Origin of the sequence: Legionella pneumophila subsp. fraseri (assembly GCF_000586315.1) — a bacterium.
Lineage (GTDB): Bacteria > Pseudomonadota > Gammaproteobacteria > Legionellales > Legionellaceae > Legionella > Legionella pneumophila_B.
This window is the reverse complement of the sequence record NZ_KK074228.1, coordinates 76,228-133,898: the sequence shown is the minus strand read 5'-3', so window position 1 is coordinate 133,898 and position 57,671 is coordinate 76,228. Positions and strand designations below refer to the sequence as shown.

The window sequence follows — 57,671 nt, the reverse complement described above, 5'->3', positions numbered from 1 at the left end:
GTTATTTTGCGCCAATTATTGCAGCAACTTATTTTCCTAATGACAATCAATTTGCTTCGCTTTTAAGTGCTTTTGGTGTATTTGCTGTTGGTTATTTATTAGCCCCAATAGGTTCACTATTTTTTGGCTATATTGGTGATCAGTTCGGCAGAAAACGTGCTTTAACTCTAAGTATTTTAGCAATGGCTATTCCTACAGCTCTAATAAGCATTGTTCCTTCTTACCAATATATTGGAATCACAGCACCTCTCCTTATTACTTTGTTAAGAGTTATTCAAGGTTTTGTTGCAAGTAGTGAATTTACTGGATCTGCTATTTTCCTTGTTGAACACGCTAAGCCTGAAAACAAAGCATTTTATGGTTGTTTAACCAGCTCAGCTTACAGTACTGGTTTGATAATGGCTGGCCTGGCAGCTTCATTCTTTACGGCTTCATTTATGCCAGACTGGGGATGGCGAATCGGGTTTGGATTGGCTTTGATTGCTGGTATTTTGATTTTTTATTTACGAACCCATGTTGCTGAAACGCCTGAATATGAAAATATCGCTCAACATGATAAACGACGCTTGCCCTTTCTGGCGGCGCTAAAAGAAGCACCTTTGGCAGTAGTTGGTATTATAGGGATAGCATGGTTGGTCAGTATCATGACTTTTGGAACTTATGTATTTACCGCTACGTACGTGCATAGTTATTTTCATATTTCACTTGGTTTCGCTACCTTAATTATCACTCTGGCTTTAGCAGTTGATGCCACACTTGAACCATTTATTGCTTTGTTAGCAGACAGAATAGGGTTGTTAAAAGTAATTCGATTGGGCATGGTGGCTATGTTATTTTTGAGTATCCCCATTTTTTTCCTACTTGCCACCGGAAATGTTGTTTTGATTACAATGGCATTGATTTTCATGTCTATTTTGATTGCCATTACTTATGCGCCGCTCAATGCATACATGGTTACTCTATTTCCTCATCAGTATCGTTACAGTGGCTTTGGCGTTGCTTTTAATATGGGTATTTCGTTGTTTGGTGGTACAACACCTATAGTGATGTTGTGGCTGGTGAATACAACAAGTAATTTTATTTCACCCGCTTGGTATTATATGTTTGGCGCAATCATAGGATTAGCCTCCATAACGGTTTGTGAACAAGGCCGAAGAAAATTGATACGTTTGGAATCTGCTTTAGCCTATTAAAAATGAGGTATTTGTAATGTTATTGTTTAGTTCTGCTTTAGCAAAGCACAAACTTACTTTTACACGATTAAGTGATTGTATGGAATATATTCCCTTTGCAGCCAAATGGGCTGAAGATGAATGGGGATACATACGGAACAAAGGGGTTGAATATCGTGAAGGCGTAATGCATGCGTTGAGCCATGATGTCTATATTGGCACTTATGCAGGACAACCTGTAGCGATGTTTGCTCTATTAGAACATGAGTTTCCTAATTCGCGTGGGTTGAGTGCACGTGAACTAATGTATGTCTATGTAGATAAAAATTATCGAGGGCTAGGGTTTGGCAAGCAGATTATTGAAGAAGCCAAACGGCTAGCAGCTGTGGCAGGCTCGGATTTGGTTTTGCTAGATACGCTAAAACCTAGTTTAAATAGATTATATGAAAAGCATGGTGCGAAAGTAGTTTGTGAGGGTAGCTTGTTCTCTCATCCAACCGACGTGTTAAGTATGTCAATTTAATAATTTTTTAGGAACTTTATAAGTGGCAAAAGAGTTAAAAGGAAACAATCAGGTAGATTTTGCTAAAGTGCATCAAATGATTACTGAGGCTAAATCCAGAGTTTGGCAACAAGTCAATAAAACTCTTATTCAGTTGTATTGGTCTATCGGACAGTATGTATCTAATAAGATAACACATGATGGTTGGGGCAAGGGTATTGTAGAAGAGCTAGCGGACTATATATCAATAGAGCTACCAACAATTAAGGGGTTTTCAGCGCGTAATATATGGAGAATGAAGCAATTTTACGAGACTTATCATGAGAATACAGAACTGTCGGCAGTGCTGACAGAAATTACGTGGACAAATCATTTGCACATTTTGTCTAAAACAAAGTCTATTGAGGAAAAAGAGTTTTATCTACGTTTAGCTGCCAAACATCATTACTCTGAACGCGATTTTGCAAGGTTAATAAACGTCGGAACATTTGAAAGAACGGTGCTTGCCGATCAAAAACTGTCAGCAGTGCTGACAGAATTACCCGATAGTAAGGGGCGGTTTAAGGACAGTTATGTTTTTGAATTTTTAAATTTACCTGATGATCACAAAGAAAAAGATTTAAGACGAGCCTTGGTCGCAAACCTAAAAAAATTTCTACTTGAACTTGGCCCAGATTTTAGTTTGATGGGAGAGGAATACCCTTTGCAAGTAGGAATGAAAGATTTTCGTGTGGATTTATTGCTTTTTCATCGCGCGCTTAACTGTATGATTGCAATAGAATTAAAGTGCACAGAATTTAGTCCTTCGCATTTAGGGCAATTACAATTTTATTTAGAAGTATTGGATAAAAACATAAAAAAAACACATGAAAACCCAACGATTGGTATATTAATTTGCAAAACGAAGGATGAGGAGGTTGTTCAATATGCGATGAATAGACATGCTTCTCCAACGTTAATTGCAGAGTATGAAACCAAATTAATCAGTAAAGCCGTGTTGCAAAATAAGTTACACGAGTTTGCATTACAGTGGGACAATGATGAATAGTAGTTATTCCAAATAAATTATTTTTCAAAAAATTAAAGAAAAACAATTGAACCAAAAAACACGATATGTTTAAATAAAAAAACAAATCGTGTTTTTTGGTTTTTAATATGTCTACTATCGCTTTACTACCTCGACTTATTCGTTTGAAAGATGTCCCCAAGTATATTGGCATGGACAGAAATCGATTTAATACTTTCGTAAGACCTAATCTTATAGAAATTCCTATAGGCAAACAAGGCGTAGCGTTTGATCGACTTGACCTGGATGCTTGGGTAGATCAATATAAGCAGTGTAGTGGGCGTCCAGGCGGCAAAGAGCAAAGGAGTACAAAGCCATGGGACGTAAACAAACAACAGGACTATTTAAAAGAGGCCAAGTTTGGCATATCGAAAAGCAAGTCCTTGGACATCGCATTCGAGAAAGCACTGGCACAAAGTCGCTCCAGGAAGCGGAGCAATACTTAGCCAGGCGAATCGAAGAGATTAGACAGGCAACGATTTATGGAGTGAGGCCAAAACGCAGTTTTAAAGAAGCTGCGGTGCGATTTTTAAACGAAAATCAACATAAAGCCAGCATTGATACCGATGCAATACTCCTAAAGTCTATTTGCCCGTTTATTGGTGATTTGACCTTGGAGCAAGTGCATATAGGAACGTTGCAATCATTTATAAAAGCAAAACAGGAAGCGAAACTTAAAACGAAGTCAATTAATAATACACTGGAGTTAGTTCGGCATATTTTAAACGTTGCTGCAACTGAGTGGATTGATGAGAATAGTTTAACGTGGCTTCTGGTTGCTCCTAAAATTAAATTATTGCCAGTTAAAGATGCACGAGCACCATTTCCTTTATCTTGGTCAGAGCAATCAAGGTTCTTAGAAGCGTTGCCAGTTCATTTAAATCAAATGGCACGTTTTAAAGTTAATACAGGATGCCGAGAGCAAGAAGTATGTCAATTACGTTGGGAATGGGAAAAACGTGTTCCAAGTTTAAATACGAGCGTTTTCATTATCCCTAGCCATATTAATAGGGATGGTGAATTAAGACAGCTGGTAAAAAATGGGGAGGATCGGCTGGTTATCCTTAATGATGAAGCTAAAGCAGTCATTGAGGAGGTTAGAGGTATTCATTCTGAGTTTGTGTTTTCTTACAATGGAAAGCCAATTACACGCATGAACAACACTGCTTGGCGAAATGCGCGTAAAAAAGCAAATCTCAGTGATCTGAGAGTTCATGATTTAAAACACACTTTTGGAAGAAGACTTCGAGCAGCTGGTGTAAGTTATGAGGATAGACAGGATCTGTTGGGGCATCGTTCTGGCAGGATTACTACTCATTATTCTCAGGCTGAGTTGAGCAATTTATTGGAGGCTGCAAATTTAATTATTCAAAGCCGACGAGAAAGTAAAGAGCTTACTATTCTGAGAGTAAAACAAGGTGGAACCCACACTATCCCCACAAAATCCCCACAGTGTGAAATTAGGGCAATAGGTTAATTTAAAAATGAAGAGCTAACTATTTGATTTTAAAAGGATTAAATGGCGCGCTCGGAGGGACTCGAACCCCCGACACCTTGGTTCGAAGCCAAGTACTCTATCCAGCTGAGCTACGAGCGCAATGGGGTGTGGATGATCATTTTCTATTTCTGGTCTATATGACTCAGGAGGGAGACCAGAATGGTGGGCCGTATAGGATTCGAACCTATGACACAGAGGTTAAAAGCCTCCTGCTCTACCACCTGAGCTAACGGCCCTTACAGGGTATAACCAGCATAATATTTGATGGTATAGGTTTTTTAAAAACTGGTGGGCCGTATAGGATTCGAACCTATGACACAGAGGTTAAAAGCCTCCTGCTCTACCACCTGAGCTAACGGCCCTAAAGAGGCTGAAATCATACCGGATTAGAGCAGAATTTCAAGTCTTTTTAGAGATTATTTTTGTTTAACAAACAAGATGTGTTATTTATATACTTTTTCAAGCAAGAAATTGTTATTCTTGATAGTTAGATTCTTTTCTGTAGCTAAAATTAACCAGTTTTGATCTTGAACTTTATCTTTGAGAGATTGCAGGTCTCTTTTGTCGGTAAGAATTAACAAAGTATCGGCTCCTAAAGCGCCACAACCTTTTATTGCCAAGACTTCCGGATAAGATTTTATAGACTGAATAAGTGGTAGGCTATGTTGACTCACCAGATTTAATTCTGTCAGTTTTTGAGCATATAAGTTAATACATTGGATTAATTGATGGCTATGAGCCAAATCAAAAGCTTCTTTGGCTTTGACAACCAATGAAGCCAGATAATCTATTTGAGAGGGCAGAGTGACTTCTTTAAGATGATGATGTGTTGCCAGTTTGTTACCGGTGTGAACGATCAAGAAAGACAAGTCTTTGAATGACCAACAGAAAGAATCAACCTGATTATTTTGTTTATTAATGTAAACACAACCTTGCTGTGACTGAGCAATTACATCATAACCACTTGGCCGTAACCCAACACCTGACCATGACGATTGGTAATAGGCATCAAGCATATGATTTAACCGAGGAGTAATCTCTTGTAGTGAACAAGTTGCCAAATAACAGGCTAAAAATTGCGCGCTGGATGCTCCCAGGCCGCCTTGGCCTTGATATGGGTCTTGCCAGGATAAGCCAAAGGGAGGGTATTGATTTTTTTGCCACCATAATCCGGCAGGTGACTCCGGATGAATTCCTTCTAATTTTGCATTTTGGGTTAATGTAAGAGTAAAGCAAGGGCTTGTCGTTAAGAGGATAGCTGGTTCTCCCGCAATGGCAGCGTATTCTCCTAATAAAAATGTTTTAGCGGGAATTTGCCATTTCATACTGCAACAGGAGCTTGTCGGATTTCAGCTAATAGGTCATAAGCGTTATTCAAGCTGACTCGTTTGTTTAAGTTAAGCCATTCTTGCAATTTTTCTTTGAGCACGGGCATTTCATTTTCATTGGCTCCTGCGACTAATAGCAAATTATCAATATGCAATTTCATATGGCCTTGAATGATCCCATCAGTGCATAAAGCTTTGAGTGCGCCAAGATTTTGCACTAGTCCAACTGCTGCGATAACCTGGGAGAGTTGATTGGCAGAAGTGATATCCATCATGCGTAAACACATTTTGGCTGTGGGATGTAAAGAGGTTACGCCTCCAACGGTGCCTACTATTATGGGGGCGGTTAATTCTCCTGTGAGTACTTCATTTTGATACCGCCAACGAGTGATCGCTGTGTATTGTCCAGAACGTGCCGCATAGGCGTGTATTCCAGCTTCCACAGCTCGCCAATCATTACCTGTAGCAATTAAAACCGGATCAATTCCATTCATAACCCCTTTGTTATGGGTAGCAGCACGATAGGGGTCTATTTCTGCAAAGAGTGAGGCCTCCTGCAATTTTTGACCGAGGATTGGGTCAATATTACGAATAATGACTTGAGCGGTCGTTAATTTTTGATCGTTTAAGTTGGATAAAATACACATGGTGACTTCTTCACCAGTTATTTGTTCTATGGGTTGTTTTAAATATTCAAGTACTTGATTGATAATATTGGCACCCATAGCGTCACAGCTGTTCATCGCCAAATGAATTACTGCCATATCTTGTCCATCTTCTCTCTTTAAACGGCGTACTTGCAAATCGGTAACACCACCGCCTCGTTTGACCATATTTGAGGCAACGTCTTTATTTGCTATTTCTATAAAATATTGACGATTTTTATTAAAGAGATCAGAGAATCTTTGAAAATCCTTTACTTTTGCCAGTTGTATTTGACCAAGAATACATTCTCCATGAACCCAGGTATTGATTTCACCATGTTGCCTAATCCATTTCGCTGACTTGGAAAGAGCAGCAATAATTGATGTTTCCTCTACTGCCAAGGGTATTACATAATCGCGCCCATCAATATTAAAATTGGTAGCCACGCCTAATGGAAGCTGAAAATATCCAATAACATTTTCAATCAACTTGTCAGCCAGATTTAAATCTTTAATACCACCTTGTTTAAGAAATGTAATATCTTCATGAGTCAGGGCACCTAAAGCGAGTAACCTTTGAAAGCGCTCTTCACGTGATAATTTTGAGAATCCGCGAAATAATTCACCGGCATTAGCAGCTATGGACATGCCTTCTCCTTTAAATCATCAAGAACTCGGCTGCCAGTACAAAACATAGCAGTTTTCAATTCATATTCAATTGTATTCATTTGGGTAAGTACTTGCCCGGTTGAGTCCAAAGCCGCTTCAAGCATGGGTTTCGCGAAACCGACTGTGGTAGCACCCAGCGCAAACAGTTTTGCGGCATCCAAACCATTTCTTACACCGCCAGAACCCCAAATTTCGAAAGAGGGATTAAGGCTTATGGCATTACGAATGCTTTGCAAGGTATCAATTCCCCAATTTCGAAAAGTATCAGCGGTTCGGTGCCTTATCGGATCTTTGTTTGCCCGATGTCCTTCAATTCGCCCCCAATGCGTACCTCCCACACCACTGACATCAACAGCAGCAACACCTATATTATTTAAGCGAAGCAGTGTATTTTTTGAAAAACCACAACCAGTTTCTTTTATTATAATTGGAGAAGCAATTTTTTTGACTAATGCTTCCAATGCTGTCCAACATCCTTGAAAATTAGTTGTTCCTTCGGGTTGAATACACTCTTGTAACGGATTGCAATGAATAATTAATGCTTCAGCATGCAACGTATCAATTAAGCGCTGGATTGCAGAAATTGGGGTGTCAATCAACTGAGCGATTCCCAGGTTACTGAACAGGCTGACCATGGGGAAATCACGACGGAGTGGTTCCCACTCAAATGCAGCTTGTTTATCAGTTAATTCTCTGCGCTGCGAACCAACACCCATCGCCCATTTTGTTTTTGAGCAAGCTTCCATTAATCGATGGTTAATCTCTATGGCATTGGAATGACCTGCTGTCATTGAACTGATAATAAATGGTTTTTCAACCGATTTTTTAAACCGGATGCTTTGTATGGAAATGTCTTTAAAATCAAGATCAGGTAAGGCTTCATGCACCAAAGAAAAATGATCAAAGGGATTTAATTCGCTGCTTTGATTAGCTGGCATTAGGGCTAGTTCTATATGATCTCGCTTACGCTGTTCAAATTGGCTGTATTCGTTTTGCATGCCTGAATTTACTTATGAAAAATACCATCAATTTTAGCATGAAATGATGAAATAGACCATTGTATTTTTATTCGACATGGTGTTTAATTTGGTATCCTAGTATAACGATGAGTTAACTAACATTCATTCATTTAGTTGGCATCTTGGTAACAAATTAAGATAATTATCATGAAATCTAAGTTGCAATACCATTTTTCTACAACAACGAATGACGACGAATCATGTATTGAGGAAGATGATGGAAATAAGTTCACTCCAAATGGCGTGCCATCACATGGGTGGACTGCGCGGACCAGATTTTTTTGCCATCAAAACACGCCTCCTAAATATGTTGTTAAACAACCTAAACCAGATAAAGTCCGTTCCTTGTCAGATCTTAGAGATCAAAAACTTAATAATGAATTTAATAAAAGACGTTATCAGCATGAATTGGATGTGTGGAATTTGGTTCATCCAGGTAATAAAGCCTACTTATTTACAGATAACGGTATTCGATTGGTTCTTCCTTATCTACCCGGTAAAACTCTGTTTTCTTTTACCAGTAGAGAGGAAGACCAGTTGACTTGGTGTCAGCGGTATTTTGCGAGTTTAAACGCTTTACTGAACTTGGATTGAAGCACTGCGATGTTAAATATGACAATTTTTTGATAGAAAGAAAGCAAGATGGTACCTTTAGAGCCTACATAATTGATCTCGATTCAGTAGACAAACTAATGCCTAGTGATCAGGATTATGATTGGAATATTGTCCTTGCATTTCTATTTGATGACACGGGCCTAAAAAGTCCCGAAGTTTGTCCACCTGGCTATATTGCTTTGAACTCAATTGATGCTCCTGTAGAAAATGAATTTGAAGCACGCTCAAAACTGGATGGAATAAAAAAAGAACTATCCCTCAAAAAACCTACCTTGATAAGAATCAGGAATTGTCTGAAAAATGAGTTGGATTATTATTTTGTATACGGATGCTTGTATAATGGGCAATGGGGCTTTACTAAACTCGATGAAAGTATCATTAGTTCAGTGAATCTATCCAGTTTTTCCGGTGTTTTAGTCGAACCCTTAGCTGCTGCTGTTATTGGCAATCATATTAAATCAAAACAAGGTCATATTAGTTATAGACTTGACCTTTATATCAATTGTCTGAATGAGAAAATAACGGAACTCACTCTACTCAAATCTCAAAGTGCTCCTCCTCAGCAACATATCCAATTATAAATGTGTCCTGTTGCTATCATACAGCTTTGTCCGTACGACTGTAAGCCTATCATGATAGGCTTACAGAGTATTATAGCTTACCAGCGATAATAGTAATAAGGTCTGTAATAAGGTCGATAATAAGGTCTGTAATAAGGATAACCCCAACGATAGTAATATGGTCTGTAATAGTACCCTCTATAGTAACCAGGACCCCAATATCTATAGCGTACCCAGTAAGCGACTTGAGTCGGATTCGCTTTATTAATTATCGGATTGATGTCTCTGTTAACAGCTTTTGCATTTGCAGGAGTGACTAAAATCAAAGCTACAATCAAAAGACTAAAAGCCAGCACCAGTTTTAGTAAAGAGGTCCCTTTAAAGATAAAACGTTCCATTATTTTACTCCTTAAAGCGTATTCTCTTTAAGTATAGACTACAAGGGATTTTTTGATTATTTTTTGAACAAAATCACTGCTGGAAATGAGCATAAATTTTATTGAGGCAGTAAGTGATTTATCAGGACTAATGATTAAAAAAATGCCCAAGCCTTTTGGCTGCAGCACGTTCTTCAAGGTTCTCGATCTTATTGCGTTCCAAGGTTGTTTTGAATAGTCGCTGCGATTCCGGATGAAAATTCATATTACGAATAACGTGTTCTGGTTTAAGCAAGGTATCAGGTAATTGATAACTGAATTGATTCTTTTTCTGTAATTGTTGATAAAGAGAGTTGCTTAAGCCTAAACCATGTTGTAGTGCCTGGTAGAACCGGGATATGGGCCCTTGTAACGCGGCAATATGGTCATAAACTATGCCTGGTTGCGGAGCTCCGCCAATGTTTTCAAGAGCCAGCTTTAATTCATCAAGTTTTGCCATAAATAATTTTTGTTTATTCAAAACCTTAACCAGGGTATCTATCGGTTTGAATTGTTTGGTCTGTTGCAGTGATTTCTTTTTGTCCTGAGACTCTTTAAGTTGCTTTTGGGCAATAACACGTAACAACGAATCTACCAAATGATTAAGCATCGACAGAATTTGTTTTAATTCATCTGTTCCCAAAGCAAAGGCCAATCGCTCAATATTGAATTCAAAAGAATGCTTGGCTTCTATCCCCAATAACTGAAGCAGGTATTGTTGTAAATGACCTAACTGGCTTAAGGCATTTTGTGTATCCAGCCTGTATTGCAAGACCAGAATGAGGGATTTGAGTGAGTCCAGCTCATCCGACTCGAATTCTTCGGGTAGTTCTTTTTCCTGTTGTAAAGACTCCAGGAGCCGATTAGATTGAATAAGTTCTGTTTCCGCTTGCTTGATGAGGTTAGAATGGATTTCAATTAAAGTTTCATTCATGAAGATAACCTGGTGATAAAAGAGCACTATCTATAATATTATGATACCATGAATCGTAAGTTTTTGCGGTCTTGTGGTATTTTGTATTATTCTAGGAAAATTCAAGAAAAAGAAATAACTATGGAACAGACTAGCGCACAGATTGTTTTCGAGCAAAAGAATGCAACATACCAGTGTTGTGGTTCCTGGTCTGTTTTATCCCTTGATGGATTGCCTAAAAAATTTGGCGAAAACCCATTGCCTGATTCACAACAAATAACTGTAAACGGTGAAAAAATCAGTGCCTTTGATAGTGCCGGGGCTCTGGCATTAAAGAAATGCATAGATGAGCTAAAAAAAAGAAATAATCAGGTCGAATTAGTCAATTTTTCCGACAGCCAACAGCAAATGCTGGGACTCATAGAATCCAAACAGGATATTCTTTCCTATCAATTACCCGTTGTTTCTAAAGAGGGCATCCTTTATCAGATTGGTAAAGAGTCAGAAAATAAATTGCATCAGGTTGATGGTTTGATTATTTTGATTGGAGATTTAAGCACAAGGCTTTTCGAAGCGTTTGCTTATTGGCGGCGATTTCATTTACCCAGTATTGTTTCTGTTATTGATTCTGCCGGGCTAAAAGCATTACCTATCATTGGCTTGCTGTCTTTTTTGATAGGAGTCGTTCTAGCTTATCAAATGGGTTTGCAATTAGAAACTTATGGTGCCAATATTTTTATTGCTTATTTATCTGGCATGGCAATTTTTCGAGAATTTGGTCCTTTAATTACAGCAATTATTGTGGCGGGGCGCACCAGTTCATCATTCACAGCTCAAATCGGCAGTATGAAGATTAATGAAGAAGTAGATGCCATCCTGACCATGGGGCTTTCTCCCACTGAATTATTAGTTTTACCTAAAGTATTGGGTTTATTAATTGTGTTTCCTTTATTAATTTTTTGGGCGGATGTTTTTAGCATTTGGGGGGCAATGATCATGTCCAAACATATGTTAAACATTGGCTTCGAAGATTTTTTAAGCCGCTTAAGAGATTCTGTAGGGCTTAGCCAAATGATGCTGGGTTTGTATAAAGCCCCCGCCTTCTCAATCTTAATTGCTTTAGTGGGTTGTTTTCAGGGGTTTAGAGTAGAATCAAGTGCTGACAGTATAGGGAGCCAAACAACCAAAAGTGTTGTGCAGGCATTGTTTTTAATTATTATTGCTGACGCTGCTTTCTCCATAGCTTATAGCTGGATGGGTTTGTAAATGAGTGAACCAGTTATTGAAATCAAGGGAATGAAAAATTGTCTTGGCGGTCAATGGGTGCACACCGATATTAATCTCACCGTAGAGAGGGGAGAAATCCTGGCTATTATAGGAGGGTCTGGAAGTGGCAAAACCACCATATTACGCAGTTTACTGATGTTATTGAAACCTTCTGCGGGTAGTATTAAAGTATTCAATGAAGAAATTTATAATCTTGATGCGGAGCAAGCTTTCAGGCTTAGGCGCCGATGGGGCATGTTATTTCAACACAGTGCTTTATTTTCAGCTATGACCGTATTGGAGAATGTGATGTTTCCAATGAGGGAATTCACTACTTTAGATCAGGATTTTATGCAAGAATTGGCCCTTTTAAAAATAACTTTGGTAGGCTTATCTAAGGAAGCGGCTGTGAAATATCCTTCCGAGTTAAGTGGGGGAATGCAGAGAAGAGCTGCTGCGGCAAGAGCCATTGCAATGGATCCGGAGTTATTATTTCTGGACGAGCCTACTACAGGATTGGATCCCAGGGGAGCCAGACTTTTTGATGATTTGGTTGTTTTTTTAAGAGATGCGTTAAATTTAACTATAGTCATGGTTAGTCATGATATAGAGTCCTTAAAAAGAACAACGGATCGTGTTGCGTTTGTAGGTGATGGGAAAATTCTTAGTGTTGAACCCATTAATGAATTGATGAAAAATAAAAATCCGCTAATCGCAGAATACTTTAGCAAATTCTAAGAAATACTATAACAGAGGGGGCAATTTACTTGGAATCTAAAACCAACTACACCATAGTAGGCCTCGTCGTACTTATTCTGACAGCCGGCCTGTTATCTGCGGGTTTATGGCTCTCGGTCGGATTTAACCAGAAAGAATATACTTCCTATACTGTGTATCTCAAGGAGTCTGTTTCTGGCCTCAGTATCGAATCGCCTGTTAAATTTAATGGGGTGCAGGTTGGTTATGTTAAGGAAATTAAACTGAATAAAAATGATCCCAGGCAAGTGGAATTATTGTTAAATATCGAAAAGAGTACACCAATAACAACCAGTACTTCAGCAACCTTGATTTCACAAGGTATTACAGGCGTCACTTATGTTGGATTATCTGCCGGTTCATCCGATTTGACTCCTTTACGAAAAATGCCGGGAGAGCCTTATCCTGTCATTCCTTCCAAACCATCTCTGCTGAATCAGTTGGACGCTGTTTTAAAAGAGGTTGCTGAGAATGTAGGTGCGGTGAGTGAAAAGGCTCAACTTATCTTTAATGAAGAAAACGCTGACAATGTAAGAAAATCATTGGCTAATATAGAACGTATTACAGAAATAATCGCTGATAATGGTCAATCAATTAATAGTTCTTTAACTAATTTTGATGTATTTATAGCCAATATGGCGAAGGCAAGTAAGCAATTTCCTCAGTTGATAAAAGATTTAAAAACAGGTATTTCAAAATTCAAATCTTTAGCTGACAATATGAGTGCTGCGGGTAAGGATGTTTCAAAAACGATGATAGCGGGTAAGAATACTATTGATCAAATTTCCCAACAGGCCATACCTCCAGCAGTAATTTTATTGCGACGCTTGAATGCCATTTCAGCGAACCTTGAAAAGGTCAGCAATGAAATGCGGCAAAACCCTTCTGTGATTATTCGAGGTACGAAAGCACCTAAACTTGGGCCAGGGGAATAAAATATGAGAATTCTCAGTAGTGTTTGTTTTATATTAGGAATATTAACACTGATGAGTTGTTCGCCTGTTAAAATCCCGGTGACAAACGAATATCAATTAACAGCATACAGTACCAAGCAGTTGACCAGGAAGCCCAGGCCCATCACAATACAAGTTACATTGCCTGAAGCGGTGGCAGGATATCAGACCGAAGAAATGCTTTACATGAAGAAACCTTTTAAATTGGAGCCATTTGTAAAAAATGCATGGACTTCACCTCCCGCAGATATGCTTTTTCCTTTATTAGTACAAAGTCTACAGAGTTCCGGGTATTTTTATGCCGTCACATCAAGCCCTTATAGTGAAGAAGCAGATTATCGTCTGGATACTCAATTGTTGAAGTTAGAGCAAAATTTTATCAAGAAACCCAGTGTTCTTGAGTTTTCAGCCAAAATAGTATTGACCCATATTAGTGATAACCAAATTATAGGGTCACGGATTGTTCGTCTACAAATACCTTGTTCACAAGATACTCCTTATGGCGGAGTTATTGCGGCGAATCAGGCTACATTTCGATTTACTGCAACGGCAACGGACTTTGTTATATCGCATATTAAGCGTGATTAGGAATAGCCAAAAAATAAAAAGAATTGTACAATGACACCCCATGATTATCATGTGTAGTTTCTAAAAATAATAAGAAGAGTTTAAGGAGATTGTGGAATGAAAGCCGGATCGTTTTATAAACTGGGACTGCTTGTAGCAAGCGCTGTATTGGTCGCAGCTTGTTCTAAAACACCAGGCAGTGCTGATGGTGGTGCTGCGGTAGGTGACGGTGATGCTACTGCCCAAGGTTTGGGGCAAATGACTCATTTTGCTGGACAGGAACCTGGCGAATCCTATACAACGCAGGCACCGCATAATCAATTGTATTTGTTTGCATACGATGACAGTACTTTGGCATCAAAATATTTACCTTCAGTGAATGCGCAGGCAGAATATTTAAAGACTCATCCAGGTGCTCGAGTGATGATAGCTGGGCATACTGATGAGCGAGGTAGCCGTGAATATAACGTAGCCCTCGGCGAACGCCGTGCTGATACTGTAGCTGAAATTTTGCGTATGGCAGGTGTTAGCAGACAACAAATTCGTGTAGTTAGCTACGGCAAAGAGCGCCCAGCTAATTATGGTCATGATGAAGCGTCGCATGCGCAGAATCGACGCGTAGAGTTTATTTATGAGGCAACAAGATGATTAATTGCAAAAAATCCATTATCACCGCATGTTTTGTACTGATGCTTCCTTTCGCCTTATGGGCGGAAGCGCCAGTAATCGATGATAGTGAAAATTTTGCAATGATTGACAGGCAAGAGGAGTATGATGCTCCCCTTGTCAATCCCAAATACGATGAACCACAAATTGAGAATGCCGAGTTGGATGGGTCTCAAAATGATAACTATGCAACGGATACTTCTCAGCCTTATGATGAACCGGCACTTGTCAAAGACGATCAAAAAAATATCCACGACAGTGCAAAGTTAATTGATAAAATTCAGCAACTTCAAAAAGAAATACAAGAGTTACGTGGTCAGCTTGAAGTACAGGCACACGATTTAAAATTATTACAGCAACAGCAAGTAGCCTTCTATAAAGATCTGGATTCTCGATTATCCAATTCTTCAACTTCAGCAAAAACCATTCAAAATGATAAACCAGCAACAGACGTTTCATTGGGTTCTAATTCGCCAGCGACTTTAAAAGCAACTTCTCCGCAAATCAAAGCAGGGCCATCTACAGGGCTATCTAATAGTAAACCACAACCTGTTATTGCTGTTTCCAGGGCTAATCCTGCAGATGAACAGATAAGTTACCTGGCGGCTTACGAGTTAGTTAAAAATAAACGCTATGATGAGGCGATTAAGTCTATGCAGACTTTTGTGCAAAAATATCCCAGAGGAGGTTACACTGCCAATGCAGAATACTGGTTAGGTGAACTGTATCTTGTTAAAAAGGACTATCCTAAAGCCATAGAACATTTTGAGATTGTTTTACAGCAATATCCTTCATCCAGCAAGGCTGCAGCCAGTTTGTTAAAATCTGGCTATGCTTATGCTGAGAAAGGCGACACGCAAGAAGCCAAAAAGCGTTTTCAACAAGTTGTTAAAACCTACCCTGATACGCCAACAGCACAATTGGCCAGCTCTAAATTGGAAGCAATTAATGCTTTATGAAACGATTTAATGAACAATTAAGAATTACGGAGATTTTTCATTCATTGCAAGGAGAATCAGTAACAGTAGGCTTACCTACTGTATTTGTTCGTCTGACGGGCTGTCCATTACGATGTCAGTATTGTGATACGGCTTATGCTTTTTCAGGAGGTGAAGTCGTTGAAATAGATGATATTTTGAATAAAGTAGCCTCCTATCAATGTCAACATGTTTGTGTTACTGGGGGTGAACCACTTGCTCAACCTGGCTGTATCCCCTTATTAAGCAAACTTTGTGATGCAGGACACTTGGTTTCTTTGGAAACCAGCGGCGCCAGGGATATAGCTTCGGTAGATCAACGAGTTATGATCGTCATGGATTTAAAAACGCCTGACTCCAGGGAAGCAGATAAAAACTTGCTGTCCAATTTGAGTTTTCTGAAACCTACTGATCAGATTAAGTTTGTATTATGCAGCCGAAATGATTATGAATGGGCATGCAGCATGCTGAGTGAATATCGGTTAGCTGAACGGGTACAACTCTTATTTTCTCCGAGTTGGAATCAGCTAAATCCTACTGATCTTGCAAATTGGATAATTCAGGATAAATTACCAGTTCGTTTTCAACTACAATTACATAAGATTTTATGGAATGATGCACCTGGTCATTGACCTCAAGGAGACTAACTATGCATTGGTTTGCTCAGGCACCCGCTAACATTGCTTTGATCAAATATATGGGTAAAAAAGATGAAGATTCCAATTTACCTGATAATTCTTCTCTATCCTACACCTTGAGTAATTTATTAAGTTCTGTGAAATTAGAGAAATTACCAACTAAAAAAGACATTTGGGAGCCGCTTAGTATTCCTGGAGCACCAGAATTTAACCTGTCAGTTGAAGCGCAAAAACGCTTTATTGATCATTTAGTACGATTGAAAGAGTATTTTGGATATGCCGGTGGATTTTTAATTCAATCCAGTAATAATTTCCCTCATAGTAGCGGTTTAGCAAGTTCTGCTTCCAGTTTTGCTGCCTTAACAAAGTGTGCGTCAATTGCATTAAGTGAACTTACTCAAAAACCTATGCCTTCTATTGATGAGCAAGCACAATTGAGTCGATTAGGTTCGGGTTCGTCTTGTCGTTCTTTTTATGCACCATGGGCGTTATGGACGGGAGATAAAGTCTCTGCAATCGATTTGCCTTATAAAGATTTATTACACCAAGTAATAGTAATTAGCAGCCAAGAAAAAGAAATACCGTCCAGGGTGGCACATAAGCTGGTTAAAACAAGTCCTTTTTATGAAACGCGAAGTGAAAGGGCCGAGGCAAATTTGAAATTATTACTGAACGCTTTTGAAAACAAAGACTGGACGAGTATATACCAAATTTGCTGGCATGAATTTCTCGACATGCATCAATTATTTAAAACCTGTGAAAAACCATTTTCTTACATAACAGATAATACCTTACATATATTGAGCGTTATTGAAAAATTTTGGAACGAAAAAGGCGATGGCCCTGTAGTTACTATGGATGCCGGTCCTAATGTTCATTTGCTTTATAGATCAGATCAAATAGATCTCGCACGACAATTTAAATCGGATTATTTGGTAGGAAACTATGATGTTTTATGATTTTGAAACCACTACTTTCGGCAAGTGGATTTTAGCAGGTGAACATGCGGTAGTAAGGGGACATGAAGCTTTAGTATTTCCTATTAAAGAAAGGCAATTAACTTTGAGATATAACCCTTCCTCTGCGTCCTTGAGCGCAGAATTTAAAGGCAGCAATGGTTCGGATATGCATTTATTATTTTGGAGCGTATTAGAGCGTGGTATGCATTTATTAGGGCGTTCACTGAATGAATTAGGTGGTCATTTTTATTTGGACACCAATATTCCTGTTGGGGTTGGCATGGGTGCTTCGGCAGCGCTTTGTGTTGCCATGAGTCGATGGTACTGCGCGCAGCGAATGATACAAGATAATCAATGCAGCGAATTTGCCAAACAGTTAGAACATTTGTTTCATGGTAAAAGCAGTGGTTTGGATGTAGCCGGTGTAGCCTCAGATACCGGTATATATTTTAAGTCCGGGCTTTGTACTCCAGTAAAGCAAACTATTTATCCCTATTGGTATTTATCCTCTTGCAATCAAATTGGTATTACGTCTCATTGTATACAGCAAGTTGAATATTTATGGGATAAAAATCCAGAGCTTGCTCACCAAGTGGATAGGCAAATGGTAGAGGCTGTTCAGGAAGCCAAAGTTGTTTTGGAAGAAGGGGGAGTTGATGCTTTAAATCGCTTGGCAAAAGCGATAAATAAAGCGGCAGATTGTTTTGTACAATGGGGATTGGTTAGTGAAAGCTTACAACAACATATGAATCACTTGTTCGCTGATGGTGCAATTGCTGTTAAGCCAACTGGTTCAGGAGGTGGTGGGTTTGTATTAAGCCTTTGGGACAAAATTCCTTCATCGCAAATAGAGATGATTCCGGTCTAGTCTCTTTCAAGCCTAATCGACAAATTGATAATAGACTTCATTCTGCTTAATCATACCTAGTTCATATCGAGCTTGTTCTTCAAGGGCTTGATCACCACTTTTTAACTCTTTGATATCCGCTTCCAAAGCTTTATTTCTGGCAGCTAATTTATCGTTCTGATTTTTATGAGCTTCCAGTTTTTTTTCGAGTTTAATCCATTGGATGATATTTCCATCACCTAGCCATAGCTTATGTTGTAAAGCAACCAAAGCAATAATTAAGATAATGAATATGGGGCGCATAGAATTTTCTATTGAAGAATATATCTAATTACTATTGTAGTATCTTATTACGGCAAGGAGCAATATGTGTTCAGGGTATATAGTATTAAATTTTTTATCGAACTGATTTTAAATTGTATTTAATCTATATTATTCTTCATTTCAACTTAGGCTGATGTCGAGTTGCAGTGAACACTCAAAAACCAGCCTAAGTTAATCATGAATAATGCCGAAAAGCTTCAAATCATCTTTTCAGTATACTTTTTCCAGCATAAGGTAAAGATGCCAATTCATTTATCCTCAATAGCTGATTATACTTCGCAGTCCTGTCTGTGCGGCACAAGGATCCAGTTTTAATTTGACCACAACCACTTGCAACTGCAAGATCAGCAATAAAGGTATCTTCTGTTTCTCCGGAACGGTGGGATATTACACATCGGTATCCATTTTTATGTGCGAGCTTTATAGCCTGCCTTGTTTCACTTAAAGTACCTATTTGATTGACTTTAATTAATATGGCGTTTGCAACCCCTTGGGCAATTCCTTCTTGCAGAATTTTGGGATTAGTTACGAATAAATCATCTCCGACGAGCTGAACTTTATTTCCCAAAAGGGTGGTTAATTGTTTCCATCCTAACCAGTCTTTTTCATCCAGGCCATCTTCAATACTGACTATGGGATAACTGGAAATGAGATTTGCGTAGTATTCTATGAGTTGATGAGAATCAAATTTTTGATTTTCAGAATACATATGATAAAAGCCTTCATTAAAAAGCTCAGAAGCAGCAACATCCAAGGCAAATACAATGTCTTCTCCTAATCGAAAGCCTGCCTTTTCAATCGCCTCACTAAGAAGATCCAGCGCTTGACGATTAGATTGAATATTAGGTGCAAAACCACCTTCATCACCAACAGCAGTATTTAATCCTTGTTTTTTTAGCACAGATTTCAGTACATGAAAGATTTCTGTTCCCATTTGTAATGCTATGGGAAAATCAGGGGCGCCGATTGGCATTATCATAAATTCCTGAATATCCACATTATTATCAGCATGAGCACCTCCATTCAGAATATTCATCATAGGAACGGGCATGGTCATTATCTCACCCTGATTAAGTGCCATATACAATGGCTGATTAAGAGATAATGCTCTTGCTCTGGCGCAAGCTAGTGAAGTAGCTAAAATGGCATTAGCTCCCAGATGAGATTTGTTTTCTGTATTATCTAATTGGCATAAAATGCGATCTAAATTTTCCTGATCACCAACAGACAATCCTTGTAATGTCTGATTTATCTCTTCATTAACGTGTTTAACTGCTTTTTGCACCCCTTTGCCAGCATATCGCTTTAGATCATTATCTCTAAGTTCACAGGCTTCCCGGCTTCCTGTGGAAGCTCCAGATGGAACACTCGCTCTTCCAATAATACCGTTTTCTAGAATGACGTCTGCCTCAACGGTGGGGTTACCGCGAGAATCTAATATTTCACGTGCCAGAATTTTATGTATGTGCATAGTTTTTCCTAATCTTTTTATATTTATTTAAATACATACCACTTTAAGGTTTACAAGCGCATTAACTAATGGCATTAGAGGCAAACCAAGAATGGTATCCTCGCTTCCTTGCACTTCCTTAAATAACCACTTGCCTAAACCTTCATATTGATAAGCACCACAACTCTGATAAGGTTTTTCCGCTTGCAAATAGGCTTCAATTGTTTTTTCACTCAGGGGATGCAGTGTTAATGTCGCTGTTTCATAGTATTGCCAAAGTATTTTGCTCTCTTTGACAATACACAGGCAAGCAATTTGTTGATGTTGTTTCCCGCTTAATTCTTGCAAGTGTTTTACAGCTGTTTGATGATTTAATGGTTTATTAAATACTCTTTTATCAGCGACGCATAATTGATCTGCTGCAATGATATAATACTCTGGATAATGTTGGCTGACATCCAACGCTTTAGTTTTTGCCAAGGTAATACCTAACTCAATTAGTTCGTCAGAATTATGCCTTGTTTTAATTTCTTCTTCGTTGCAATTCGATGGTACAACCAGAAAATCCAATCCCAGAGAATGCATGAGTTTATGTCTTATGGTCGAAGAGGAGGCAAGAATAATCGGTTTTTGTTGTAAAAATTTAGACATAGATAGCCACCGATGCCATGAGCAAAAAGCCTATGATTACAAAGCTGAAATCACTTAAATTACAGCAACGCTCCACCATGACACAGCGCTCCAGACCATGCAGAGTTCCTAAATAGAGAAAAGTACCGGCCGATGCCGCAATTAAGATAGGGTCAAATAAAGAATTCGTTTCCACACCATGGCCAAAATACCAACCAAAATAAATGCCTAAAGGCGTCATAAGACTAAAAAAGAAAAAGAACACCATACTTTTGCGAGTGCTCATCGAACTTTTATTTAACTGAATTGCTATAGCCAAACTTTCTGCCCATTTATGAGTGATGATTGCTAAAAACAGCATAATAACCATGGAATTATATTGGGTAAAACCTAAAGCAGCTCCCAGCATAAGTGAATGGACAGAAAGCATCGCCCAGGCGAGTATCGCGAAAGCAGGATGTTCTGCATCATGATGATGGTATAGTTCCTTCCCTAAATGTTCAAACCACAAGAAAATAAGGAATACTACTCCGGTAATGATAAATGCAAACGGATAGTTATAACCCATCTCTTTAAATAAGGCATTTGATTCAGGTAACATATGAAGGAGTGCTGCGCCTAGAAAAACACCTGTAGCCAAAGTTTCACCTATAGGGAAATCAATGTGTTTATCGTCTTTAATTCGCTTTTTAAATGGGTACCAGCCTGCAATGAGAATGACTATAAATATCGAAACAGCAAAAATAATTTTTAAACTGGTTGCAGACAACATGAAGTCTTCCTACTTTAAAATGCGTATATATTATCCTGAAATGACTAATCGAATCTACAGGGCATAGTAGGATTACATTGTTAAAATATAGCAATTCTTTCATGCCTTCTGGATATTAGTTTGATGGATAATGCATCACTTCATGCAAGCCGAAGAGACGTACTTCCTCTATATCGATTTGTGATTTCAAGGTTGAGATTGCTCGATTATGCAGTTTTTTCCATTGATTAAAATCATTTGAACAAAAAATATCCAAGCTCATTTTTCCATTTAGATAATGTATATTCCAAAATATAATCTGCGGAAAATCATGATAAATGTCATTAAAGAATTTTTCCTGAAGTATTGCCCTGTTTGGTAAATGCAAGGATGGGCATGAAATTTCATCGTCTTCAGGGTCAACATGGACAATCACATCTTTGACGCAATCAATTTTTTTTACCAGAGTATGATGCACGTGTTGAGCAATATAGTGCCCCTCGGAAACAGATATCTTGGGTGAAACCAGAATATGGACATCAATAAGCACATCACTGCCCATAAACCGGCTTCTTAGCTGGTGAATACGTTTTACTCCATCGATGCTTTGTATAACTCGTTCAATTTGAGAAAATAATTCTGCATCAACCGCAGTGTCTACCAACTCTTTGACACTGTTCCAGCCATAGCTCCAGCCCATTTTTATAATCATCAGGCTTACGATGACGGCGGCAATGGCATCCAGGTAAACAAGCCCTGCCAGGCTGCCAATTAATCCAATCAGCACGACTATGGATGAAGCAGCATCTGAGCGATGATGCCAGGCATTGGCGGTGATTAATTGGGAGCTAATTTTTTTTCCTACATGGCGGGTGTAGTGAAATAATGCTTCGTTTGCAATGATTGAGAAGCACACTATAGGAATCGATAACCAGTTTGGCATGGTATGGTCTGATTTAAGCAATTCATCAAGTGCGTCCCAGGCAATACCACAGCCTGCCAGAATTAGTAGAAGGGATAGCAATAGGGTGGCTGCCGTTTCAATTCTTTGATGGCCATATGGATGAGAGTCATCAGCGCTAACGCTTCCATATTTTGAGGCAAATACGACCATCACATCGGTAATTAAATCTGAAATGGAGTGAACTCCATCTGCGATGAGAGCATGAGAATGATATAAAAAACCACCAATCATTTTGACAATACCGAGTAAGGCATTAATAAAAGCACCGATAAGGGTAACTTTTTTGGCTTGCCAATACCTGTCATGGGGGTACATTGCTGTTCCTTTTTCAATTACAAAAAAAATTTGGATTTTGTAAAAAAATTAGAGAGGAAACTATACCATGTTATGTCGTGAGTTCCTATTTATCTTGGCTTATCAATTGTTAGAACTCTGCTGAAAATATCCAAAATCAATGTTTTATAATTAATCTAATTGTGATTCATGTAAACAATTCCATGGTTTTGGGCTTCATAGGATTAAATCTGATAGAACTGGAACGATGAGAAAAAAGATTTGCAGCTTTCACTCAAAAGCAAATTGGAAAGTTCTGAATCAGTTAGAAAATAGACTGATTTTACAAGGTGTTTTGCATTCTGTGCACAGGATTATCCACAGATTTTGTGGATAAATATATTTGAGTGAATTAAATCAAAAAAGCCAGATAACCTTTACCTGGAGAGGGCTATAGAAATTTCAATGGTAAAATTGGAAAGAGTTTTGTGCAATTAACTTTTAAAGTTATCCACAGGGCTAAGAGGAAATGAATTTTATTACTGGCTCGTTTATGTTAGCAAAGAAAAAAATAAAAAACAGTCTTGACTTCAAGAATTTTAATTATTTTTTTAACTTTGCAAAAATTGTTCAAAGTCGCCTGACCATCTTTGTGTAATTTGTCTGGCAATTGTTGGTTTTTCCAACGTCAGTTGTTTTGCAATTGGGCGTAAAATAGTGAAGAGGATTTTATCGCGTTGTAAGTTAGCTATTTTAAATTGCCTAAAACCAGTTTGTCTGGTTCCTAGTATTTCTCCTGAGCCTCTTAACTCCAAATCCTTTTCAGAGATTAGAAAGCCATCTGTTGTTGAACGCATGATTTTTAGACGTTCAGCACCTTGCTGTGATAGAGGCGATTGATAAAGTAAAAGACAGTGAGATTGATTATTACCTCTGCCGACTCGTCCTCGTAACTGATGTAACTGCGACAAACCAAGTCTCTCTGCATTTTCAACGATCATTAAACTGGCATTAGGAACATCAACACCTACTTCAATAACAGTAGTTGCTACCAATAAATCAAGCTCGCCTTGTTTAAAAGCCGCCATAGTAGCCTCTTTTTCAAGTGTTTTCATCCTCCCATGAACAAGACCTACACGTGCGAAAGGGAGCTGTTCTTGTAGTTTTTTTGAGGTATCTGTTGCTGCTATACATTGTAATTTTTCAGACTCTTCTATAAGAGTGCATACCCAGTAAGCTTGTTTACCGTTGGCGATTGCTGCTTGTAAGCGTTCGATAATCAGTTCGCGCTTATCCTGGTTCAATACCGCTGTTGTAATTGGCATACGGCCAGGTGGTTGTTCATCAATCACCGATATATCCAAATGGGCAAAATGAGACATTGACAGGGTTCTTGGAATAGGGGTGGCTGTCATTAATAATTGATGAGGGATTAATTGGTTTAATTGCCCTTTTTGTTGCAAAAGGAGCCGCTGTTCTACTCCAAAGCGGTGTTGTTCGTCAATAATGACTAAACCCAAACGAGCAAATTCCACCTTATCCTGAAATAATGCATGGGTTCCGACAATGAGTTGGCAGCTATTATCCTGGAGGCCTGCAAGCGCATTTTTTCGTTCAGTGGTTTTCATTTTACCGCTCAGTCTTAATACATTAACACCGATAGGTTCTAACCATTTATGGAGATTATTTGTATGTTGTTCACTTAATAAATCGGTTGGTGCCATAAAGGCAACCTGGAATCCTTGTGAGATAGCTTGGAGGGCAGCTAGTGCCGCAATAATGGTTTTACCCGCCCCAACGTCACCCTGTAACAAGCGAAGCATGGGTTTGCTTTGAGCTAAATCATGACTGATTTCTTTAAAAACTCTTTGTTGCGCTTTTGTAAGAGTGAAGGGCAATGATTCGATAAAGCGTGTATGGATAGCCTTATCAAGAGGTATAGAGGGAGCTTGAAGCTTGCTACGTGATTGTCTCGCAAATTGCATGCTGAGTTGTTGTGCCAGCAATTCATCAAATATTAACCGCTTGAGGGCAGGATGTTCGCCTGTCTCCAGGGTAGAAAGGGAGATGTCAGGCGGAGGGTTATGAAGTAACTTAATGGCTTCACCCAGATTATAAAAATTGTTTTCCTGTAATTGCTTTTCACTCATCCATTCCAATTGATGAAGTTCATGTTCACATTGTTCCAAGGCTATTTTAACTAACTGTCTTAATCGGGTTTGAGTTAAGCCTTGAGTTGTTGGATAAATTGGCGTAAGCGTTTCTTCCACGTGGAAGTCTGATTCCTGGTCAAGTAATTGATACTCAGGGTGAATCATTTCCAAATGGTTGTTAAAGTCGCGAACTTCACCAAAAGCCCTAATCATGGTGCTGTTATTCAAAGACTGAACTTGCTGCTTGTTGAAATGAAAAAAGCGGAGCTTAACCAAGCCTGTTTTATCTTCTACATAACAATTTAACATCATCCTTTTGCCGTATTTAATTTCAGTTTTGCATACATGGCCTGCGATAACACACCATTCATTAGAGCGTAAATCCTGAATTGGTGTTATCCTGGTTCTGTCTTGATATTTATAAGGCAAGTGGAAAAGCAGGTCTTGTATGGTGAAAATCCCGCATTTAGCAAGTTTTGCTGCAATGGTTGGGCCAACACCAGTTAAATATTCACAAGAGTTACTCAGCACGGTATTATTTAAGATTAAAAATTTAATAATAACAGGAAAATATATTCGTTGCGACTTGAGTCATCATTCTGGCAATTTTGCCCAAATCATTACCAAGTTACTTGTTGCTTGCGAGTATCTATTCGTCAAAGATGGAGTGCAATTGGATGAATCGTATTATAACGTTTACGGCGGCTTTGATACTGGTTTGGATAACAGGTTATTTATTAATCGCAGGAAGAGGATTATTAATTCCAATTGTCATATCAATTTTTGTTTGGCACCTGTTGAATACCATTAATAGTGGTGTACAGAAAATTCCTTTCATCGGCACACATCTCCCATCCTGGATAAGCATGATTTTATCTTTGTTTGTTGTTGTTTGCCTGGTAATGATTCTTATTAACATCATTACCAATAATGTCAGTGATGTAATTGCCGCTTCTCCCAGGTATCAGGAAAATTTACTGCATATATTTAACAACCTGGATCAACGATTTCATGTTAAGGGTATTTTCGATTTCGACAGTTTAATTCAAGGATTTAGTATCCAGAGTATGCTTGTTAATATTTATGGAGTTTTTACGACTATAACCAGTTCCGCTGTGCTGATTTCCTTATATGTTGTGTTTCTATTTGTTGAGCAGCATTATTTCACTCAAAAAATGGATGCTTTTTTTCCACAGGAAGAGCACAGGAAACTGGTTAAAAACATTATCTCGCATATTACAAAAGACACTCAAACCTATCTGGGTATCAAAACTTTGTTAAGCTTGCTCACTGCCACGTTGAGCTGGTTTATTATGAAATGGGTTGGTTTGGATTTTGCCGAGTTTTGGGCATTATTAATTTTCTTTTTAAATTACATTCCAAATATAGGAGCTATTGTAGCAACTGCTTTTCCAGCAGCACTTGCCTTGATTCAATTTGAAAGCTGGTGGCCGTTTTTGGAAGTGACCTCCGGAATAGTAGCTATACAGTTTTTCGTAGGCAATTTTTTAGAGCCTCGTCTGTTAGGTAAATCATTAAACTTAAGTCCTTTGGTGATATTGTTTGCCTTGGCTCTATGGGGTGCCATTTGGGGGGTACTAGGCATGTTTCTGTCTGTGCCTATCACGGTAATGATGATGATTATTTTTGCGCACTTTGATGTGACAAGACCCATAGCCATTCTGCTGTCTCAAGATGGTTATATTCATAAGTCCTATGAATCTCTTGAAAATTAATGAGCTATTGATATTTCTGTTGTTGTAGTGATGATGTCCTGGATTGAGAGCCTTTCCATATGGTATGAAAAAGAGCATAATAGCGGTATTTTTGACGGATAAATGAGAAGTATGAAAGCTATAATCGAATATCTTTTGAAACAAGCATTAATTAATCTGCAACAATCAGGCGAAATACCAATTGATTTGGAGATTGAAATAAAAGTTGAGAATGCCAAAGATCCTGCCCATGGTGATTATGCGACTAATTTGGCCTTGGTATTAGCCAAACCATGCCGACAGTCACCTAAAATATTAGCCGAGCGACTGGTTGCAGCAATCCCTTCGGATCCGTCCGTAGAGAAAATTGAGATAGCAGGGGCAGGATTTATTAATTTTTTTATGCGCAGTACGGCACGTTCACTCATCATTTCTGAAATTTTGAATAAAGGCAAGGAGTTTGGCCGAGGTAATTTAGGACAGAGCCAGAAAGTATTGATTGAATTTGTTTCTGCCAATCCCACTGGCCCTTTGCATGTAGGTCATGGAAGAGGAGCTGCTTTCGGAGCAACTTTGGGGAATGTTTTAAAGGCTGCCGGGTATGATGTGACTTTGGAATATTATGTCAATGATGCTGGCAGGCAAATGAATATCCTTGCTGTGAGTGTGTGGTTGCGCTACCTGGAGTTGGCAGGTGAGCCTGTTGTGTTTCCAACGAATGGCTATAAAGGTCAATATGTTTATGAGATTGCACAAGTGATGTGGTCAGAGCAGGGTAATCAATTTGTGCATCCATGGATTTCGGTAGTAGACAATTTACCTGCTGATGAACCCGAAGGTGGAGATAAAGAGACTTATATCGATGCGATCATCGCGCGAGCGCAATCTTTACTGGGCAAGGATGGGTTTGCTAATTTTCATCAACATGCTTTAAAAACGGTATTGGATGATATAAAAGATGATTTGCAGGCGTTTGGTGTAAATTTTGACAATTGGTTTTCCGAACAATCGTTATTTGAGGACGGCTCTATTGAAAAAGGCATTCAAGCCTTGAAAGACAGAAATCATACTTATGAGAGAGAAGGCGCGTTATGGTTTAGGGCAACTGATTTTGGTGATGAAAAAGATAGAGTATTAGTCCGCGCAAATGGGCAAACGACTTATTTTGCTTCAGATGTCGCTTATCATTGGAATAAATACGATAGAGGTTTTGATCGGGTCATTGATATTTTTGGTGCTGATCATCATGGCTATGTCACAAGAATTAAAACTGCAGTTAAGGCATTAGGGCATGATGAAAGTGCATTGGATGTTATTTTGGTTCAGTTCGCTATTCTTTATCGAGGTGGTGACAGGGTGCAAATGTCTACTCGTAGCGGTTCATTCGTCACTTTGAGAGAATTAAGAGAAGAAGTAGGAAATGATGCGGCCCGGTATTTTTATGTGGCCAGAAAGCCTGAACAACACATGGATTTTGATCTGGATTTGGCAAAATCCGAATCCAGTGACAATCCTGTTTATTATATTCAATATGCCCATGCCCGCATCTGCAGTGTATTGAGACAGTTAAAAGAAAGGGGGCTTAAGTGGGATAAGGATATGGGGCTTAAAAACCTTGATTTATTGGAGCAACAACATGAGACCACATTAATTTCTCTAATTAGTCGATATCCTGAAGTGATCCAAGCCGCTGCTGCTTGTTGTGAGCCGCATCAGCTTGCTTATTATTTGAGGGAACTGGCCAATGGCTTGCACAGTTATTATAATGCGATCCAATTATTATGCGAACAAGAACAATTGCGATGTGCTCGTTTGTGCTTGCTGGAGTCGGTTCGACAGGTTTTAAATAATGGTTTGGCTATATTAGGTGTATCAGCTCCAGAGAGTATGTAATGGCAAAAGATTATGGAAATAGGCGTACTTCACGTCGTAACAAAGGACCACACCAGTTTTTGGTCATTATTGTGACTTTTTTGTTTGGGTATTTAACAGCTTCTTTTTTTGATATACAAATGATAAGTCAATGGGTGAGTACCCAGGTTTTAGCCCATTATGACGCTGAAAAAGCGCCAACTAAAGTGATACAAGAGCATAAACAAGTGCCCCCTAAACCTAAATTTGAATTTTATACTTTATTAGCAAATGAAAGAGGGCCGGTATCTCAGGCAGCTAATCAGCAAAATACGGCCAATCATCCAGCAGACAAGTCATCAACTCCACTGCAAAAGACCACAAACACTGTTACTGCTGCTGTCAATACCACAGTGAAATCAACAATAGCCAATCCAATGCCACAAACTACAGTGAAGGCGGCCGAGGGAAAACCAACAACTACGCAACAACCCAATAAAGGAGCGTATTTGGTTCAAGTGGCTTCTTTTAAAGCGCGTCAGGATGCAGAGCAAATGAAGGGTATGTTAATCCTTAAAGGCTTTGATGTCAGCGTGGTTCCAGTCACGCAAGCACAGGGAAATTGGTTCCGGGTAGTGGTTGGTCCTTACCCGAATAAAGCCTTGGCTCAAAAAGCTCAAATGAACCTTGCCAAGACAGAGCATCTGAATGGTATGGTGCGAAGCGTTGGCGGATAAAGACAATCAGTTAATGCTAATCAAAGTAGATTTCTTTTTACTGATTATCGGCTAACAACCACTTGAATTCCCGCGGCATTTTTTACAGCATGGGGTTTGGTGACAGCGACAGAAACTTTGTTAACAGGATACTTTTGCTTGATTAATTGGGCAATTTGTTCCGCTACCGTTTCAATTAATTGAAACGAAGTTGATTCTACAAATTGGGTTACTGTTTGGCACAGATCAGCGTAATCCAAGGTATTAGACAAATTATCCTTGCAATCTTTAAAGTCAAAGGGAATGGATATATCAATTAATAGTCGTTGATTAATACGTTGTTCCCAACTATAAACACCAATTTTTGTTTCGACACTGAGCGCTGTAATATTTAAAGTATCCATTGAATATCCATTAATAATTCATCAGGTCTTACGAAAAATCCTCGATCTTTTTGCTAAAAAATTTTTTAATTCAGTTATTTAGTTTATTAAATGCCCACATTAAAAACATTTTTTGCCTTGCCCCTGGAGTTTTTCGTACGTCCTGTTTATATTGTTAAGTCCCGATGGCCATTTATACCACTGTATTGATTAGCTTAACATGATACTATAAACACTTTTTATTGTGATAGTGATTACATGATGTTTGATTTGAACCAATCCCTTTTTCTTCGAGCCTTGAGACGACAACCTGTGGAGCGAACTCCAGTCTGGATTATGCGCCAGGCCGGGCGTTATCTGCCTGAATACAGAAAAGTAAGAGAACATGCCGGAGATTTTTTAAATCTTTGTAAGAATCCTGAACTCGCTTGTGAAGTAACCTTGCAACCTTTGCGTCGCTATGCTTTGGATGCAGCTATTTTATTCTCAGATATTTTAACGATTCCTGATGCTATGGGGTTAGGGCTTTATTTTGCTGAAGGGGAAGGGCCTTGTTTTACAAATCCTCTGCAAGAGGTCAAAGCAATTCATGCTCTGGAAATTCCTTCGATTCCTGAATCTTTATCCTATGTCTTTGATACTGCGCGCTTAATCCGACAAGAGATGCCTAAAGAATTGCCCTTGATTGGCTTTTCAGGTAGCCCATGGACTTTAGCGTGTTACATGGTAGAAGGCGGGAGCAGTAAAGATTTTAAACGAATTTTAAATTTGATATACACTGAAAAAGAAGCGGCTCATCTGTTATTGAATAAACTGGCTGCCTCTGTGACTGCCTACTTGATTGAACAAATAAAGGCTGGAGTTAATGCGGTTATGATCTTTGATACGTGGGGAGGAGTTTTAACTCCACAAAATTATAAGGATTTTTCTTTGGCATATATGTGCCAAATTGTTCGGCAATTAAAAAAGGAATACCTTGATATCCCTGTCATTTTATTTACCAAGAATGGTGGGCAATGGTTAGAATGGATGGTTGAGACTGGCTGTGACGCATTGGGAGTTGACTGGACGTGTGAGTTAGCTTCTGCCCGTCAAAGAGTGGGAGGAAAAGTTGCTTTACAGGGAAATTTGGATCCTGCTGTTTTACGAACTACAAAAGAGTGTATACGCAGAGAAGTAAGGAATGTATTGGCATCCTATGGACATGGAACAGGACATATCTTTAATTTGGGGCATGGCATTACTCCAGACGTACCTCCTGACAATGTTGCAATAATGATTGAGGCGGTGCATGAAATAAGTCCTCAATATCATTTATAGCCTGTGCGAGGCAAATTATTGTTTCAAAATAGTGAAATGACTCAAGAATAGGACAATCAGCTTTTAGCGTAGATACTGGCCTTCATTCAAGACGTTATGAGTTTCATTAAGGTTCATTTCTGAATTGATGGCTTAGCTGGATGGCCATTTCCAGTGATTGTTCATAGTTTAATCTTGGATCAACCAGGCTGTGATAGGCTGTTTTAAGGTCATGAGGAGCTAAACCACGAGCCCCACCGATGCATTCTGTTACATTATCGCCGGTTAATTCAAAATGGACGCCTCCCAGATAACTGCCCATGTTGCGATGAATTTCCAAAGCTTGTTTTAATTCAGATAAGATATTGTCAAAATGACGAGTCTTAGTTCCATCATCTGTTGTTTCAGTATTGCCATGCATAGGGTCACATGACCATGTGACAGGGATTTTGGTTTTCTTTACTGCTTCAATAAGTGGGGGCAACAACCGGTCTATAAGCTTGGCTCCCAAGCGGGTATAAAGTAAAATTCGCCCTTCTTCTTTTTGCGGATTGGCTATGTGTAGCACTTCTGACAACCATTCAGGAGTAGCTGCCGGGCCTATTTTAATGCCTATTGGGTTTTGCACTCCTCTTAGAAACTCAAGATGCGCGCTGTCAATTTGTGCCGTACGCATTCCAATCCAGGGTAAATGAGTTGAAAGATTGTACCATTTTCCATCTTTCAACTGTCTTGTTAAGGCTTGCTCATAATGTAAATGCAAAGCCTCATGTGAGGTGTAAAAATCGACTTTACTGATACTGCTAGAGCGTATCCCATCTATAGCGTTCAAAAAATCCAGGGCGTCTTCAATAGAATCTACAATGTGTTGGTATTCGTTCTTCTGAGGAGAGTGTTCAACAAAACCCAAATCCCAGCGTTGAGGGTGATGCAGGTCAGCAAACCCCCCGTCCAACAGCGCTCGAATAAAATTTAATGTCATAGCAGAGCAACTGTATGCCTGAAGTAATAATTTAGGATTAGGTTCCCTGGCAGCTGCGGTAAATTCAGGTGAATTAACGATATCTCCACGATAACTGGGTAAGGTAACTCCATTTATGGTTTCATAATCTGAAGAGCGTGGTTTTGCATATTGCCCGGCTATTCTTCCGATACGAATAATTGGTTTGCGTAATCCGTATAGCAAGATTAAGCTCATTTGCAAGATAATTTTTAATTTGTTACTTATGACTTCTGAACGACAGTCATTGAAGGATTCCGCACAATCACCACCTTGCAGAATAAAAGCATCACCTCGACCAGCATGTGCAATTTCGTTTTTCAGATTTTTGATTTCACCACTCGTAACTAAAGGAGGTAGAAAACTTAATTGTTCTACTACCTTATTTAATTGCTCTTGATCAGCGTATGACGCTGCCTGCAAATAGGAATATTGCTGCCATGTGATTGGCGACCATTCTTGCATAATCTACCCAAGTTATTTTTGCTTTAGTCATCATTTGGATTTCATTAGATCAAAGAGCTTTACGCACTTTGTTTCTCTTACCTAAATGAGAATTAGCACAGATTTTTTAATTATCTAAGTATGGAATAAATGGACAATTACTGCAAGCCATGATTTGAAAAGTTTCAATTAGTGAATAACATGAATCTGAAACCTGGATTTTAAATCTTAATCAGGGGCTTGAAAAAACCAAATGTAATCCCCATTTGTAATGCTTGAGTTAGTCAGGAGCAATTTTGATGAGTAAACAAAATAAAAAAGATTGGAAAAAATTTAAAGACGAACATAAAGAAGAGCACAAGTTAGAGAACGAGATTCTGGAAGAAGAAACTGATGAAGAATCACAACATCAAGAACCTGCTTTAGGACATCCGAGCTATGCCGCCTTGGAAGAGCAATTGACGCTTGCGGAACAAAAGGCACATGAGAATTGGGAAAAATCTGTGCGCGCTCTTGCTGAATTGGAGAATGTTCGTCGTCGGATGGAACGAGAAGTTGCCAATGCCCATAAATACGGTGTAGAAAAACTGATTTCAGCTTTATTACCAGTAGTTGACAGCCTTGAGCAAGCATTGCAATTAGCAGACAAGAATAGCGATCCAGCTATGCATGAAGGGCTTGAGCTAACTATGAAACTCTTTCTTGATGCATTACAAAAATTTGATGTGGAACAAATTGATCCTCTAGGACAGGTATTTGACCCTCAACAACATGAGGCTATGTCAATGCAACCAGCCCCAGGAGCGCCTCCCAATTCTGTAATTACTGTATTCCAAAAAGGTTATAAATTGAGTGATCGGGTAATTCGACCGGCTCGAGTTATAGTTTCAACCAAATAATTTGGTGTTTGAGTTGAGGTATTTTTAAAACAAATTTTAGGTGCAATATATTCCGCTTTTTTTAGGGTTATGGCTTGAAATTGTCATGATACGCCCCATATGTGGAGTATTGCATGAGAAAATATTAATTTGGAGCAAAATAGAATGGCTAAAATTATAGGTATAGACCTGGGTACTACGAACTCTTGTGTTGCTGTCATGGAGGGTGACAAACCGAAGGTAATTGAAAATAGTGAAGGTCACAGAACAACTCCTTCTATCGTAGCATTTACCGATGATAATGAAATATTGGTGGGCCAATCAGCCAAGCGTCAATCCGTGACCAACCCAGAGAAAACACTGTTCGCGATTAAACGATTAATAGGGCGTCGATTTGATGATCCTATCGTGCAAAAAGATATTAAGATGGTTCCCTACAAAATTATTAAAGCGGACAATGGGGATGCCTGGGTTAGAGTCAAAGATCAAGATAAGGCACCACCACAAATTTCTGCTGAAGTGTTAAGAAAAATGAAAAAAACGGCAGAAGATTATTTGGGTGAAGAAGTAAAAGAAGCAGTAATTACTGTACCTGCCTATTTCAACGATTCCCAACGCCAGGCAACCAAAGATGCTGGTCGTATTGCCGGTTTGGAAGTAAAACGAATTATTAATGAGCCGACCGCTGCTGCTCTGGCTTATGGTATGGATAAAAAACGCGGTGATTCTGTTATCGCGGTATATGATTTAGGTGGGGGTACTTTTGACATTTCAATTATCGAAATTGCCGAAGTGGATGGAGAACACCAATTTGAAGTACTCGCGACCAATGGTGATACCTTCCTTGGTGGAGAAGATTTTGATTTGGCTTTGATTGAGTATTTGGCCTCCGAATTCAAAAAAGATACTGGTATTGATTTACATAATGATCCTTTGGCTTTGCAACGCTTGAAAGAGGCTGCTGAGAAAGCAAAAATTGAATTGTCATCCGCACAACAAACTGACGTCAATTTGCCTTATATTACTGCAGATGCTTCCGGACCAAAACATTTAAATATCAAGTTGACTCGCGCAAAATTGGAGTCCTTGGTAGAAAAACTGGTTGAGCGAACCGTTGAGCCATGTAAAATAGCTTTAAAAGACGCTGGACTTACTGTATCTCAAATCAATGAAGTTATTCTGGTTGGTGGTCAAACTCGTATGCCACTGGTACAAAAAACTGTTGAGGAATTCTTTGGCAAAGAACCTCGTAAGGACGTAAACCCTGATGAAGCTGTAGCAGTAGGTGCCGCGATTCAAGCAGCAGTATTGTCTGGTGAGGTTAAAGATATTCTTTTACTTGATGTTACTCCGCTGTCTCTTGGTATAGAAACAATGGGTGGTGTAATGACCAAACTTATTGAAAAAAATACAACTATTCCTACAAAGGCAACTCAAGTATTTTCAACAGCCGATGATAATCAAACTGCAGTGACTGTGCATGTATTGCAAGGTGAAAGAGAACAGGCTTCAGCAAACAAATCATTGGGACGGTTTGATTTGCGTGATATCCCTCCTGCTCCTCGTGGCGTTCCTCAAATTGAAGTGACTTTTGATATCGATGCCAATGGTATCCTGAATGTTTCTGCCAAAGACAAGGCAACTGGCAAGGCACAATCCATTGTTATCAAAGCTTCCAGTGGTTTAAGTGAAGAAGAAGTCGCTGCTATGGTGAAAGATGCCCAAGCGCATGCCGAAGAAGATAAGAAATTCAAGGAAATGGCAGAACTTCGTAATCAGGCAGACAGTTTGATTCATAGCTGTGAAAAATCAATGAAAGATTTGGCTAATGATTTGTCTGAGGATGAGAAAAAAGGCATAGAAACTGCAATTTCTGAATTGAAAGAAGCGGTACAAGGAACTGACAAAGCTCGAATTGAAGACAAGCTGAAAGTATTGACGGATGCCTCTGCAAAAATGGCCGAACGTATTTATGCTAAAAAATCATCTGAAGGTCAGGCAGCTCAGGGGCAAACCCAATCTCAGGAATCTACAAAACCTGCGGAAGAAGGAGTCGTTGATGCTGAGTTTGAAGAAGTGAAAGAAGAGGATAAAAAGTAATTGATGTTACTCTCCCTCTCTGATTAAAGAGGGTGGAAGAAGGTTTCATTAGGTTATAATAAATAAATTTTGGGTCGGGGCGATATTATCGTCCCGTTTGTCTATTGAATAGCACTTAAATTATTTTAGAGTCTTCATACGACTGAGCTCATTATAATTAAGTGGTTGTTATAAATTGTGAGCAGTTATGGAACAGCGGGATTATTATGAACTTTTAGAAGTAAGTCGAAATGCGAGTGATGCGGAGATTAAAAAAGCATACCGCAGGTTGGCAATGAAATATCATCCCGATCGGAATCCAGGTGATGCCTCTGCCGAAGAAAAATTTAAAGAAATTCAAAAAGCCTATAATATCCTGTCCGATAAGCAAAAACGGGCTGCGTATGATCAATTTGGCCATGCTGGTGTGGATCCTTCAATGGGTGGGGGGCCAGGTGGTTTTGGCGGATTTGGCGGATTTGGTGACGTTTTTGAAGATATTTTTGAGAATATTTTCTCAGGGGGACGGGGACATGGGCGTCAATCGCGTGGCCAAAGGGGCGCTGATTTGCAATTTAATGTGCAATTGACTCTTGAAGAAGCCGCTATTGGCAAAGAAGTAGAAATTACCGTTCCACGACATGGCACCTGTACTGTTTGTGAGGGATCGGGGGCTAAAAAAGGCACTAGTCCAAAAACTTGTGAAACTTGCCAAGGCATGGGGCAAGTCAGAATTCAACAAGGTTTTTTTTCCATACAACAAACCTGTCCCACTTGTCATGGCGAGGGAAAAATAATTTCTGATCCTTGTGTCAGTTGTCATGGTCAAGGAAGAGTGAGAGAAAGTAAAAAAATAAATGTCAAAATCCCGGCTGGAGTCGATAATGGTGATCGGGTTCGGTTAAGTGGAGAAGGTGAAGCCGGTGTGCATGGTGGTGGTTCAGGCGATTTATATGTTCAAATTAGTTTGAAAAAACACGCTATTTTTGAACGCCATGAAAATGATTTGCATTGTGAAGTGCCGATTAGTTTTGCAACTGCGGCATTAGGAGGCTCAATCGAGGTACCGACTTTGGAAGGTCGAGTCACTTTAAAAATCCCCGCAGAAACTCAAACAGGCAAAGTATTTCGATTGAGAAGTAAAGGGATGAAATCTGTCAGAGGTTATGGACAAGGTGATTTGCTATGCAAAGTGGTTGTAGAAACACCAGTTAATTTATCCCGGGAGCAAAAAGAACTGTTAAATAAGCTACAGGATTCGTTAGAGAATGCCAAGGGAACGCACTCACCTAAAACAAGCTCCTGGTTTGCCGGTGTGAAAAAATTTTTCGAAGACATGAAATTTTGACTTAATTAAGTTACAATTGGAAGATTTGTCGTTTTCAGCATGGATTGCTTATTTTGCGCTGGATAAGCATACTTTGAACATAATTGAGTATATTCTTCATGATTAATAAATCAGCAATTTTAGCTTTAGCTGATGGCACTGTTTTTGAGGGCCTGTCAGTAGGGGCCACTGGTGATTCTGTTGGTGAGTTGGTTTTTAACACGTCAATGACTGGCTATCAGGAAATGCTTACTGACCCTTCGTATGCCAGACAAATAATTACCTTAACTACTGCTCATGTGGGAAATACAGGTTGCAACATGGAAGATATGGAGTCGACAAAAGTCTGGGCGGCCGGCTTGGTTATGAGAAACTGCACTGCTGTTCCAAGTAACTACAGAGCCGAACAATCCTTCCCTGACTGGCTAAGTAAAAATGGAGTAGTTGCCATTTCTGGCATTGATACGCGCGCGCTTACACTGAAATTGCGTGAGAAAGGCGCCATCGGAGCATGTATTAGCACTAATGTGGAGAAACCTGAAATTGCTGTGGCAAAGGCTCAATCGTTTGCGGGGCTTCAAGGTGCAGATTTAGCATTAGAGGTTACAAGACAAACGACAGAGCGTTGGCATGAAGGCCAAGGAGAGTGGAGTCTAAGCAAACAACCTCAACAGCTTCATGTCGTTGCCTACGATTTTGGTGTGAAACATAATATTTTGCGCATCTTACATGATAAGGGATGTCATATTACTATAGTTCCTGCTAAAACTTCAGCGGAAGAAGTTTTAGCAATGAATCCTAATGGTGTCTTTTTATCTAATGGGCCAGGTGATCCCCAGGCATGTGATTATGCTATTAAAGCAACTCAGGTATTTTTAGACAATAATATTCCGTTATTTGGCATATGCCTTGGATTTCAGATTTTAGCTTTGGCATGTGGCGGTGTTACTAAAAAAATGAAATTTGGACATCATGGTTCCAATCATCCTGTAGTTGAAACAACTGGCAAAAAACGTGTTTTTATAACAAGTCAAAATCATGGTTTTGCTGTAGATGAGGATTCGTTGCCCAATTGCCTGGAAGTAACACATCGTTCATTATTTGATAACAGTTTACAGGGAATAAGACATAAAACAAAACCGGCATTTGGTTTTCAAGGTCACCCAGAGGCAAGCCCTGGACCACATGATATAGATATTTTATTTAATGAATTTGTAAAACTGATGAAATAAGTTTTTTGCGACAAAATTATTATTCTGATAAGGATGGCTTGTTTTAAGCCTGCTTAAAGTGTAATGCTCCTAAAAACTATCCATGGCCATTAAAGGTTAGTAAAATGACATGGTTTTAACGAAATAATGACTCTAACTTGTTTGGTTTAAAAAGAGATAGGGATTAAGGATATTAAAATATAGAAAATACAGAGGGTATGTAATGAATGAAGTCCATGTTTTTACCTCAGAATCTGTTTCCGAGGGCCATCCTGATAAGATTGCTGATCAAATTTCCGATGCCATTTTAGATGCCATTTTAGCCCAAGATCCAAAAGCACGAGTGGCTTGTGAGGTATTGGTTAAAACAGGTATGGTTTTGGTTGGTGGAGAAATTACAACAAAAGCCTGGGTAGATGTTGAAGATATAACTCGCCATGTTATCAAGGACATTGGATACAATAGTTCTCAGATGGGTTTTGACTGGGAATCCTGTGCCGTGCTTTCAGCGATTGGCAAGCAATCACCAGACATAGCTCAAGGAGTAGATAATCAGCAAACTAAAATTCTGGGTGCCGGCGATCAGGGACTCATGTTTGGTTATGCCAGCCGTGAAACGGATGTATTTATGCCTGCTCCAATTGCTTATGCACATCGTTTAATGGAAAAGTTAGCTTTTAAGCGTAAATCAGGCCAATTATCTTGGTTAAGACCCGATGCAAAATGCCAGCTTACTTTGAAATATGAGCAGGGAATGCCGGTTGAAGTGGATACTGTTGTTTTTTCTACGCAGCATTCTCCTGATATTGAGCATAAAGATTTGGTTGAAGCGATCCGTGAAGAGATTATTAAACCAGTTCTTCCCTCTGAATGGCTAAATGATAAGACCCGATACTTCATCAATCCGACAGGACGCTTCGTAATAGGTGGTCCTTTGGGTGATTGCGGCTTAACCGGCCGTAAGATCATTGTAGATACTTATGGTGGTATGGCAAGGCATGGTGGTGGCTGTTTTTCAGGTAAAGATCCTTCAAAAGTAGACCGCTCTGCTGCTTATGCTGCAAGACATGTTGCCAAGAACATTGTGGCGGCTGGTTTGGCAGATAAATGCGAATTACAGATTTCCTATGCTATTGGTGTTGCTGAACCTACTTCAATTTTTGTTGAGACTTTTGGTACGGGGCGATTAAAAAACAGCGAAATAATTGATTTAATTCATACCCATTTTGATTTAACACCGCAAGGAATTATTGATCAACACGATTTGCTTCGTCCTATTTATAGACAGACAGCAACTTATGGACACTATGGTAGGGAGAACTTTCCATGGGAGCGATTAAACAAAGTCGCTGAATTAAGCAAGGCATTATAATTTTTTAAGGATACTCTAATGGAACTGGTAGAAGAAGGAGTACAAAAAATCAATACATTACAAGATTATAAAGTGGCGGATATTTCATTAGCGGAGTGGGGGCGAAAAGAGATAGCGATAGCTGAAACCGAAATGCCGGGTTTAATGGCTTTACGTGAGGAATTTTCCGCAAAAAAACCACTTCATGGCGCTCGTATTGCAGGTTGTTTGCATATGACGATTCAAACTGCAGTATTGATTGAGACCCTGGTTGCATTGGGTGCTGAAGTACGCTGGTCTTCCTGTAATATTTTTTCCACTCAGGATCATGCGGCTTCCGCTATTGCCGCAAAAGGAATTCCAGTATTTGCCTGGAAGGGTGAAACAGAAGATGAATATTGGTGGTGTGTTGAGCAAACATTAAATGGCCCCAATGGTTGGACACCTAATTTATTATTAGATGATGGAGGGGATCTAACACAAGTTGTTCACCAAAAATATCCCGAATTGCTAACTGCAATTAAAGGGGTATCTGAGGAAACCACTACCGGTGTAGCCAGGTTGTACGAAATGGCGAAGCATGGTCATTTAAAAATTCCTGCCATTAATGTGAATAATGCAGTGACCAAATCCAAATTTGATAATTTATATGGATGTAGGGAGTCTTTGCTGGATGGGTTAAAACGTGCAACAGATGTTATGATAGCTGGCAAGGTCGCTTTGATTCTAGGCTATGGTGACGTGGGGAAAGGTTGTGCTCAAGCCTTGCGCGGACAGGGAGCAACAGTACTTGTTGCAGAAATTGATCCTATTTGTGCACTTCAAGCGGCAATGGAGGGCTACAGAGTTGTTACTCTTGACGATGTTGCCGAGCAAGTGGATATCGTCGTGACAGCTACAGGTAATTACCATGTGGTTACTCATGATCATATGAAACGTATGCGTAACCAGGCGATATTGTGCAACATAGGCCATTTTGACTCGGAAATTGATATTCAAAGCTTAAAACAGTATCAATGGGAAAATATCAAACCACAGGTTGATCATGTGATTTTTCCTGATGGAAAGCGGATCATTATCCTGGCTGAAGGGCGTTTGGTGAATTTGGGCTGTGCTACAGGCCATCCCAGCTTTGTCATGTCTGCTTCCTTTACCAATCAAGTATTGGCGCAGATTGAGCTGTTCCAAAACTCTAGCCAATACCAGAATCAAGTTTATGTACTTCCAAAAGTTTTGGATGAAAAAGTAGCCCGTTTGCATTTGGGGCGTATTGGCGCAAAATTAACTCAATTAAGTAGTGAACAGGCTGATTATATCGGTGTAGATAAAAATGGACCGTATAAGCCGGATCATTATCGTTATTAAACTCATTTGATTCAAGATTTAGCCTAACAACTAAATCTTGGATTTTTCTTCACATCATTGGATCTTATCCTCTAATATAGATTAGAATTAATTCAGTTCTCTCTTAAAAAAGAAAAGCTTGTTGATGGATCTGGTTATAGCAGCAAATTATCTTTCTACCCTGGAAAAATGTCTTGAGCAATTTGGGATTAAGCATTTTTTAGAAAAAATTGGATTTGATCTGATAAGAGTACATGATCCTGATGCCTACTTAACTCAGGATGAATTTAACCGAGTTATTATAGAAGCTTATAAATTAAGCCAATGCCCGGAATTGGGCTTGGTTTTTGGTCAAAATTTATCTATAGTCAATCATGGCTTTCTTGGGTATGCGGCAATGAGCAGTCCCACATTTGGTACTGCTATACAGACTGTGCTCAGTTACCTTAATACACGAACCAGTTTTTTGTCTCTGGAGTTACATCAGTTTAATAATGAAAACCAGGCTTACATCAAGATATTACCTCACACAAAAGAAATGGTTTTATCACGTTTTATAACTGAATTGGCCATTACGCATCTTATTAAAATGAGAAATTTTTTGATGAGTTGTAATAACCCGCTGCTGAAGATCGAGTTAAATTATGATAAACCTCCTTATGCAAAATATTATCAAACAATTTTTCAGTCTGAAATTGTTTTTAATACAGAGAGTACTCGTGTTTGGTTTAAAGCGGAGGAATTGAATTATCCCATTCATTTTGCTGACGATGTCAGTTATCAGCTGGCAAAAAAGCAATTGCAAGAACTTGAAAAAAAAATGTCATTAAAAGAGGATATGGCAAGCAAGATTAAATCTATTTTAATCAATCAGAATTTAAATAATGTCAGCATGGATGAGATAGCCAGCCAATTATGCATGACTTCTCGTACTCTAAGACGTCATTTGCAGCGTTTGCATGTGACTTATCAAGAGTTGCTTGATGAAGTAAGAGAACAAAAGGCAAAGACATTTTTACTCAATAATAATATTTCTATGACCGAGATCAGTTTTTTATTGGGTTTTCAAGATACATCCAATTTTTCAAAAGCATTCAAACGATGGACTGGAATCACTCCCACAGAATATAGGGAAAAACATGAAATCTAATGATTGCTGTATTTTAATTTAATCCCATGGCTTGTTGATTCTTGAGTTGATATTTATTCTCCTGCATACTGAGTTGGTTTTTTATTTTTAAAAATTGGTCAAGGCTACTGATTGACTTTAAAAAGGAGATTAAAGTATGGGTTTGAAATCAGGAATATTGGGATTAAGTCTTTTATCACTTGCTTGTAGTAGTTTTGCTGAAACTGAAACAATCAGGGTTATTATTAAATACAAACAGCAACCCGCCGCCATTTCTTCACTAAAATCACAAGTCTTTAAATCTGCTCAAATACCTGTTAAAGAAATGAAGCCTATGGCTAATGGCGCTTATTCGCTTGTTTTTGATGTATCCAGTTCGCCTGCTGTTGTTAAGGCTAAAGAAGAGGATGTTACAGCCAATGTTTTGGAACGTTTGCGCAAAAATCCCAATGTACTTTATGCAGTTAAAGACAGAATAGGGCATTTTAAGCCTCTTCCTGATCCAGCAATAAACCATGAATTAAGTCAATTGCTATCCCATGAGAGTCAATGGGATGAGTTTGAAAGGCCAGCAGGAATTCGCTTGGAATCCAAACCTGGTTTAAGAGATGGCGCATGGGCATATACCACAGGAAAGTCCAGGAAGCCGATAGTTGTTGCGGTTTTAGATACGGGAATTGCATTGAATGACAGTTTGGTGAATAACCTTGTAAAAGATAATGAAGGTAATGTATTTGGATGGAATTTTGCAGGGAATAACAATGATTTATCCGATGAAACCAGGTCATACCATGGCACTCACGTTGCCGGTACCATTGCAGGTTATGGTGATATCATGAATGGAGTTGGTGAGGATTTAAAAATTCTGACAGTCAAAATTCCTGCTGAGAATGGTATGTTTTATGAAAGTGCTGTGGTGAATAGTATCTATTGGGCTGTTGGAGGTGATGTTCCCGGAGTTCCTAAAAATATACATCCAGCCAAGGTATTAAATATGAGTTTTGGTGTCGATTTGGAGCCTGGAAAAGAAATCGATTATTGTGACGAAGCTTTGCAAGAGGCTTTGTTCTTTGCTCGAAAAAAAGGAGCTGTAGTCGCGGTTGCTGCCGGAAATGATAATGTTTGGGAACACTATAATGCCCCTGCTGTATGTAATGGAACGATCAAGGTTGCTTCCACTGGGCCAGAAGGATTGCGTTCCTATTTTTCAAACTATGGCCCCAGTATAACCCTTGCAGCACCGGGTGGTGATAAGCGTTATGGTACTTCGGGAGGTATTTTATCTACTGTAAACCCGGGAGGTGGATACAATTCATCCGGTTTTGATTTTTATCAAGGGACGAGCATGGCTTCGCCACATGTAGCTGGGGTAGCTGGTTTAATTTTTGCCGTCAGTAATAAGTCTTTAAAACCTGAACAAGTAGAACAAATACTGTATGTTACTACGCATGAGTTTGGGCAGAGCAACGATGCGAATAAATCTTGTGTCGGCAAAAAACCTTGTGGACATGGGATATTGGATGCGGATAATGCTGTGCAGGTCGCATTGAATGGTTATGATGTATTATTCTCAGCCCCTAAAATGGCTGATCTGGCAACACACGAATGCGGCAAGAACAGGTTGAAGCCGGGGAAAAATATCATTAATGACAATACAGTGACCTGGATTCAAACGAAAGCACGCTGTGAAGCCGATATAAGTTATCAGAATCCACATGTTGAAAAAGCCAAAGATGGCAAGATTTATGCTTATTATGGTTCGATAAGCTATGAATTAGAGCAATCTGCTTATAAAGAATGTCATGTCATCGGATATGATGGCGTGGGTTGTTATTTATGATGTCAAATCAAACGTCATTCTCTGTTTTGCGGCGCTTTTGCTGATGGAAGTATTCAGAACCAATTTACTGGTTGCTCATTGGATCTTTCTCTCATCAAATTGAAATGCCTGTATTCGTACAGGCATTAAATTTTTAACAAAGATGTCAGAACATTACTCAAGCCAATTATTTAATATGTCAACAATTTTTTTGGCTTGTTCAGTACTCGAAATATTGAATTTGGATTTTTGCCAATATTGATTGTTACGTTTCTGATAACGCCTTATAGAGTATTTTACAGGACCGTAATCATTTTTTGCGTTATCCCAATCCTGGTATTTAAACATAATAGTGGTCCATGCTCCTTTGGATAGGATTTGTTTATCGAGTTCCCTTGTTGTTTCCACTCCATTTTCGTTAAAAGCAATTGTTATATCATCTATGGTTTCAGCCATTTGTTATACTTCCTCAATTATTTCCGATGGATTGTAATTTGCCGTCGACAAAAGTCAAGGAAAAGGCTGGTTGATATGGACCTGGTTTATAAACCCAGACTTGTGGTTTTGTGGCTGTAGGTACCACTTGGTTAATGTAAGTGTTATTGACCAGGTTTGGACTACCACAAGCTCCATAAACCTTAGTGGCGGGATCTCCGATTTGAATACTGGTATCGTTACATAAAGAAAAGGCATTGGTATTTCCGCCATTCACTCGAATATCCTGGACTTTATTATTGAGAATATCGACTTCTAATTGCACGCCACTACTACCTGTAGGTATATTCCACACGCCATAAAAAGCGGTACCTTGAGGTACATTTAATGATCCTGAATACAGGCCATCGGAGTTGCCCAGATTGTTATAAATAAGTTGCTGCACAGGGATTTTTTGCAAAATAGGTTGATTGGACTCTTGTTTACTCAGCGGTTGCCCACATGCAGCAATGACTTGCTCCATGGACATGCCAATATTGATATAACCATGATTTTGTGGGCAATACAAAGACTGCGCGCTCATTAAACGGAATGGCATAAGTAGCAATAATAAACTCATAAGTAGTATCGATTTCATAGCTTTTTCCATTAATCCGTATCAACTAATAGTATAGTTCTGTTTGTTTATTTTTGCTTTTATAATAACTTCCAGGGCAAAGAAGCGCTTAGAAACAGGGTAATGATTTTTAATATCACCATGATAATAAATGGTGAGAAATCAAAACCTGAAATGTCTGGGACTATGATTCTGCCTAGTCGTAAAATTGGCGTTGTTATTATGCGCAAGAAATCACCGAGCGGATGTTGCCACTTGGGATTGACATAGCTCATTATCACTCGAATCAAAACAGCAAAGAATAATATCTCGCAAGGTTGAATTATTAAATCCACAAGTATGTAAAGGAAAATAAAGAGAAATGGAATGATTGCGTGATACATCAGTAAACTTAGTGAAATTATTTTGAATAATTCCACTATAATTAAAGCACAAAATGCTATCCAGTCGTATCTTTGCCCTGGTTGCAGTGGTTTTTTTATAATCCATTGCAAGGGTTTTACTAGAGGATCAGTGATGGTATGGATCAATTGAGAGAATGGATTAATAGTACTGATACGGAAAAATCTTATGGCAATTCTAAGCCACAAACTGAAAATAACGATAGTAAATAATAAGGATAATAAAAAATACCCTACAGCAGTTAAACCAGCCATTGTTTTACCTCTTTAGATTGTATTCATCAATAAAGCTAGCAAATTTATTCATATGATTTAGAAATGAATTGCTTAAGCAGTTTATTAACCTTCTATCATAACGCGAGCAAACCTTGTTCCACAATGATTGTTTGCTTGAACAGTTCAAGAATTAATACTAACTGAATGTTCTCAATATCTTCCTTAAAAAGTATTTTTAATTCAGTCGCTTAGTTTATCTTAATTCCCTCATTAAAAACATTTTTTGCCTTGACCTTGGGGTTTTTGTAAATTCTGACTGACATTAAAATAAAAGAAGTCAACAGAGGACTTCTTGCGACAGAATTTTTCTTAACTCAAAAGAGTTATTCAACTTTTCCTAATTCATGAGCTTTCTGTTTCGCTGCTTTCATAGCGGAATAAATGAGCTCATCCAAATCTCCATGCAGGATTTCCAGAGCTGCAGCTGTTGTTCCTCCTGGGGAGGTTACTTTTTTTCTCAGTTCAGCCAAATTCAACTGGCTGTGTTGAGCTAACTTAAGCGATCCGACAAATGTCTGTATGGCAAAGTGTTTGGCAACATTTTCTTCCAGACCCAATTGGACTGCTGCATTAATCATTGCTTCAAGAAATAAAAATACGTAAGCAGGACCACTGCCAGAAAGGGCGGTGATGGTATCCATGTCCTCTTCATCTTTAACCCAATCAGTAATACCGATGCTTGAAAATAATTGTTCTGCCCATTTTTTTTGTTTCTCGCTTACAAATTGATTGGCTATCATTGATGTTGCTGCAAATCCAACTATAGCCGGGGTATTAGGCATGGTTCTTACGACCGCTTGTCCTTTTTTACAATATTTGGCAAACCAGGTCAGGGACAATCCCGCTGCCACTGAGATTAGAAGGCAACCTGATGAAATAAAAGGGTTAATCTCATTGACTACCTCACGCATTTGTGCGGGTTTTACTGCCAATATAATGACGTCTGCGTCTTTAGCCACTTCTTTATTATCGTAATGAGTGCGAATATTTTCTTTACTAATGCCCGCAGATAAGGATGGCGAGGCAGCTGACAATGAGTATTTATTTTGCTTTTGTAAGTGGCAGGCAATTGCTTTCGCCATATTCCCATAACCAATAAAACTGATATTCATAATAATTTACCTTTTCGTTCGCCAAAAATTGCTCGTCCAATTCGAACGATAGTGGAACCTGCTTTAATTGCCGGAACTAAATCATCACTCATACCCATTGATAAAGTATCCATTTTTAAATGAAGTGTCTTATTGATGGATTCCTTGAGTTGATTGAGTTTAAGGAATAAATCGTACTGTGTTTGCATGTTGTTTTGCTGAGGAGGGATTGTCATCAGTCCCCTTAGTTGCAAATTAGGCAATTGCTTTACTTCGAGAGCAAGGTCGATGGCATGTTCTGGAGGAATGCCAGATTTTGTAGTTTCTCTAGCCAAATTAATTTGTAAACAGACATTGAGCGGTGGTAGTTGCTCAGATCTGAACTGGTTAAGAAGTTTGGCTGTTTTATTTCGGTCAATGCTGTGGACCCAATTAAAATATTTCGCTATTCCTTTGGTTTTATTACTTTGAATAGGCCCTATAAAATGCCAACAGATAGGCAGATCTTTTAATGCCAATATTTTTTCCTGGGCTTCCTGAAAATAGTTTTCTCCAAAGTGCCTTATCCCTTGTTGGAATGCCTCTCTGATTAATTCGGGGCTTTGTTCTTTACTAACGGCCAACAATAAGACACTGTTCGGTTGCCTGTTACTGGATAATTCTGTCTGGCTTATCAGTTCTCTTACTTTTTTTATGTTCTGACTAATACTCATATTAATCCTGGTTAATCAAAAGATGAGGCGCTTTATTATAAAAAGAAGTATTAATTATGCATGAAGTGTAATGGTACTACAAAAAGATATCCATGATTGCTGGCAATCATTTCATGAGTTAATCTACAATATATAATGAAAAAATTGGCAGGGATTATAGAGTATGGATATCGCAGAATTGTTGGCATTTTCAGTTAAAAACAAGTCATCAGATTTGCATATTTCAGCTGGCATGCCTCCTATGATTCGTGTTGATGGTGATCTGCGCAAAATTAATTTACCTCCATTAGAGCATAAGGACGTCATTAAGATTATTTATGACATAATGAATGACAGGCAAAGAAAAGAATATGAAGAATTTTTTGAAACAGATTTTTCTTTTGAAATAACCAATCTGGCACGGTTTAGGGTTAATGCTTTTAATCAATCACGCGGTGCCGCTGCTGTTTTCAGAACTATTCCTTCTGAAATTCTTAGTATGGAAGACTTAGGGTTACCTCCAATTTTTAAAGAAATGGCCAATTTTTCCAGAGGTCTGGTTCTGGTTACTGGTCCAACTGGATCCGGAAAAAGCACTACGCTTGCCGCTGTCATCGATTATATTAACTCAACTCGTTATGAGCATATTTTAACAGTTGAAGATCCCATAGAATTTGTTCACCAGAGTAAAAAATGTCTGGTAAATCAGCGCGAAGTTCATAAGGACACGTTAAGCTTTAATGCCGCTTTAAGATCAGCATTGCGCGAAGATCCCGATATTATATTAGTGGGTGAATTACGTGATTTGGAAACCATACGTCTGGCAATGACTGCAGCAGAAACGGGGCATTTGGTTTTTGGTACATTGCATACCAATTCTGCAACAAAAACTATAAACAGGATAATCGACGTATTTCCAGCTGAAGAAAAATCAATGGTACGCTCTATGCTGTCTGAGTCATTACAAGCTGTTGTTGCTCAAAGTTTATTAAAAAAGAATAAAGGTGGCCGGGTTGCAGCACTTGAAATTATGATGTGCACTGGGGCTATCCGTAATTTGATTCGTGAGGATAAAGTGGCGCAAATGTATTCCTCAATTCAAACTGGTCAAGCCAAGGGAATGCAAACCTTGGATCAGCATTTGACCGAATTAGTTAATAAAAATATTATTTCCAAGCACACTGCTCATGAGGCTGCTCTGAATAAATCATTATTTTAAATAGACTGGACTTGCGAAAAAACCATCTCTTTGTTAAAAAATCTTGTTAATTCGGTCATTTAGCTTATCTAAATTCCCTCATTAACAAACAACATTTTTTGCCTCGACCTTGGGGCTTTTCGCAAGTCCGGATAGATTTAAATACTGTGTTCGTATTTGTAGGGATTGCTCCAGAGCTCCCCCAAAATTTTTGAAGACAGTAATGCCAATAGTTATAACTGGATCTCTTTAGTCAGCTCAAGGCTTCCCTTCAGAGATCCGTTGTTCAGGTTTGACGTGTTAATTTTTATAGCAGACGACTGTTTGCGCCAGGCTATTGTTCTCAGGCATTTTTTTGGATTTCAATTAATTGGGGAATACCGATTTCAGCTAATGATAACATGTTGTTCAGTTGTTCCCGGCTGAAGGAATTATCTTCGGCAGTACCTTGAACTTCAATAAAATGCCCTTGTTCATTCATCACTACATTCATATCTGTTTCGGCAAGAACATCTTCTGCATAATCCAAATCCAGCACGGCTTGCCCCCTGTAAATACCTACAGATACTGCCGCTACATAATTAAAAGCGGGCATTTTACGTATTTTTTCACGTTGAACCATCCAGTGGATGGCATCTCGCATAGCCACACAACTGCCTGTTATAGCTGCTGTTCTGGTTCCTCCATCGGCTTGAATAACATCACAGTCAAGAGTAATAGTATTTTCCCCCAGCACCTTTAAATCAATACAAGCTCTCAGTGAACGTCCTATTAGACGTTGAATTTCCAATGTTCTTCCGCCTTGCTTACCTTTACTGGCTTCTCTTTCAGTACGGCTATGAGTTGCTCGTGGGAGCATGCCATATTCAGAGGTTATCCATCCCTGGTTTTTACCTTTTAAAAACCGGGGAACTCCTTCGATAATTGATGCATTACATATCACTTTCGTCTGACCAAATTCGACTAATACAGAGCCTTCAGCATAATTGGTAAAATTACGAGTTATTGTAACGGGACGAAGTTGATCATGTTCACGATTACTAGGACGCATTAGAGATACTCCTCTATAAAATGTCCAAGTATAACTCTTTAATACTGGAGTTGCACTCTAAAATACATGCAGGACTTTATATATTGTTGAGATTAATTGATGAGCAATCCCTGTGCAATTCTTTTAATTTCAGGTATATTCGCGCAAGGTTAAAAAGTAGGTATCCTTTATGATTCATAGTATGACGGCTTTTTCTCGAATGCAAAAGCAATTTGATGCAGGTGATTTTTGTTGGGAAATCAGGTCTGTTAATCATCGCTATCTCGATGTGTCATTTCGCTTGCCTGAGTCGTTTCGATTTCTTGAAACGGAGTTAAGATCCTTGCTTCGGGATAAAATACATCGGGGGAAACTGGAGTGCCATCTAAAGTACAAGGACACAAGTTGTGATAATCGGTCTATGCTTATAAATATAGGTACGATTAATGCATTACTTGATTTAAGCAGTAAATTATCTGTCTCTCATCATCTGGCTAATGACATGACTGTCAGTCAAGTGCTTTCATGGCCGGGCGTTGTAGAGGCTAATCCGTTGGATATGGAGGAATTGTCTCAAATTGCTTTAGAGTTATTTCAGGAAGGTATCGATAAATTGTGTGAAGTCAGGGCTGTAGAGGGCAGGTCATTAAAGGCATATGTTGAAGACAGACTGCAGGCTTTGCGTCAAGAGGTTATGAAATCCAAAAGCATTGTGACTTCAATGAGTGCCAAGACCAAGGATAAATTACTCACTCGTTTGCATGAGTTGCAAATGGATGTTCCAGAGGCACGTGTAGAGCAGGAAATTGCTTTGCTATTAGCCAAACTTGATGTGAGTGAAGAATTGGACAGGCTTGAGACCCATATAGCGGAAGTGAGCCGGACTTTGAATGCAGAAAAGGTGACAGGAAGAAGACTCGATTTTTTAATGCAAGAATTAAACAGAGAGGCGAATACTCTAAGCTCAAAATCGGATTCAGCGGAGTTAACCTTGAGTGCTGTTGAAATGAAAGTTTTAATCGAGCAGATGCGTGAACAAATTCAGAATTTTGAGTAAGTGTTATGTTTAGTGATAATTTAGGAAATTTATACATTGTTGCAGCACCTTCCGGGGGAGGAAAAACAAGTTTGGTCAAAAAACTCATAGAAATGGTGGATGAGATTGAAGTATCGGTTTCTCATACGACCAGACCTATGAGGCCCGGAGAAAAAGATGGCGTGGATTATTTCTTCGTTGATGAAGAACAATTTGTTTCTATGGTGAATGAAGGAGCGTTTATTGAGCATGCCAGAGTATTTAACCATTGGTATGGTACCTCGGTTGCTCAAATTAACAAACGATTACAATTTGGAATTGACGTCGTTCTTGATATTGATTGGCAAGGAGCCGAGCAAATTAGACACGCCTATCCGGACGCAGTAAGTGTTTTTATCATTCCTCCTTCTTTGGATGCATTAAAAGAACGCTTGATGAACAGGCGACAAGATAAGGATAATGTGATTAGTGAGAGAATGACCAAAGCACAGGATGAACTTGGTCATTATCCTGAATTTGATTATCTGATTGTTAATGATGATTTTGAAAAGGCAGCAATGGAATTACGGTCGATAGTAATTGCCAATAGGCTTAGAATTGAAAAACAGGTAAATAAACAAGCCAAATTGCTTTCTTTCCTGTTGTCATCGCAGTAAAATAAAAGATTTGAGCTAGTATTTGTTCTAATAACCCAGAGGTGGATTTTATGGCACGAGTAACAGTTGAAGATTGTTTGGAACATGTTAAAAACCGGTTTGAGCTGGTTATGGTTGCTACCAAACGAGCAAGGCAAATTGCAGTTCGAGGCGATCAACCCATGGTTGAATGGGAAAATGATAAACCTACTGTAGTTGCGCTAAGGGAAATTGCGGAAGGTTATGTTACAGCGGATATTTTGGATGAAGATTAAAATTAGTTATTGACTTTGCCTTGGGAATATTAGTCATTCTATAAAAATATACCTCTTGTTAATCAAGTTATGGTATTTAAGCAAAGCAAAGGGAACTAGGGCGAGGCATAAAACCGTATTTTGAGTTATGAGGTATAAATAGCCATGTTGGATACTAGGGAGTACTGCGTGAGCTACTTTAAAGAGCTCGATGAAGAGCTTAAATGCTATCTTGAGCAGGCGCAAATTGAAAAATGTTATCAAGCTTATTTGGTGGCTGAAAAAGCACATCATGGTCAAATGCGTCGTTCAGGTGAGCCTTATATTACGCACCCTGTAGCAGCTGCCCTCATTCTGGCAAGAATGAGGCTGGATTATCAAACTATCATGGCCACCCTGCTTCATGATGTTGTCGAAGATACCTCCATCAGTAAAGAAGAATTAGTCAAACAATTTGGCGAAGAAGTCACTGCCCTTGTTGATGGCGTCACCAAGCTGACCAAAATTAAATTTGAATCAAAGGCTGAAGCTCAAGCGGAAAATTTTCGTAAGATGGTTTTGGCTATGGTTAAGGACATTCGTGTTATTATCGTTAAGTTGGCTGATCGCTTACATAATATGCGCACTTTAGGAGCAATGCCTGCAGGCAAGCGCAGACGAATTGCAATTGAAACTCTCGAGATTTATGCTCCTATTGCCAATCGTTTGGGTATGCATTCTATTTATATTGGCCTTGAAGATTTGGGTTTTCAAGCTTTATATCCTATGCGTTACAGGGCAATTAAATCTGCCGTTGAAAAATCTCGGGGTAATCGAAGAGAGTTGACTCAGACTATAGAGAAAGATTTGCAACATGCCTTATCGCAGTTAAATATTCCTTATGAGCAAGTATTTGGCAGGCAAAAGCATTTATATAGCATTTATAGAAAAATGAAGCAGAAAAAAGCATCCTTTACAGAAATTACGGATGTGTTTGCATTTCGCATCATTACAGAAGATATTGATTCCTGTTATAGAATTTTGGGAGCTTTACACTGCACTTATAAACCTGTTCCTCAACGCTTTAAAGATTATATTGGAATTCCCAAAGCCAATGGCTATCAGTCATTGCATACTACATTGTTTGGGCCTTTTGGTGTTCCTCTTGAAGTTCAAATACGAACGAGGGAAATGGATAAAGTAGCTGATAATGGAGTGGCGGCGCACTGGATCTATAAATCTTCCGGACTGGAAGTGAATGAAGCCCAGCTTCGTGCCAGAGAGTGGGTTCAAAGTTTGCTGGAAATGCAAAGGAGCACAGGTAGTTCTCTTGAGTTTATTGAAAACGTTAAAATTGATTTATTTCCTGATGAAGTGTACGTTTTTACCCCTAAAGGGCACATTATGGAGTTACCGAAAGGAGCCACTCCAGTCGATTTTGCATACACGGTACACTCTGGAGTAGGAAACAGTTGTGTTGCGGCAAAAGTTAACAGGCGTTTGGTACCCTTAAGTATTCCTTTATCCAATGGTCAAACCGTAGAGATTATTACTGCGCCGGGAGCACATCCCAACCCGGCCTGGCTGAATTTTGTTGTGACTGGAAAGGCAAGATCAAATATTCGTCATTTTTTGAAAAGCCAACAACATGCCGAGTCTATTGTTTTAGGAAAACGATTATTGGAGCAATCCCTGGCAGAATTATCCAGTGATTACGCAAAAGTACCTCCGGAAACATTGCAGGCATTGCTCAGCGATTTACATTATAAAACGGTTGATGATTTATTGTATGCCATAGGAATAGGTAATCAGATGGCAATGGTTATTGCCAAGCGGTTGGTGGTTTCACAAGACTCCCATGAAACCGATAAAGGTAATAAAAGACCTTTGGCAATTAAGGGTACTGAAGGGATGGTTGTGCATTTTGGCGAGTGCTGCCAGCCAATACCTGGAGATAATATAGTTGGCAAATTTCAACAAGGCAGAGGCATTATTGTTCATGCCAGTGACTGCACTACACTAAAAACAACGCGTAGCAATCCGGAACAGTTTATTGCTTTGCGTTGGGATGAGCAGGTACAGGGTGAATATTGGGTTGATATTACTGTAGATGTAGCAAACGAACGAGGTGTATTGGCTGCTTTAGCAACTGCTATTTCTGAAGCAGACTCTAACATAGGGAATATTAATGTAGATCCCAGAGATGGTCGTCATAATGCGGTCACTTTTTCCATCAGTGTTCGTGACAGAACACATTTAGCTCGAGTCATGCGTCGATTAAGGGCAAATAAAGTAGTTATGCGGTTATATCGAAAAAAACAAGGGGAGAATTAATGCAACCAATCAACACAAAATTGGCACCAGAAGCGATAGGTACATACAGTCAAGCGATAAGAAGTGGTGAGTTCGTTTTTCTTTCAGGACAGATTCCACTGGATCCTGAAACAATGCAGATTTGTAGCGATGATATTAAATTACAAATTACTCAAGTCCTGGAAAATTTGTCAGCTGTATGTGAAGCGGCTGGTGGTAGCTTGGCTAATATTGTCAAGTTAAACGTTTATCTTACTGATTTAAATCATTTTCCCTTAATTAATGAAGCCATGAGTCGATATTTTTTAGAACCTTATCCTGCAAGAGCGGCAATCGAAGTCTCAGCGTTACCAAGGGGTGCCAAGGTTGAAATGGATGGAATTCTGGTTTTACCTGCGTCTGCATAACCATGAGTGATGATCAATACGCTCGCACAGGGCGTCTGATGTTCTTATTTGTTTGGATTATCTTTTTTATAGGGATGTTTTTATTCTTTTACTATTACGATAAGCCAGAAAGTACCACTTTTGTAGCTAATCGTACTGAGTACGTATTAAGCGCCGATAATGAAGGGCATTATTGGATAAAAGGTAAGATTAATGAATATCCTGTGGAGTTTTTGGTGGATACTGGTGCTACTTTGGTAGCAATACCCCAAGGACTGGCTAATAATTTAAAAATTACCGGACGATATCCTATTACTATAGAAACTGCTAATGGCAAGGTAACAGGGTTTTTAACTCGTTTGCAACATTTGTCATTTGGAGAGTTTCATTTGCAGAATGTCAAAGCGGTCATAATCCCTGAAAATGAGGATAATACCGTGTTACTAGGGATGAATGTGTTATCACAATTTCACATGGTGCAACAGGACAAGCGTTTAATATTAAAAAGACAGTGAGTCGATAAGATTTTCTCAATAAAATGAAGTTAAACAGATTTATTTGAATAGAGAGTTTTGATGAGTATAGTTTCCCTTAACAGCGCCTCTTTAATCCTGGCTGGCAATTGTATTCTGGATTGTGCTGACTTACAGATTCAGCCACAGGATAGAATTGCTCTTGTTGGACGCAATGGGGCTGGAAAATCAACATTGCTGAAAATATTACAAGGGGAATTTACCCTTGACAGTGGACAAATGCATCGCTCGTCAGGTTTGCGTATTTCAGGTTTAGTCCAGGAAGTACCTGGAACTGAAGAAGAATCGGTGTTTCATTTTCTTGTAAAAAGTTTAGGTGAAACAGGGGAGGTATTATCCCAGTTTCATGAATTTACGAGACAAGGAGATATGGATAAATTAGCTAAATGTCAGCAGCGAATGGATAACTTAAATGCCTGGCATTTATTACCCAAAATTGAAACGATGGCCAGCCGATTGGGAATAGATATTCATGAGCAGATGCCTAATCTCTCTGGTGGTATGAAACGACGAGTATTGTTGGGCGCAGCACTTCTTGCCGAACCAGATTTACTGTTATTGGATGAGCCTACTAACCACTTGGATGTTGAAGCAATCGAATGGTTGGAGAATTATTTAAAATCCTTTTCTGGTAGCGTGATGGTGGTAACTCATGACAGAGAATTCTTAAACCAGGTAGCAACGAGTATCCTTGAAATCGATCGTGGGAAATTGTATCTCCATCATTGTAATTATGAAACATACCTTGACAGGCGAGAGTCGATACGGTTTAGCGAACAAAAACAAAATGATTTGTTTGACAAACGGCTTGCAGAAGAAGAGGCCTGGATACGTACAGGTATCAAGGCAAGACGTACGCGCAACGAGGGCAGAGTCAGAGCTTTAAAGGCAATGAGAGAACAGTACAAAGCACGTCGTAATCAGTTAGGAACAGTGAAATCTTTAAGTTTGGATGTAACCCGTTCTGGTGCTCTTGTAGTAGAAGCAAACAAAGTGAGTTATGCAATAAATGACAAACCTATTATAAAAGATTTTTCCTTATTGATGACAAGAGGAGACAAGCTTGGAATTATCGGCCCCAATGGTTGTGGTAAAACTACTTTAGTTCGATTGCTGCTGGGAGAAATTAAACCTGATGCAGGAACTATAAAATTAGGGACAGGGCTTCAGGTGGCCTATTTTGATCAGTTACGCCGACATTTGCTTGAAGATCAAACAGTCATGTTTAATGTGGGGGAAGGGGCCGATTATGTAACAATTAATGGTAAGCAAAAACATGTTGCCAGTTATTTAAAAGAGTTTTTATTTTCCGCTGATCGATTCAATCAGCCAGTATCTTCCTTATCTGGGGGGGAAAGGAACAGATTATTACTGGCGAAACTTTTTGCCAAACCGGTTAATTTGCTCGTAATGGATGAACCAACCAACGATTTGGATATAGAAACCCTGGAGCTTCTTGAAACAGTATTAGTTGATTATCCTGGTACTTTAATACTAATCAGTCATGATAGAGCGTTTATTAACCAAGTAGTAACCAGTGTACTGGTTTATGAAGGAAACGGTCAGTTTAATGAATTTGTTGGTGGTTATGGCGATTACAAATCACATCAATTAACACGTCGTGAGCAGCAAGCGAAATCTCCTGTTTCAAAACGCAGCAGTCCGGAGAAAACCAAAAATTTATCTTTTAATGAACAACGAGAATTATCGAAGTTACCACAACAGATTGAAGCTGTGGAGAAAAAAATTGAAGAGCTGCATTTGCAAATGGCTTCCCCCGAATTTTATCAGCAAGATGTCAAGATTATTTCAGAAATAACTCAGCTGTTAGCCAAGGAAGAAGCATTGTTAAATCAATATTTTGCCCGTTGGGAAGAGTTAGAAGAGAAAAAATAAAAAAGTAATTAGGGGCTATTGACAATTCATTTTATAATATAATCTAAAACGCCCGCGCAAATTGTCAACAGACCTTAGTTAATGCATAAATATAGTTATAAACACAGGGCAAGATCATACCAATTTGAGTTGATTATGAGTCAAGATAATTTATAAATTTGATTATGTTTTTGTCATTGTATAATCAAAATATAATTTTGCCCTGGTTAAAAACAGTAATAAATGACTTTAATAAGATTTAAAAATAGGATTTAAAATGCTTTTAACCTTAGCTTTGGTTATTTTATTTGCAACAATTATGGTTTTCTTCTCTCAAGAATTCATTAGAGCTTTTAAAAAAATTTTTGCAATCAGAGGGGCTAAGTTACTCATTCCTTTAGGTCTCGCTTCCTGGTTAATTTACAATTTTGATTATTTGTTTATATGGGCAATTTATTATATTCGAGAAGTATTGCAAGCTGTGTTAGCTTTTTTGACGCGGATTATGCCTTTTAAGCAATATTCGACATCGATAGCACTCATTATACTACTCACCACTGTTTCAGTGGGACCTGTATTATTATTGGACTTGATCAATCGAAAACGAACCTACAAGGGATATGCTTACCCCTATTTAACAAGCACCCTGATTTTAATTTTCTGCACTGTAATATTGCTTGTAGTGTCTTAAACAGATAAAAAAACAGATGGTGTGATATTCTCAAAAAATGAATAAGCTCTCAATAATTGATTTTAAGACTAAGGTTCGGTGTATAATTGCACCAATTTGTTTTTAGGTTGTTCCATGAATAAGCAAGATTTTTATTTTGATTTGCCCTCCGAATTAATAGCCCAATACCCTCTAGCGAATAGAAGTGATTCACGGCTGTTAATTTATAATCGACAAACAGAAGAATATGGTCATTACCAATTCCGGGAAATTGCAGATTTTTTGCGGCCAGGGGACTTATTGGTAATGAATGACAGTAAAGTGATACCAGCTCGCTTATATGGCCACAAAGCCACTGGTGGCAAGGTTGAACTGTTAGTAGAGAGGATAACAGGCGATTTTACTTTCCTGGCCCATATAAAAGCGAGCAAATCATTAAAATCAAATGATATCATTTTTCTTGATGCCGGGAAGCAACTTGAAGTATTACAGAGGCAGGATGATCTGTTTCTTTGTAAGGCCAGCCAAGCTATTTTAGATCTTTTAAATGATCTTGGACATATTCCATTACCACCCTATATTACCAGAGAAGACGAATCCTTGGATAAGGAGAGATATCAAACCGTCTATGCCAAATGCGCTGGGTCTGTTGCAGCGCCTACAGCAGGATTGCATTTTGATGATGCTGTTTTATCCAGTATCCGAGCACGGGGAGTTAAAATTGCTTACGTCACTCTCCATGTAGGGGCAGGAACATTCAGGCCAGTTCGCAGTGAACGCATTCAGGATCATAAAATGCATAGTGAGTGGTTTACTGTTAGTCCTGACCTGTGCGCTGCTGTGAAGGCCACCAAATCTATGGGAAATAGAGTAATTGCTGTTGGGACTACCGCCTTACGTAGCCTTGAAAGTGCTGCTATAGGAGGAGAGTTAATTTCTTGTAGTCGTGATACCGACATTTTCATTTATCCTGGCTATCAATTTAAGGTTTGTGATGGATTAATGACTAATTTTCATTTACCTGAATCAACTCTAGTGATGTTGGTGTCCGCTTTTATTGGACATAAACAGTGCATGGCTCTTTATCAGGAAGCAATCGATAAAAGGTATCGTTTTTTTAGTTATGGAG

The 57,671-nt window shown here is 38.9% G+C and carries 57 protein-coding genes and 3 tRNA genes (2 of these 60 only partly in view); 38 read left to right on the top strand and 22 right to left on the bottom strand.

What is annotated here, in order from left to right; genetic code table 11:
- The 5 genes from CC34_RS0115090 to CC34_RS0115075 form a co-directional block, all read left to right on the top strand.
- Window positions 1-1,193, top strand: partial view of an MFS transporter gene (locus CC34_RS0115090; protein ID WP_028379657.1) — the 3' portion only. 82 nt of this gene lie to the left of the window's left edge; the window shows 1,193 of its 1,275 coding nt (coding positions 83-1,275); its start codon lies beyond the left edge, outside the window; it ends in the stop codon at window positions 1,191-1,193.
- 16 nt (window positions 1,194-1,209) lie between these two features.
- Window positions 1,210-1,695 carry a GNAT family N-acetyltransferase gene (locus CC34_RS0115085; protein WP_028379656.1) on the top strand — a complete coding sequence of 162 codons (486 nt, stop codon included), beginning with the start codon at window positions 1,210-1,212 and terminating at the stop codon, window positions 1,693-1,695.
- Window positions 1,696-1,717: 22 nt separating this feature from the next.
- Complete coding sequence (locus CC34_RS0115080) at window positions 1,718-2,722, top strand: PDDEXK nuclease domain-containing protein (protein ID WP_028379655.1); 1,005 nt, start codon at window positions 1,718-1,720, stop codon at window positions 2,720-2,722.
- Between the two features lie 107 nt (window positions 2,723-2,829).
- Window positions 2,830-3,186 (top strand): hypothetical protein, encoded by a 357-nt coding sequence (locus CC34_RS1000000117215; protein WP_072356343.1) that lies wholly within the window; start codon window positions 2,830-2,832, stop codon window positions 3,184-3,186.
- A 32-nt stretch (window positions 3,187-3,218) separates the two neighbouring features.
- Window positions 3,219-4,217: a tyrosine-type recombinase/integrase gene (locus CC34_RS0115075; protein ID WP_231957899.1), complete on the top strand. Its 999-nt coding sequence runs from the start codon at window positions 3,219-3,221 to the stop codon at window positions 4,215-4,217.
- A 43-nt stretch (window positions 4,218-4,260) separates the two neighbouring features.
- On the opposite strand, the gene CC34_RS0115070 is transcribed toward CC34_RS0115075, so the two are convergent.
- From CC34_RS0115070 to fni, 6 genes are all read right to left on the bottom strand, one after another.
- Window positions 4,261-4,337, bottom strand: a tRNA-Arg gene (locus CC34_RS0115070).
- Window positions 4,338-4,398: 61 nt separating this feature from the next.
- Window positions 4,399-4,474: transfer RNA gene (locus CC34_RS0115065), tRNA-Lys, on the bottom strand.
- Window positions 4,475-4,524: 50 nt separating this feature from the next.
- Window positions 4,525-4,600: transfer RNA gene (locus CC34_RS0115060), tRNA-Lys, on the bottom strand.
- 81 nt (window positions 4,601-4,681) lie between these two features.
- Window positions 4,682-5,563 (bottom strand): mevalonate kinase family protein, encoded by an 882-nt coding sequence (locus tag CC34_RS0115055; protein WP_027229248.1) that lies wholly within the window; start codon window positions 5,561-5,563, stop codon window positions 4,682-4,684.
- Window positions 5,560-6,858, bottom strand: coding sequence for a hydroxymethylglutaryl-CoA reductase, degradative (locus tag CC34_RS0115050; protein WP_027229247.1), 1,299 nt, complete (start codon window positions 6,856-6,858; stop codon window positions 5,560-5,562). The genes CC34_RS0115055 and CC34_RS0115050 overlap by 4 nt, the downstream gene beginning before the upstream one ends.
- Window positions 6,849-7,877, bottom strand: coding sequence for a type 2 isopentenyl-diphosphate Delta-isomerase (fni, locus tag CC34_RS0115045; protein ID WP_027229246.1), 1,029 nt, complete (start codon window positions 7,875-7,877; stop codon window positions 6,849-6,851). Before fni ends, CC34_RS0115050 begins: the two co-directional genes overlap by 10 nt.
- Window positions 7,878-8,045: 168 nt before the next feature.
- Between fni and CC34_RS1000000117740 the strand changes: the two genes are divergently transcribed.
- Together CC34_RS1000000117740 and CC34_RS1000000117735 are read left to right on the top strand one after the other, a co-directional pair.
- The gene (locus CC34_RS1000000117740; RefSeq protein ID WP_269456705.1) at window positions 8,046-8,492 is read left to right on the top strand and encodes a hypothetical protein; all 447 of its coding nucleotides are present in this window, start codon (window positions 8,046-8,048) and stop codon (window positions 8,490-8,492) included.
- 98 nt (window positions 8,493-8,590) lie between these two features.
- The gene (locus tag CC34_RS1000000117735) at window positions 8,591-9,094 is read left to right on the top strand and encodes a hypothetical protein (protein WP_269456704.1); all 504 of its coding nucleotides are present in this window, start codon (window positions 8,591-8,593) and stop codon (window positions 9,092-9,094) included.
- Between the two features lie 77 nt (window positions 9,095-9,171).
- On the opposite strand, the gene CC34_RS0115035 is transcribed toward CC34_RS1000000117735, so the two are convergent.
- Both CC34_RS0115035 and CC34_RS0115030 read right to left on the bottom strand, forming a co-directional pair.
- Window positions 9,172-9,471, bottom strand: a complete 300-nt coding sequence (locus tag CC34_RS0115035; RefSeq protein WP_027229245.1) for a hypothetical protein — start codon at window positions 9,469-9,471, stop codon at window positions 9,172-9,174.
- Window positions 9,472-9,598: 127 nt separating this feature from the next.
- Window positions 9,599-10,423: a hypothetical protein gene (locus CC34_RS0115030; protein WP_032830496.1), complete on the bottom strand. Its 825-nt coding sequence runs from the start codon at window positions 10,421-10,423 to the stop codon at window positions 9,599-9,601.
- A gap of 120 nt (window positions 10,424-10,543) precedes the next feature.
- Here CC34_RS0115030 and CC34_RS0115025 point away from each other — a divergent pair, with 120 nt between their 5' ends.
- The 9 genes from CC34_RS0115025 (at window position 10,544) to CC34_RS0114985 (ending at window position 18,052) form a co-directional block, all read left to right on the top strand.
- On the top strand, window positions 10,544-11,668 hold the full coding sequence (locus CC34_RS0115025; RefSeq protein WP_027229243.1) for an MlaE family ABC transporter permease: 1,125 nt from the start codon (window positions 10,544-10,546) through the stop codon (window positions 11,666-11,668).
- Window positions 11,669-12,406 carry an ABC transporter ATP-binding protein gene (locus CC34_RS0115020; protein WP_027229242.1) on the top strand — a complete coding sequence of 246 codons (738 nt, stop codon included), beginning with the start codon at window positions 11,669-11,671 and terminating at the stop codon, window positions 12,404-12,406.
- A 29-nt stretch (window positions 12,407-12,435) separates the two neighbouring features.
- Window positions 12,436-13,359 (top strand): MlaD family protein, encoded by a 924-nt coding sequence (locus tag CC34_RS0115015; protein WP_027229241.1) that lies wholly within the window; start codon window positions 12,436-12,438, stop codon window positions 13,357-13,359.
- A 3-nt stretch (window positions 13,360-13,362) separates the two neighbouring features.
- On the top strand, window positions 13,363-13,965 hold the full coding sequence (locus CC34_RS0115010) for an ABC-type transport auxiliary lipoprotein family protein (RefSeq protein WP_027229240.1): 603 nt from the start codon (window positions 13,363-13,365) through the stop codon (window positions 13,963-13,965).
- Window positions 13,966-14,061: 96 nt separating this feature from the next.
- Window positions 14,062-14,592, top strand: a complete 531-nt coding sequence (gene pal / locus CC34_RS0115005) for a peptidoglycan-associated lipoprotein Pal (protein WP_010947759.1) — start codon at window positions 14,062-14,064, stop codon at window positions 14,590-14,592.
- Window positions 14,589-15,569, top strand: a complete 981-nt coding sequence (gene ybgF / locus CC34_RS0115000) for a tol-pal system protein YbgF (protein WP_027229239.1) — start codon at window positions 14,589-14,591, stop codon at window positions 15,567-15,569. The genes pal and ybgF overlap by 4 nt, the downstream gene beginning before the upstream one ends.
- Entirely contained in the window at window positions 15,566-16,219 is a 654-nt protein-coding gene (queE, locus tag CC34_RS0114995; RefSeq protein WP_027229238.1) for a 7-carboxy-7-deazaguanine synthase QueE, read from the top strand. The genes ybgF and queE overlap by 4 nt, the downstream gene beginning before the upstream one ends.
- Window positions 16,220-16,236: 17 nt before the next feature.
- A complete protein-coding gene (locus CC34_RS0114990; RefSeq protein WP_027229237.1) occupies window positions 16,237-17,184 on the top strand; it encodes a diphosphomevalonate decarboxylase in 948 nt (315 codons plus the stop codon).
- Window positions 17,174-18,052: a mevalonate kinase family protein gene (locus tag CC34_RS0114985; protein ID WP_027229236.1), complete on the top strand. Its 879-nt coding sequence runs from the start codon at window positions 17,174-17,176 to the stop codon at window positions 18,050-18,052. The genes CC34_RS0114990 and CC34_RS0114985 overlap by 11 nt, the downstream gene beginning before the upstream one ends.
- 12 nt (window positions 18,053-18,064) lie before the next feature.
- Here the strand turns inward: CC34_RS0114985 and ftsB are convergent, their stop codons facing one another.
- The 6 genes from ftsB to recG all read right to left on the bottom strand — a co-directional run bounded on the left by ftsB (window position 18,065) and on the right by recG (window position 25,107).
- Window positions 18,065-18,334 (bottom strand): cell division protein FtsB, encoded by a 270-nt coding sequence (gene ftsB / locus CC34_RS0114980; RefSeq protein ID WP_027229235.1) that lies wholly within the window; start codon window positions 18,332-18,334, stop codon window positions 18,065-18,067.
- A 223-nt stretch (window positions 18,335-18,557) separates the two neighbouring features.
- Window positions 18,558-19,826 carry a phosphopyruvate hydratase gene (gene eno, locus CC34_RS0114975; protein WP_027229234.1) on the bottom strand — a complete coding sequence of 423 codons (1,269 nt, stop codon included), beginning with the start codon at window positions 19,824-19,826 and terminating at the stop codon, window positions 18,558-18,560.
- 27 nt (window positions 19,827-19,853) lie between these two features.
- Window positions 19,854-20,456, bottom strand: a complete 603-nt coding sequence (locus CC34_RS0114970) for a Maf family protein (RefSeq protein WP_027229233.1) — start codon at window positions 20,454-20,456, stop codon at window positions 19,854-19,856.
- Window positions 20,449-21,207 carry a ZIP family metal transporter gene (locus CC34_RS0114965; RefSeq protein ID WP_027229232.1) on the bottom strand — a complete coding sequence of 253 codons (759 nt, stop codon included), beginning with the start codon at window positions 21,205-21,207 and terminating at the stop codon, window positions 20,449-20,451. Before CC34_RS0114965 ends, CC34_RS0114970 begins: the two co-directional genes overlap by 8 nt.
- 115 nt (window positions 21,208-21,322) lie before the next feature.
- Window positions 21,323-22,465 carry a cation diffusion facilitator family transporter gene (locus CC34_RS0114960; RefSeq protein ID WP_027229231.1) on the bottom strand — a complete coding sequence of 381 codons (1,143 nt, stop codon included), beginning with the start codon at window positions 22,463-22,465 and terminating at the stop codon, window positions 21,323-21,325.
- Window positions 22,466-23,034: 569 nt separating this feature from the next.
- Entirely contained in the window at window positions 23,035-25,107 is a 2,073-nt protein-coding gene (recG, locus tag CC34_RS0114955) for an ATP-dependent DNA helicase RecG (protein WP_027229230.1), read from the bottom strand.
- Between the two features lie 146 nt (window positions 25,108-25,253).
- Between recG and CC34_RS0114950 the strand changes: the two genes are divergently transcribed.
- The 3 genes from CC34_RS0114950 (at window position 25,254) to CC34_RS0114940 (ending at window position 28,879) form a co-directional block, all read left to right on the top strand.
- The gene (locus CC34_RS0114950) at window positions 25,254-26,312 is read left to right on the top strand and encodes an AI-2E family transporter (protein WP_027229229.1); all 1,059 of its coding nucleotides are present in this window, start codon (window positions 25,254-25,256) and stop codon (window positions 26,310-26,312) included.
- A gap of 111 nt (window positions 26,313-26,423) precedes the next feature.
- Window positions 26,424-28,184 carry an arginine--tRNA ligase gene (argS, locus tag CC34_RS0114945; protein ID WP_027229228.1) on the top strand — a complete coding sequence of 587 codons (1,761 nt, stop codon included), beginning with the start codon at window positions 26,424-26,426 and terminating at the stop codon, window positions 28,182-28,184.
- On the top strand, window positions 28,184-28,879 hold the full coding sequence (locus CC34_RS0114940) for an SPOR domain-containing protein (RefSeq protein WP_027229227.1): 696 nt from the start codon (window positions 28,184-28,186) through the stop codon (window positions 28,877-28,879). Before argS ends, CC34_RS0114940 begins: the two co-directional genes overlap by 1 nt.
- Window positions 28,880-28,923: 44 nt before the next feature.
- Here the strand turns inward: CC34_RS0114940 and folB are convergent, their stop codons facing one another.
- On the bottom strand, window positions 28,924-29,262 hold the full coding sequence (folB, locus tag CC34_RS0114935; protein WP_027229226.1) for a dihydroneopterin aldolase: 339 nt from the start codon (window positions 29,260-29,262) through the stop codon (window positions 28,924-28,926).
- A 240-nt stretch (window positions 29,263-29,502) separates the two neighbouring features.
- On the opposite strand from folB, the gene hemE reads away from it, so the two are divergent.
- Entirely contained in the window at window positions 29,503-30,561 is a 1,059-nt protein-coding gene (gene hemE, locus CC34_RS0114930) for a uroporphyrinogen decarboxylase (protein ID WP_027229225.1), read from the top strand.
- 106 nt (window positions 30,562-30,667) lie between these two features.
- Here hemE and CC34_RS0114925 read toward each other — a convergent pair whose 3' ends face one another.
- Window positions 30,668-32,005, bottom strand: a complete 1,338-nt coding sequence (locus CC34_RS0114925) for a 3-deoxy-7-phosphoheptulonate synthase class II (protein WP_027229224.1) — start codon at window positions 32,003-32,005, stop codon at window positions 30,668-30,670.
- A gap of 278 nt (window positions 32,006-32,283) precedes the next feature.
- On the opposite strand from CC34_RS0114925, the gene grpE reads away from it, so the two are divergent.
- The 8 genes from grpE to CC34_RS0114885 all read left to right on the top strand — a co-directional run bounded on the left by grpE (window position 32,284) and on the right by CC34_RS0114885 (window position 43,143).
- On the top strand, window positions 32,284-32,883 hold the full coding sequence (gene grpE, locus CC34_RS0114920; RefSeq protein ID WP_027222202.1) for a nucleotide exchange factor GrpE: 600 nt from the start codon (window positions 32,284-32,286) through the stop codon (window positions 32,881-32,883).
- A gap of 144 nt (window positions 32,884-33,027) precedes the next feature.
- Window positions 33,028-34,962 (top strand): molecular chaperone DnaK, encoded by a 1,935-nt coding sequence (dnaK, locus tag CC34_RS0114915; protein ID WP_027229223.1) that lies wholly within the window; start codon window positions 33,028-33,030, stop codon window positions 34,960-34,962.
- 187 nt (window positions 34,963-35,149) lie between these two features.
- The gene (gene dnaJ, locus CC34_RS0114910) at window positions 35,150-36,289 is read left to right on the top strand and encodes a molecular chaperone DnaJ (RefSeq protein WP_027229222.1); all 1,140 of its coding nucleotides are present in this window, start codon (window positions 35,150-35,152) and stop codon (window positions 36,287-36,289) included.
- Between the two features lie 98 nt (window positions 36,290-36,387).
- Complete coding sequence (gene carA / locus CC34_RS0114905; RefSeq protein WP_027229221.1) at window positions 36,388-37,500, top strand: glutamine-hydrolyzing carbamoyl-phosphate synthase small subunit; 1,113 nt, start codon at window positions 36,388-36,390, stop codon at window positions 37,498-37,500.
- A 202-nt stretch (window positions 37,501-37,702) separates the two neighbouring features.
- Window positions 37,703-38,851, top strand: coding sequence for a methionine adenosyltransferase (gene metK / locus CC34_RS0114900; protein WP_027229220.1), 1,149 nt, complete (start codon window positions 37,703-37,705; stop codon window positions 38,849-38,851).
- 18 nt (window positions 38,852-38,869) lie between these two features.
- Entirely contained in the window at window positions 38,870-40,195 is a 1,326-nt protein-coding gene (ahcY, locus tag CC34_RS0114895; protein ID WP_028378862.1) for an adenosylhomocysteinase, read from the top strand.
- A gap of 124 nt (window positions 40,196-40,319) precedes the next feature.
- Window positions 40,320-41,324 (top strand): AraC family transcriptional regulator, encoded by a 1,005-nt coding sequence (locus CC34_RS0114890; RefSeq protein WP_027229218.1) that lies wholly within the window; start codon window positions 40,320-40,322, stop codon window positions 41,322-41,324.
- Window positions 41,325-41,460: 136 nt separating this feature from the next.
- The gene (locus tag CC34_RS0114885; RefSeq protein WP_027229217.1) at window positions 41,461-43,143 is read left to right on the top strand and encodes a S8 family peptidase; all 1,683 of its coding nucleotides are present in this window, start codon (window positions 41,461-41,463) and stop codon (window positions 43,141-43,143) included.
- Between the two features lie 153 nt (window positions 43,144-43,296).
- On the opposite strand, the gene CC34_RS0114880 is transcribed toward CC34_RS0114885, so the two are convergent.
- The 5 genes from CC34_RS0114880 to CC34_RS0114860 all read right to left on the bottom strand — a co-directional run bounded on the left by CC34_RS0114880 (window position 43,297) and on the right by CC34_RS0114860 (window position 46,654).
- Window positions 43,297-43,578: a hypothetical protein gene (locus CC34_RS0114880; RefSeq protein ID WP_027229216.1), complete on the bottom strand. Its 282-nt coding sequence runs from the start codon at window positions 43,576-43,578 to the stop codon at window positions 43,297-43,299.
- Between the two features lie 13 nt (window positions 43,579-43,591).
- Complete coding sequence (locus CC34_RS0114875) at window positions 43,592-44,194, bottom strand: DUF2845 domain-containing protein (protein ID WP_027229215.1); 603 nt, start codon at window positions 44,192-44,194, stop codon at window positions 43,592-43,594.
- A 59-nt stretch (window positions 44,195-44,253) separates the two neighbouring features.
- Window positions 44,254-44,829 (bottom strand): YggT family protein, encoded by a 576-nt coding sequence (locus CC34_RS0114870; RefSeq protein WP_027229214.1) that lies wholly within the window; start codon window positions 44,827-44,829, stop codon window positions 44,254-44,256.
- Between the two features lie 344 nt (window positions 44,830-45,173).
- Window positions 45,174-45,962, bottom strand: a complete 789-nt coding sequence (gene proC / locus CC34_RS0114865) for a pyrroline-5-carboxylate reductase (RefSeq protein ID WP_027229213.1) — start codon at window positions 45,960-45,962, stop codon at window positions 45,174-45,176.
- A complete protein-coding gene (locus CC34_RS0114860) occupies window positions 45,959-46,654 on the bottom strand; it encodes a YggS family pyridoxal phosphate-dependent enzyme (protein WP_027229212.1) in 696 nt (231 codons plus the stop codon). Before CC34_RS0114860 ends, proC begins: the two co-directional genes overlap by 4 nt.
- Before the next feature lie 163 nt (window positions 46,655-46,817).
- Here CC34_RS0114860 and CC34_RS0114855 point away from each other — a divergent pair, with 163 nt between their 5' ends.
- The gene (locus tag CC34_RS0114855) at window positions 46,818-47,852 is read left to right on the top strand and encodes a type IV pilus twitching motility protein PilT (protein ID WP_027229211.1); all 1,035 of its coding nucleotides are present in this window, start codon (window positions 46,818-46,820) and stop codon (window positions 47,850-47,852) included.
- A gap of 322 nt (window positions 47,853-48,174) precedes the next feature.
- On the opposite strand, the gene rph is transcribed toward CC34_RS0114855, so the two are convergent.
- Window positions 48,175-48,882, bottom strand: a complete 708-nt coding sequence (gene rph, locus CC34_RS0114850) for a ribonuclease PH (protein ID WP_027229210.1) — start codon at window positions 48,880-48,882, stop codon at window positions 48,175-48,177.
- Between the two features lie 169 nt (window positions 48,883-49,051).
- On the opposite strand from rph, the gene CC34_RS0114845 reads away from it, so the two are divergent.
- From CC34_RS0114845 to queA, 9 genes are all read left to right on the top strand, one after another.
- Window positions 49,052-49,918, top strand: a complete 867-nt coding sequence (locus tag CC34_RS0114845; protein WP_027229209.1) for a YicC/YloC family endoribonuclease — start codon at window positions 49,052-49,054, stop codon at window positions 49,916-49,918.
- Between the two features lie 5 nt (window positions 49,919-49,923).
- On the top strand, window positions 49,924-50,553 hold the full coding sequence (gene gmk, locus CC34_RS0114840; protein WP_027229208.1) for a guanylate kinase: 630 nt from the start codon (window positions 49,924-49,926) through the stop codon (window positions 50,551-50,553).
- Between the two features lie 50 nt (window positions 50,554-50,603).
- On the top strand, window positions 50,604-50,807 hold the full coding sequence (gene rpoZ, locus CC34_RS0114835) for a DNA-directed RNA polymerase subunit omega (protein ID WP_011214258.1): 204 nt from the start codon (window positions 50,604-50,606) through the stop codon (window positions 50,805-50,807).
- Between the two features lie 168 nt (window positions 50,808-50,975).
- Complete coding sequence (spoT, locus tag CC34_RS0114830; RefSeq protein WP_027222185.1) at window positions 50,976-53,099, top strand: bifunctional GTP diphosphokinase/guanosine-3',5'-bis pyrophosphate 3'-pyrophosphohydrolase; 2,124 nt, start codon at window positions 50,976-50,978, stop codon at window positions 53,097-53,099.
- Window positions 53,099-53,485, top strand: a complete 387-nt coding sequence (locus CC34_RS0114825; protein WP_027229207.1) for a RidA family protein — start codon at window positions 53,099-53,101, stop codon at window positions 53,483-53,485. Before spoT ends, CC34_RS0114825 begins: the two co-directional genes overlap by 1 nt.
- A gap of 2 nt (window positions 53,486-53,487) precedes the next feature.
- Window positions 53,488-53,979: a retropepsin-like aspartic protease family protein gene (locus CC34_RS0114820; RefSeq protein ID WP_027229206.1), complete on the top strand. Its 492-nt coding sequence runs from the start codon at window positions 53,488-53,490 to the stop codon at window positions 53,977-53,979.
- A 60-nt stretch (window positions 53,980-54,039) separates the two neighbouring features.
- Window positions 54,040-55,893, top strand: coding sequence for an ATP-binding cassette domain-containing protein (locus CC34_RS0114815; protein WP_027229205.1), 1,854 nt, complete (start codon window positions 54,040-54,042; stop codon window positions 55,891-55,893).
- 256 nt (window positions 55,894-56,149) lie between these two features.
- Complete coding sequence (locus tag CC34_RS0114810; protein ID WP_027229204.1) at window positions 56,150-56,563, top strand: hypothetical protein; 414 nt, start codon at window positions 56,150-56,152, stop codon at window positions 56,561-56,563.
- Between the two features lie 114 nt (window positions 56,564-56,677).
- A protein-coding gene (gene queA / locus CC34_RS0114805; RefSeq protein ID WP_027229203.1) for a tRNA preQ1(34) S-adenosylmethionine ribosyltransferase-isomerase QueA crosses the window boundary here: on the top strand, window positions 56,678-57,671 show its 5' portion. Its footprint extends 20 nt past the window's final position; the window shows 994 of its 1,014 coding nt (coding positions 1-994); its start codon is at window positions 56,678-56,680; its stop codon lies beyond the right edge, outside the window.

What these genes read in the sequence shown, in the direction of transcription:
- CC34_RS0115085 (WP_028379656.1), top strand. Translation starts at nt 1,210, where the DNA reads ATGTTATTGTTTAGTTCTGCTTTAGCAAAGCACAAACTTACTTTTACA.
- CC34_RS1000000117215 (WP_072356343.1), top strand. Translation starts at nt 2,830, where the DNA reads ATGTCTACTATCGCTTTACTACCTCGACTTATTCGTTTGAAAGATGTC.
- CC34_RS0115055 (WP_027229248.1), bottom strand. Translation starts at nt 5,563, where the DNA reads ATGAAATGGCAAATTCCCGCTAAAACATTTTTATTAGGAGAATACGCT.
- CC34_RS0115050 (WP_027229247.1), bottom strand. Translation starts at nt 6,858, where the DNA reads ATGTCCATAGCTGCTAATGCCGGTGAATTATTTCGCGGATTCTCAAAA.
- fni (WP_027229246.1), bottom strand. Translation starts at nt 7,877, where the DNA reads ATGCAAAACGAATACAGCCAATTTGAACAGCGTAAGCGAGATCATATA.
- CC34_RS1000000117740 (WP_269456705.1), top strand. Translation starts at nt 8,046, where the DNA reads ATGAAATCTAAGTTGCAATACCATTTTTCTACAACAACGAATGACGAC.
- CC34_RS1000000117735 (WP_269456704.1), top strand. Translation starts at nt 8,591, where the DNA reads ATGCCTAGTGATCAGGATTATGATTGGAATATTGTCCTTGCATTTCTA.
- CC34_RS0115035 (WP_027229245.1), bottom strand. Translation starts at nt 9,471, where the DNA reads ATGGAACGTTTTATCTTTAAAGGGACCTCTTTACTAAAACTGGTGCTG.
- CC34_RS0115030 (WP_032830496.1), bottom strand. Translation starts at nt 10,423, where the DNA reads ATGAATGAAACTTTAATTGAAATCCATTCTAACCTCATCAAGCAAGCG.
- CC34_RS0115025 (WP_027229243.1), top strand. Translation starts at nt 10,544, where the DNA reads ATGGAACAGACTAGCGCACAGATTGTTTTCGAGCAAAAGAATGCAACA.
- CC34_RS0115020 (WP_027229242.1), top strand. Translation starts at nt 11,669, where the DNA reads ATGAGTGAACCAGTTATTGAAATCAAGGGAATGAAAAATTGTCTTGGC.
- CC34_RS0115010 (WP_027229240.1), top strand. Translation starts at nt 13,363, where the DNA reads ATGAGAATTCTCAGTAGTGTTTGTTTTATATTAGGAATATTAACACTG.
- pal (WP_010947759.1), top strand. Translation starts at nt 14,062, where the DNA reads ATGAAAGCCGGATCGTTTTATAAACTGGGACTGCTTGTAGCAAGCGCT.
- ybgF (WP_027229239.1), top strand. Translation starts at nt 14,589, where the DNA reads ATGATTAATTGCAAAAAATCCATTATCACCGCATGTTTTGTACTGATG.
- queE (WP_027229238.1), top strand. Translation starts at nt 15,566, where the DNA reads ATGAAACGATTTAATGAACAATTAAGAATTACGGAGATTTTTCATTCA.
- CC34_RS0114990 (WP_027229237.1), top strand. Translation starts at nt 16,237, where the DNA reads ATGCATTGGTTTGCTCAGGCACCCGCTAACATTGCTTTGATCAAATAT.
- CC34_RS0114985 (WP_027229236.1), top strand. Translation starts at nt 17,174, where the DNA reads ATGTTTTATGATTTTGAAACCACTACTTTCGGCAAGTGGATTTTAGCA.
- ftsB (WP_027229235.1), bottom strand. Translation starts at nt 18,334, where the DNA reads ATGCGCCCCATATTCATTATCTTAATTATTGCTTTGGTTGCTTTACAA.
- eno (WP_027229234.1), bottom strand. Translation starts at nt 19,826, where the DNA reads ATGCACATACATAAAATTCTGGCACGTGAAATATTAGATTCTCGCGGT.
- CC34_RS0114970 (WP_027229233.1), bottom strand. Translation starts at nt 20,456, where the DNA reads ATGTCTAAATTTTTACAACAAAAACCGATTATTCTTGCCTCCTCTTCG.
- CC34_RS0114965 (WP_027229232.1), bottom strand. Translation starts at nt 21,207, where the DNA reads ATGTTGTCTGCAACCAGTTTAAAAATTATTTTTGCTGTTTCGATATTT.
- CC34_RS0114960 (WP_027229231.1), bottom strand. Translation starts at nt 22,465, where the DNA reads ATGTACCCCCATGACAGGTATTGGCAAGCCAAAAAAGTTACCCTTATC.
- CC34_RS0114950 (WP_027229229.1), top strand. Translation starts at nt 25,254, where the DNA reads ATGAATCGTATTATAACGTTTACGGCGGCTTTGATACTGGTTTGGATA.
- argS (WP_027229228.1), top strand. Translation starts at nt 26,424, where the DNA reads ATGAAAGCTATAATCGAATATCTTTTGAAACAAGCATTAATTAATCTG.
- CC34_RS0114940 (WP_027229227.1), top strand. Translation starts at nt 28,184, where the DNA reads ATGGCAAAAGATTATGGAAATAGGCGTACTTCACGTCGTAACAAAGGA.
- folB (WP_027229226.1), bottom strand. Translation starts at nt 29,262, where the DNA reads ATGGATACTTTAAATATTACAGCGCTCAGTGTCGAAACAAAAATTGGT.
- hemE (WP_027229225.1), top strand. Translation starts at nt 29,503, where the DNA reads ATGTTTGATTTGAACCAATCCCTTTTTCTTCGAGCCTTGAGACGACAA.
- CC34_RS0114925 (WP_027229224.1), bottom strand. Translation starts at nt 32,005, where the DNA reads ATGCAAGAATGGTCGCCAATCACATGGCAGCAATATTCCTATTTGCAG.
- grpE (WP_027222202.1), top strand. Translation starts at nt 32,284, where the DNA reads ATGAGTAAACAAAATAAAAAAGATTGGAAAAAATTTAAAGACGAACAT.
- dnaK (WP_027229223.1), top strand. Translation starts at nt 33,028, where the DNA reads ATGGCTAAAATTATAGGTATAGACCTGGGTACTACGAACTCTTGTGTT.
- dnaJ (WP_027229222.1), top strand. Translation starts at nt 35,150, where the DNA reads ATGGAACAGCGGGATTATTATGAACTTTTAGAAGTAAGTCGAAATGCG.
- carA (WP_027229221.1), top strand. Translation starts at nt 36,388, where the DNA reads ATGATTAATAAATCAGCAATTTTAGCTTTAGCTGATGGCACTGTTTTT.
- metK (WP_027229220.1), top strand. Translation starts at nt 37,703, where the DNA reads ATGAATGAAGTCCATGTTTTTACCTCAGAATCTGTTTCCGAGGGCCAT.
- ahcY (WP_028378862.1), top strand. Translation starts at nt 38,870, where the DNA reads ATGGAACTGGTAGAAGAAGGAGTACAAAAAATCAATACATTACAAGAT.
- CC34_RS0114890 (WP_027229218.1), top strand. Translation starts at nt 40,320, where the DNA reads ATGGATCTGGTTATAGCAGCAAATTATCTTTCTACCCTGGAAAAATGT.
- CC34_RS0114885 (WP_027229217.1), top strand. Translation starts at nt 41,461, where the DNA reads ATGGGTTTGAAATCAGGAATATTGGGATTAAGTCTTTTATCACTTGCT.
- CC34_RS0114880 (WP_027229216.1), bottom strand. Translation starts at nt 43,578, where the DNA reads ATGGCTGAAACCATAGATGATATAACAATTGCTTTTAACGAAAATGGA.
- CC34_RS0114875 (WP_027229215.1), bottom strand. Translation starts at nt 44,194, where the DNA reads ATGAAATCGATACTACTTATGAGTTTATTATTGCTACTTATGCCATTC.
- CC34_RS0114870 (WP_027229214.1), bottom strand. Translation starts at nt 44,829, where the DNA reads ATGGCTGGTTTAACTGCTGTAGGGTATTTTTTATTATCCTTATTATTT.
- proC (WP_027229213.1), bottom strand. Translation starts at nt 45,962, where the DNA reads ATGAATATCAGTTTTATTGGTTATGGGAATATGGCGAAAGCAATTGCC.
- CC34_RS0114860 (WP_027229212.1), bottom strand. Translation starts at nt 46,654, where the DNA reads ATGAGTATTAGTCAGAACATAAAAAAAGTAAGAGAACTGATAAGCCAG.
- CC34_RS0114855 (WP_027229211.1), top strand. Translation starts at nt 46,818, where the DNA reads ATGGATATCGCAGAATTGTTGGCATTTTCAGTTAAAAACAAGTCATCA.
- rph (WP_027229210.1), bottom strand. Translation starts at nt 48,882, where the DNA reads ATGCGTCCTAGTAATCGTGAACATGATCAACTTCGTCCCGTTACAATA.
- CC34_RS0114845 (WP_027229209.1), top strand. Translation starts at nt 49,052, where the DNA reads ATGATTCATAGTATGACGGCTTTTTCTCGAATGCAAAAGCAATTTGAT.
- gmk (WP_027229208.1), top strand. Translation starts at nt 49,924, where the DNA reads ATGTTTAGTGATAATTTAGGAAATTTATACATTGTTGCAGCACCTTCC.
- rpoZ (WP_011214258.1), top strand. Translation starts at nt 50,604, where the DNA reads ATGGCACGAGTAACAGTTGAAGATTGTTTGGAACATGTTAAAAACCGG.
- CC34_RS0114825 (WP_027229207.1), top strand. Translation starts at nt 53,099, where the DNA reads ATGCAACCAATCAACACAAAATTGGCACCAGAAGCGATAGGTACATAC.
- CC34_RS0114820 (WP_027229206.1), top strand. Translation starts at nt 53,488, where the DNA reads ATGAGTGATGATCAATACGCTCGCACAGGGCGTCTGATGTTCTTATTT.
- CC34_RS0114815 (WP_027229205.1), top strand. Translation starts at nt 54,040, where the DNA reads ATGAGTATAGTTTCCCTTAACAGCGCCTCTTTAATCCTGGCTGGCAAT.
- CC34_RS0114810 (WP_027229204.1), top strand. Translation starts at nt 56,150, where the DNA reads ATGCTTTTAACCTTAGCTTTGGTTATTTTATTTGCAACAATTATGGTT.